Origin of the sequence: Synechococcus sp. O70.2, from assembly GCF_047462135.1 — a bacterium.
GTDB lineage: Bacteria > Cyanobacteriota > Cyanobacteriia > Thermostichales > Thermostichaceae > Thermostichus.
Window position 1 is genome coordinate 281255 of the sequence record NZ_JANSIS010000002.1, and the last position, 54213, is coordinate 335467.

Below are 54213 nucleotides of genomic sequence, written 5' to 3' on the forward strand. Positions count from 1 at the left end.
AGAAAACCGGCGAGATCCTTGACTAGAGATTTCGAGAGCTCTGACCCAGCCCAGAGCGGGAAGGAGAACTTACCATGCCCCAACGTCTGCAAGTCCTCTACCACACGGTCATCGTTCCCAAGCTGCAAAAGGAGTTGGGCTACACCAACATCCACCAAGTGCCTCGCTTGGAGAAGATTGTCATCAATCGCGGCTTGGGAGAGGCCTCCCAAAATGCCAAGGCCCTGGAATCTTCCATTGCAGAAATTAGCGCCATTACTGGTCAACGTCCCGTAATTACCCGCGCCAAGAAGGCCATTGCCAGTTTTAAGATCCGCAAGGGCATGCCCGTTGGCCTGATGGTAACCCTGCGGCGGGAGCGGATGTATGCGTTTTTGGATCGCCTCATCAACCTGGCTTTGCCCCGCATTCGCGACTTCCGCGGCGTCAACCCCAAATCCTTTGACGGGCGCGGCAACTACACCCTTGGAATTCGCGAGCAACTGATCTTTCCCGAAATCAACTACGACGCCGTTGACCAGATTCGAGGCATGGACATCTGCATTGTCACCACCGCTAGGACCGACGAAGAGGGCCGTGCCCTGCTTAGGGAGTTTGGCATGCCCTTTGCCTCATAGGCTTACCCCTACCCACAATTCCCTCAACTATCTTCCCAGGAGCACTAACCCACCCATGGCCCACACCAACGACACGATTGCCGACATGCTCACCCGCATTCGCAATGCCACTATGGCTCGGCACGAATCGGTGGCGGTTCCGGCCACGCGCATGACCCGCAGCATTGCCCGCGTTCTCCACGAGGAAGGTTTTGTCAGCAGCTGGAAGGAAGAGGGAGAAGGGATCCAAGCGCGGATTGTGCTGCAGTTGAAGTACAAAGGCAAAGGCAAAGACCGCCGACCCATCATCAATGGCCTCAAGCGGGTAAGCCGGCCTGGCCTGCGGGTTTACTGCGGCCATAAAGAACTGCCCCGGGTGCTGGGAGGAATTGGAATTGCCATCATCTCTACCTCCAGCGGCATCATGACCGACCGGGAGGCTCGCAAGCGGGGCATCGGCGGCGAAGTGCTCTGCTACGTCTATTAAGGTTTCTCTGGTCAGGAGTGCCTCCATGTCTCGTATTGGCAGACGCCCCATTCCCCTTCCCCCCAAGGTTGAGGTTCACATCGAGGGTCAACAGATCTCGGTGAAAGGCCCGAAGGGGCAGCTACTGCGCACCTTGCCTCCCTTGATTGCCGTGCGTCAAGAAGACCAAAAACTCCTAGTCAGCCAGGTCAACGAGTCTCGCCCGGCCCGCCAACTGCACGGCCTCTGCCGCACCTTGATTGCCAACATGGTCGATGGAGTATCCAAGGGATTTGAGCGCAGGCTGGAATTGGTGGGCGTGGGATACCGAGCTTCCACGCAGGGCAACAAGTTGATCCTAAACGTCGGCTACAGCCACCCAGTGGAGATCCCTTTCCCGCCCGGGATTCAAATTTCGGTAGAAGGCAACAACGTCATCGTGGTCTCGGGCATCGACAAAGAACTGGTGGGCAATACAGCAGCCCGCATTCGAGCTGTGCGTCCGCCCGAGCCCTACAAGGGCAAAGGGATCCGCTACCTCGGGGAACAAATCCGTCTCAAAGCAGGTAAGTCCGGCAAAGGGAAGAAATAGCCATGAAAATAAAAGCCAACCGCAAACTCACAACCCAACGCCGCCATCGCCGCATTCGCCGCAAGATTTCCGGTACTCCCGAGCGGCCCCGTTTGGCCGTGTTTCGATCCCACCGCCACATCTATGCTCAGGTGATCGACGATGTAGCCCAACGTACTCTGGTTTCTGCCTCCACCCTGGACAGAGAGCTGCGGGGAGCGTTCCAAGGGGTTGGCACAGCCACCCGAGAGGCCGCTGCAATTGTGGGGCGCGCGGTTGCTCAGCGAGCTCTACAGGCAGGCATTTCTCGAGTCGTTTTCGACCGCGGCGGCAAGCTCTACCACGGACGGGTTCGGGCCCTGGCAGAAGCTGCCCGAGAAGCAGGCCTACAGTTCTAGTTTCTGAGAAAACGGCATATGGCTGAGCAAAAAGAACCTCGCAGAAGCAAAAAGAGCCGCGAAGAACAAACCGGCGAGTGGCAGGAGCGGGTCATCCAGATCCGACGCGTCTCCAAAGTGGTCAAGGGCGGCAAAAAGCTGAGCTTTCGCGCGGTGGTTGTAGTGGGCAACGAGCGTGGACAGGTGGGGGTTGGCGTGGGCAAAGCCAACGATGTGCTCGGAGCAGTGCGCAAGGGAGTAGTAGACGGCAAAAAGCACTTGATTGAGGTGCCCCTGACCAAGGGCTTGTCGGTACCCCACCCCATGCGAGGCTCTGGCGGTGCGGCTACCGTGTTGGTGATGCCGGCAGCTCCTGGCACAGGGGTCATTGCTGGGGGGGCGGTGCGCGCCGTTCTAGAACTGGCAGGGGTGCGCAATGCCTTGGCCAAGCAGCTAGGCTCCAGAAACCCTCTCAACAACGCCCGTGCCACCATTGACGCCCTGCGGCGGATGCGCACCTTTGAGCAGGTAGCTGAAGATAGAGGGATCGACGTGCGCCGCCTGTTGAGTAAGTAGGAGGTTAGTATGCGACTGGAAGATATTCGCCCCCAACCAGGCTCGAAGCGGCGGCGGCGGCGGCTGGGCCGTGGTATTGCTGCTGGTCAGGGAGGTTCCTGCGGCAGGGGAATGCGAGGCCAAAAAGCCCGCAGCGGAGGAGGCCCTCGACCAGGCTTTGAGGGAGGTCAGACACCCCTCTACCGGCGGTTGCCCAAGCTCAAGCATTTCCCCCGCTACGTACGTCGCCCGCAGTACACCCTGGTTAACCTGCGCGCTCTGGCAACCCTGCCTGCTGGCAGCGAGGTGACTCTAGAAAGCCTAATGGAGTTGGGGATCGTGACCACCAACGACGGCCCGCTGAAGATCTTAGGGGACGGGGAAGTGCGCGTGCCCCTGACCATCCGGGCTGCTGCCATTACTGCCTCGGCCAAAGCCAAAGTGGAGGCCGCCGGAGGCCGAGTGGAGATTGTGGGATCCCGGCCCGCTCGCTCCTAGGTTGGCGGCAATTTTGGTTTTGCCGACTTCCCCACCGGCAGCGTAGAGTGGTAAGTAGCTCACCTGGCTTTTTGCTAAATCTATGGCTGACACACGAGGCTCTACTCCCTCCGCTCAAGAGACTTTCATGCAGATGGCGATGGCCTCGGGCCTGCGCAGCCGTCTGCTCCTGACCCTGGGCTTGTTGTTGCTGGTGCGGCTGGGCATCTATATTCCCATCCCCAGCATTGACCGAGTTCGCTTTGCTGCTGAGGCGGCCAACAGCCCAGTGTTTGGCTTTCTGGATATCTTCTCGGGGGGCGGCATTTCTGCCTTGGGGGTCTTTGCCCTCGGCATCCTGCCCTTCATCAACGCCTCGATTATCATGCAGCTGCTGGTTTCAGCCATCCCAGCCTTGGAGAACCTGCAGAAAAACGAGGGGGAGCAGGGCCGGCGGCAGATTTCCCAGTACACCCGTTACGTCACCCTTCTCTGGGCCATCATCCAAGGCATTGGCATCTCCTTCTGGGTGCGGGAGTTTGCCAATACCAGCAACGAGCTGGCCTTTATGGCCTCTACCACCCTGGCGCTGGCAGCAGGCTCCATGTTTGTCATGTGGCTGGGGGAAATGATCACGGAGAAGGGGGTGGGCAGCGGGCCGTCGCTGTTGATCTTCGTTAACATTGTTGCCACGTTGCCGCGCGCCCTGGGTCAAACCATTAGCCTGGTTCGCGCCGACAGCAGCACGATTGGGGGTATCCTGGTGTTGACGGCTGTTTTCCTAGCCACCATTGTCGGCATTGTCTTTGTCCAGGAGGGCAGCCGCAAAATTCCCATCATCTACGCCAAGCGCCAGGTGGGCAACAAGCTGTTCCGCGAGCAGAAGAGCTACTTGCCCCTGCGGCTTAACCAGGGGGGGGTGATGCCAATCATCTTTGCCTACTCGGTGCTGTCTCTACCTTGGGCTTTGGCCCAGTATACGCAGAGCCCAGCCTTAATTCAGGTGGCCAACCTCCTCTCCCCTACCTCCTGGTTTTACATCCCCTTCTACTTCCTGCTCATTCTCTTCTTCAGCTACTTCTACGCTTCCTTGATTATCAATCCAGTGGAACTGGCCCAGAACTTGAAGAAACTGGGTGCCAGCATTCCAGGCGTGCGTCCTGGCAAGGCCACGGCTGAGTACATCGAAGGGATCCTCAACCGGCTGACACTGCTGGGGGCCTTGTTTTTGTGTGCGGTGGCCATTATTCCCACGACAGTAGAGCGGGCAACCGGCATTACCACTTTCCAAGGCTTGGGAGCCACCTCGCTGCTCATTTTGGTGGGGGTAGCCATTGAAACCTCCAAGCAAATCCAGACTTACGTTATTTCGCAGCGTTACGAAGGGATGGTCAAGCAGTAGTGCTGAGGTTAATCTTTTTAGGACCGCCAGGAGCAGGCAAGGGTACGCAGGCAGAGCGGCTGTCAGCCATCTACCACACACTCAAAATTTCTACAGGCGATCTGCTGCGGGCAGAGGTCAAAGCTCAGACCCCGCTGGGACGGCAGGCCAAGGTGTACATGGATGCAGGGGAGCTAGTGCCCGACGAGGTGTTGATTGGGATGGTCAGAGGCCAGTTGCAGCAGTCGCCGGAGCAAGGCTGGATCCTGGACGGCTTTCCCCGCACCTTGGCGCAGGCAGAGGCTCTGGAAGAGCTGCTGCAGGAGCTGAGGCAAGACTACGACCACGTCTTCAACCTAGAAGTGCCCGACGAGGTAGTAGTGGCGCGGCTGTTGGCTCGCGGCAAGGAGCAGGGGCGCAGCGACGATGCTGATGAGGCCGTCATCCTCAAACGCTTGCAGGTGTATCGGCAGCAAACCGCTCCCCTAATCGATTTTTACGAGGCTAAGGGCCGTTTGCGGCGGATTAACGGCAACCAGCCGATGGAAGTGGTCCAGCAGCACCTACAGGCCCTTTTGGAGAGCTGTAGGAGGACGGCATGACCAAGGCCAGCAAGCCGGGGCTGGGGTCTTCGCGGCGAGGCCTGCAGCTTGGTGAAATCAAATCTCGCCGGGAAGTGGAGAAGATGCGGCGGGCTGGGCGAGTGGTGGCCCAGGTGCTGCAGGAAATTGCCGAGCGCCTGGAGCCGGGCTGGACAACCGCAGACATCGATGCCTACGCTGAGCGGCGGGTAGCGGAGTTAAATGCCCTGCCCAGCTTCAAGGGCTACTACGGCTTTCCCGCCTGCGTCTGTGTCAGCATCAACCATGAAGTGGTGCATGGGATCCCCAGCCCCCGCAAAGTGGTGCAGCCAGGAGACATCGTCAAGGTGGACTTTGGCGCCATGGTGGAAGGCTGGCATGCGGATTCTTGCATCACCATTGGCCTAGAGCCCCTCAGCGATGCCGCCCGCGACCTCATCGACACAGCGGCCCAAGCCCTACAGGTAGGCATCGAGCACGTTCGCCATGGGGTCTGGCTGCAAGATGTCTCAGGCGCCATTGAAGACTATGTGCGGGAGCGGGGCTACTCCGTGGTGAGGCAGTACGTTGGCCATGGCGTGGGTCGCAACTTACACGAAGAGCCGCAGTTTCCTCACTACCGCACCCCTGAGCTGCCCAATCCCAAGCTTCGCGCCGGCATGACGCTGGCCATTGAGCCAATGGTCACTGCGGGGGGAGAGGCCACGCGAGTGTTGCCGGATCGCTGGACGGTGGTAACAGTGGATGGCTCCTGGTCAGCCCAGTTTGAGCACACCATTCTGGTTACCGAGGCCGGCGCTGAGATTTTGACAGATCGCACCCCCTTTCAGTCCTAGAGAGTTCCCCCATGAAGGACTGCAACAGCTAGGATAGAAGAGGTGGAGTATTGTTTCGGCTCTTAACCCCCTCTTAACAGGAGAGGGGAGGGCCATAGAGTTGCGTTGTCTGAGAAGGAGGGCTACTTGGCTAAGGAAGACGCTATTGAAGTGGAAGGGGTAGTTACGGAATCCCTACCCAATGCCATGTTCCGGGTGGACCTGGACAATGGCTTTAACGTTCTCGCCCACATCTCGGGCAAGATCCGCCGCAACTACATCAAGATCCTGCCCGGCGACCGGGTAAAGGTGGAGCTCAGCCCCTATGACCTCAACAAGGGGCGGATTACCTACCGCCTTAAGAAAAATGAGTAGGTGTTTTCCAGATCCTGCTGGGGCGGTTGAGAAGGAAGCGCGAGGGGGCAGTCATCTCCACGAACCCCTCGCTTTGCTTATGTGCATCCAGGGCAGTTTGCCTGGGGGTTGTCGAAGCCCAGCCCACGGCTAGGTAAGGTGGGTACCCACTCGGCCGCTCAAGCTGGTTCGCCAGCATTCTCTTCCCAGGGATCGCTATCCCTGGAGGGGGGGGGAGCTGGCTCAGGAGGAGGAGGGGAAGTTTCTTCTTGGGGATACTCCTGTTCCCACGCCGGCTGTTCAGAGACAGGAGAGGACGCGGGCCGAGGGGGTGGGGGTTCAGGCTCTGCTTCGGCGTAGACGTCCTCTTCCTCCGTCTCTTCCGCTGCGTATTCCTCGGCGTAGGCTTCCTCGTAGCGTTCCTCCGCCTCAGCCTCAGCGGTAGACCTAGGCAGGGCAGGGGCAGAGGCGCCTGCAGCTAGCCAGGGGGGCTTGCCTAGCCCCAGGGTCTCCAAGATTCCTTTGGCCAGTTGGGTCAGGCGGGTCTCAGCGCCATCAGCCACAATGAGGCGATCGCCGCCTACGGAGACGATCTCATCAGCAGGAAGCAGATAAGTGCTGAGGATAAAGCCAGGCAAAAAGGTGAGGCCAAGGCTAGAGAGGATTAAGCCACTGATTAGACCAGAGACAGAGTTAAACTCAAAGTCCTTAACCTTACCGAGGCGGATCCCTTCTTCCGTTACCACTTCGCTGCCGACTACCCGGCTGAGACCCTCCAAATTCAAGTCTTCGAAGACTTCATCGCTGGGGACGAGGATAGCGTCTTGCCCTAGGGCCGTGACCTGCTGCAGCTCTAGTAAACGGGGCGATCCAGCCCAGGCTCTTTCCAGCACCCCCAGCACCAGGACCTGCCTAGCTTCCAGATCTGCCCAAACTTCGCTAACCACTCCGAGCCGGGCCCCATTGGCTTGGCTAATCACCTGCGTTCCCAGAACCTGTGACCGCCGACGAACCTCTGGTCGTGCTAGCGCAACAGATCCTTTCTCCGTTGTCATGGTGGTTTCCCCGTCGTAAGTCGAAGTGTTGGCGTGAGTGGGCTGGTCAGCCGGCCCCAGGCATCAAAATCCAATAGTACCACTGCCCGTCTCTTCTCTAGCGGGCTGCCGGGATCGGATCCCGGCCAATTTGCTTGCTCCAGGCTAAAAACCGCTCTGTCATGCCCTGGAGGGAATAGTGCTGTTCTGCGTGGTGTCGGCAGTGGCTGCGGTCGATGCAATCCAAGTGTTCTACGGCCCTTGCTAAGGCCGCCACATCGTCCGGCTCTACCACCCAGCCAGTTTCTCCATCGCTGACAATTTCCGCCGGCCCGCCGCGACGGTAGGTGATCACGGGCACACCGCACGCCAAAGCTTCCACCGCCACCAGGCCAAAGGCTTCCACCCACTTGGGGGTCATGATCAAGGCCGAGCATTGGCCCAAGAGCCGCTGCAGCTGGGAGGTGGGCAAAAACCCCCGGTAGTCCAATTGAGCCCGTGGGTACTGTTCCCGAATCTGCTGCCAGTAGGCCGGGTCTTGCAGGTGGCCCAGGATCAGCACTGGCCTTCCCGTCTTCTCCGCCAGGGCGGCGCAGTCTTCCAGGCCCTTTTCCGGGGCAATGCGGCCAATCCAACACAGGGATCCGTTCCCCTTGGGCACAAACTCGTAGCGGCTGAGGTCGACGCCACAGGGCAAATAGACAAAGGGATCCCGGCCTGCCGACATCTGGGCGCGGGCAAAGGCAAAAGTCTGGGCTTGGGCTCGCGAGTGCACCGCCAGCCGACCTGGGTAGCGGTGGGCAATGTGCTCCAGGACCTGATCCACAGCATCGCTGAGGGATCCCATGCTGAGGATATGGGCCACCGGCGTGCGGAAAAAATCGGTCAGGTAGAACGAGAGCCAGTCGTAGCTCCAGTTCACGATAAGCTCAAACTGCTCCTGCAGTTGGGCAGCTCGCTGCCACAGGTTGGCCACCAGAGAAGGGGTGGAAAAACAGACCGGCTGGTCGCGGCGCTGGCTCTGGGCATAGGGCGGGGGGAGGCCTGGGACGGTCTCGATAACTCCCTCCGGCAAGTCAGCACTGTGGGATCCCTCAGGCGCTAGCACGCGCACTTGGGCCCCTCTCTCAAGCAGGCTACGCGCCAAGTTGACAAGGTTGAGCTCCACCCCACCGCCCGCCCCCGACCCAAGAGGCCCAACGGGGGTGGAGACAAACAAGAAGCGGTAAAGACGACCCATGCAGCCTTCCGGCCCAACCCCTTGCTGAGCTGGGTTCATCCCTGAGGGGGGGATCAGGTTCTAGACACGAAGATTTCCTCTTTCTCGACCTTAACCTTGTAGGCAGTTAGGTCGGCATCGGCTGGGCCGCGAATACGGCTGCCATCAGCAGCAAAAGCTGAGCCATGGCAGGGGCAGACGAAGTTCTTGCCCCGCCAGTCCACCTCGCAGCCAGCGTGGGGACAGGTTGCGTCCAGAGCCAGTACCGAGTCCGCTTTTTTGGGATCCTTGACCAGCCACAGCGTGGCAGTGTTGTTGCCAAAGGCGTTTTTCACCTTGAGGGGACCTTTCTCCAGATCAGCAAGGGTTGCAACCTTTACAAATTTCGGCTCAGCAGCCCTGGGACTGACAGGGGCGCCCTGCGCAAGGGCCCGGTCGAAACGGCGCCGCGTCAAAGCAGGCAGCAGGCCCACTAGCGCGCCCAAGCCAAGCGCTATCCAGCGCAGAAAACCACGACGGTTGCTGTACATGGCCACTAGATCCTCAAGACAAAGCGAAGCGTCAGCCAGGAACCTTCCCAAGGGGGTGCCAGCACATTGGCCACCTTCCAATTATGGCTTCAGCCAGCGCAAACCGCACTTTTGCAGGCTCTGCAAATCGCCGTGTGCGCGGCCCGCGGTTGTGTCCTGCCTTTGGGGAGGGCATGAGGTCGTTAACCAAAGCGCGAAATTGACATTCTCCCTGCCCTAAAGGACAAGGATTCTCTCTCAGACAGCAGGATGAATCCTGCCGGCTGAGCTACAAAGCGCTCCGCGCCGCCGTAGGCGAAAGAGCATGAGGTTTGAACCTCGGCCCTATGGGGGATGCCATAACCCCAACTACTGGGCCGGAGCCCAGATACGTTTGACTGCACGCTGCACTCTTCTTATGAATGGATGGAGCGACTGTTGCAGTCTAGCAAAAGCCGCCCTAAAGGGCGGGGCTTGTACCCAGTTTTCTTGGTCAACCTCTAGTGGCCTTTGGGATGCCCCCGAAGGTGTTGGCGGCGTTCCTCATATTCTGCGCGGGTGAGCAGGCCCTGCTTCCACTGGATCTCCAACTGCTGCTCGGGATCCCGGACTTCCCGACTTTTCGCACTGGTCCATTCCAGCTCGAGGAGATCCCGGTTGAAGCGGAAATCGAAGTCCTCATTGGTCATGGTGAGCAACCACAGGCCCTCCAGCAAGCAGAGAGCTCGCAGCCCATAGCTGAGGATCTGCAGGGGAAGAGAGGGAACCCACACCATCAGCCCCACCAGCAAGTACACCCACCCCCAGCGCTTGTGGCCCATGTAGAAGCGCTGCAATCCCGGGATCACCACCCCCAGCACTGCCAACCAACCGGCTGCCTCGCGAACCAGCCGCTGGCGTGGCGGTGGGGGCGCCTCTCGGCCCTCGGCCATGCTCTGCCCTACCTACACCTGCCACCAGGCTAGCGCAGTTTCCAAGTCCTTGGCAGAGGGAGAGAGAACCCAAGCTCCAAGCGCCTTCCGCCTATACTTGATGGGGGCAGATGGAAAGCAAAAAATGGCGGAGCGGGAGCTAGCGGTGGCGATCCTGGCAGCGGGCAAGGGCACCCGCATGCGGTCGCAATTGCCCAAGGTGCTGCACAAGCTGGGATCCTTGTCTTTGATCGAGCGGCTGCTGCGCACAGTGCTGGCTCTGGAGCCCCAGCGCTGTCTGGTGATCGTGGGCTACCAACAGGAGCAGGTGCGACAGACTCTGCGAGAGTATCCCGTCGAGTTTGTAGAGCAGGCCCAGCAGTTGGGCACCGGACATGCGGTGCAGCAGCTTTTGCCTGTTCTAGGCGACTTTCAGGGGGATCTGCTGGTGGTCAACGGGGATGTGCCTCTGTTGCGGGTGGAAACCCTGCAGGCCCTGCTAGAACGCCACCGCCAAGTCCAGCCGGATGTGACGTTGCTCTCGGCTCAGGTGGCGGATCCCTATGGCTATGGGCGGGTGTTTTGCGACGCCCAGCAGCGAATCCTGGAGCTGGTGGAAGAGCGCGACTGCACCCCGGCCCAGCGGCAAAATCGCCGCGTCAACAGTGGCGTCTACTGTTTCCATTGGCCGGCCCTGGCACGGGTGCTGCCGAGTTTAGGGCGGAACAACGCCCAGCAGGAGTACTATCTCACCGACGCAGTTAAACTGCTGGAGAAAGCCATCGCCCTGGACGCTGAGGATCCGCGGGAAATCGTCGGCATCAACGACCGCCGCCAGTTGGCCCAGGCCCACCAGATTCTTCAAGAGCGCCTCAAAGAGGCCTGGATGGAGGCGGGGGTGACTTTTGTGGATCCCGACAGCGTCAGCCTGGAAGAGACGGTGGAATTGGCCCCCGATGTGGTGATCGAACCCCAAACCCATCTGCGAGGACCCTGCCGCATTGGGCCGCGCACCCGTCTGGGGCCGGGCAGTTGGATTGAGTCCAGCACCATCGGCTCCGATTGCCACATCCTCTACTCGGTGGTCAGCCACAGCCAGATCGGCAACCACGTCTGGGTAGGGCCCTACGCCCACATCCGCCCCAACAGCTGCATTGGCGACGGCTGCCGCATCGGCAACTTTGTGGAAGTCAAAAACACCCAGATTGGATCCCACACCAATGCTGCCCACCTGGCGTATCTAGGCGACGCCAAGCTGGGATCCCAGGTCAACATCGGCGCCGGCACGGTTATTGCCAACTACGACGGCCAGCAGAAGCACTTCACGGAAATCGGCGATCGCAGCAAGACAGGGGCCAACTCGGTACTGGTGGCTCCCCTCAAGGTAGGATCCGATGTCACCATCGCCGCCGGTTCCACCATCCCTGCCCGCTACCCTGTGCCCGACGACTGCCTGGTGATCGCCCGCGCTTACCCGGTGGTCAAGCCGGGCTGGCGACCAGGGATCTCCGCTGCTAGCCGCCCCCAGCCTCTACCCCCAGGATCCCTGCGCATCTACCCCTTGCGCCTCTTGCCCGGACAAGACCTGAAACAGGAGCTGGAGCGCTTTGCCCGCCAACAACCCCTGCAGGCAGGCTTTGTTCTCAGCGCCGTTGGCAGCCTCCGCCAAGCCACCCTGCGCCTGGCCGACCAAACCGAGGATTGCCTGCTGGCTGAGCCCCTGGAGATCCTGTCCCTGAGCGGATCCCTCTGCCCGGACGGCGTCCATCTTCACCTTGCCGTTGCCAATGCCCAGGGCCGAACTTGGGGAGGGCACCTGCGCCCTGGCTGCCTCATCTACACCACCGCCGAAATTGTCCTCGCCGACAGCCTGGAGTACCGCTTCTCCCGCCAACTGGATCCAGCCACCGGCTACTTGGAGCTGCATATCGAAAAGGTGGCCAAGCAAACGCTCCAGGCAGCGGAAGACACCTAAGCAGCGAGTATATTGGCTAACATAGCCTTAGGTCAGGACCACCCCGACTAGCCCTAAGGGTTGCTGGCACAAGCTGAGAAGGGGAGTATTCCCTATGCCCCGAGTGAGCACTGCCGAGGAGCTACTGGCAAGCTACGCTGCTGGCGAGCGCAACTTTCAAGAATCCAACCTGGTGGGCGTAGACTTGGTGCGCGCCATGCTGCAGGGGGCAAACCTGAGAGGGGCCAACCTCTCCTTTGGCAAGCTGAGTGGAATTAACTTGCAGGAAGCCGATTTGCGGGGAGCCGATCTCAGCTCCGCCAACCTCATAGGGGCAAACCTGCGCGGCGCCAACCTCTGGGAAGCCAACTTGATCGGCGCTGACCTTAGCTTTGCCGACCTGCGGGAGGCCAATCTCCATGGAGCCTACCTCTGGGAGGCCAAGCTAACCCGCGCCCAGCTGCAGGGATCTGACCTGAGCGCAGCCAAGTTGGGGGGAGCGGTGCTGATTGGCGCTGACCTGAGCGGAGCCATCCTACCCGATGGCACAGTACAGCCCTGGTCTGCTCCCTCGGCAAACAAGGCAGAATAGAACCGGTGCAAGCGGCTTTCCTATGTTTTTGCTATTTAACCTGCTCTTGACTCTGCTGCTGGCTTTGGGAGTGGCAGTCCTGGCTGGCCAAAACCCGACCTTGCGGACAGTGCAGTTTCTGCTGTGGCGCTCGGTGGAGCTGCCCTTGGGATTGCTCATCGCCGCCGCCATTGGCCTAGGCCTGCTGACGGTGGGGCTGGGCTCTTTTCTCTGGCCTGAACGCAGCTTTTCCCTTGTCGCCCGCCAGTTGCAGGAACGGCTGCAGCAACTGGAAACGCAGGAGCAGCCGCCTGCCTAGGGTGTCCCGCTGCTGGAATGGCCCGCACCCCCAAGAGAGGACGTAAGCTGAGAGAGTGTTCTCAGCAGTGCCTAGCCGAGGTGACAGCCATGCCTCATTCAGATCCGCGCGCCCTGCGCAAAGCCCTGCGCAGCTCCAGCACCTACTCTGCTAAAGGATTCGAAGAGTACAAGGATCAGGCCCAACGGGAGCTGCAGACTACTTACAAAAGCCGCCTAGTGGAGCAGATTCGCGCCCAGTCTTACCGCTATCAGCGGGGGGATATCACCATCCATCTAGCCAAAGCGTTTGGCTTTTGCTGGGGAGTGGAGCGGGCGCTAGAGTATGCCTACGAAGCTCGGCACCGCTTTCCCGATCGCCAAATCTGGATCACCAACGAGATCATCCACAACCCCCTGGTCAACCGGCACCTGCAGGAGATGGGGATCCGCTTCGTGGAGAAAGGCCCAGACGGCAAGAAAGACTTTTCCCAAATCCGGCCGGAAGATGTGGTCATTTGGCCCGCCTTTGGGGCAAGTGTCTCGGAAATGGAGTTTTTCCGCTCCCAGGGCAACGAGATTGTCGATACCACCTGTCCCTGGGTCTCTCGCGTTTGGAACCAGGTGGACAAGCACCGGGCTGCCCAGTTTACCTCCATCATCCACGGCAAGTACGACCACGAAGAGACCGTGGCCACCAGCTCCTTTGCTGAAAAATATCTGGTGGTGCTGAACCTAGAAGAAGCCGAATGGGTTGCCCGCTACATCTTAGAAGGCGGGGACCCAGAAGAGTTTCGGCGGCGCTTTGGCAAGGCTACCTCCCCCAACTTTGATCCGGATCGGGATCTGGAGCGGATTGGCATCGCCAACCAGACGACGATGCTCGAGGAGGAAACCCGTGCCATAGCCAAGCTGTTTGAGATCACGATGCTGCGCAAGTATGGCCCCCAGGAGCTGGACAAGCACTTCATGAGCTTCAACACCATCTGCAACGCCACCCAAGAGCGGCAGGACGCCATGTTTGAGCTGCTGGAGCGGCCTTTGGATGTCGTGGTGGTCATTGGCGGGTTCAATTCCTCCAACACGACCCACCTGCAGGAAATTGCCCTCTCGAAAGGGCTGCCCTCTTACCATATTGACGGCCCCGACTGCATCCAACCGCCCAACCGCATCCGCCACAAGCCCCTCCACCAAGACCCAATCGTTACAGAAGGGTGGCTGCCCGACGGGCCAGTGCAGATTGGTATTACCTCCGGTGCCTCCACCCCCGACCGCGTCGTGGAGGAGGTGATCCTGCGCATCTTTGCCCTGCGCGAACAGCCGCAGACCCCTCCGCAGGGATCCCTTCCCCTTGGCTTCTAGAAGGCGTGCTCACCACTCTTTTTCAGGTCTACCTCCCCCTGCTGGGCTGGACGCTGCTGGGGTTTGTCCTGCAGAGAGGGCTACCTCCCCCCTGGCGCCATTGGCTAAATCCCCAAGCGCTGGGCCGCTTCATGTTTTGGGTGGGGGTTCCCCTGGGCACCCTTGGGTTTATGCAGACGGCGGACCTCTCTGGCCAGCTCTGGGCGGCCCCTTTGGTCTGCTGGCTGGCCACAGGGCTAGGGTATGCCCTGGCCAGTGCCTGGCTGCAGTGGCAGCACCACACCTGGCAGGGGAAGAAAGAGTGGGATCCCTGGCTTTGGAGCAGAGCCCGGCGAGGCAGCTTTTACCTAACAGCCACCCTGGGAAATACGGGTTATTTGGGCTACCCCATCTGCTTAGCAGTGGGCGGGAGCGCCTACTTTGGCTGGGCTTTGTTTTACGACCTGTTGGGCACCCTCTTGACCGCCTACGGTCTGGGAGTCTGGGTTGCCAGCCGCTACAGCGCTTCCTTCACCCCTCCCTGGCAGGCCACGCTCCGCGTCCTAAGCAGTCCCACTCTCTGGTCTTTCTTTGTCGGCCTGGCAATGGCTCGCCACCCTCTCCCAGAATGGCTAGCCCAAGGGCTCACTGCCTTTGCCTGGAGCACGATTCCCCTGAGCTTAATCCTTTTGGGCATACGGCTAGCCCAGGTGCCGCACTGGGGATCCCTTCGCCCCGCCGCCGTGGCCCTCTTCATCAAACTTGTGGCCGTTCCCCTTTTGGTAGGCTTGGGGTTAGCCTTGACTCCCTATCCTCCTTTGGCCAAGCTGGTGTTGGTCTTGCAGACGGGTATGCCCCCTGCTGTTGCCACCCTGGTGCTTGCGGAAGAATACGACTTGGATCGCGAGCTAACGGCAACAACTCTAGCCGTAGGCTACGTGGCAGCCTTGCTGACTTTGCCGTTCTGGTTGCTGCTGTGGGGATCCTAGTAGGCCAAGTGCGACAGAGCCTGCTCCAGGTAACGATGCACTAGGCGATCCAACTCAGCCTCCTCCTTGGGCAACTCCTGCCCCTCCAGCCATCCCTGGAAGCCTGAGCTTTCCACGATGGCCTGCCGCAACGACTTCCAAACTGCTTGCAGGTGCGGTGCTGGATTGGGGCTGAGAGCAGGACTGGTCATGATCCCCGCCAAACAAGGTTAGCGCTAATCCTAGGATAGCCCAGATCCGGCTTGGCTTTGGTTAAACAATTGGCTGGGCTGCTGGATGCGCAGAGTTGGCCCCAAGGCATTGAGAAGGGCAACGCCGTAGCTGCGGGCAATGATGCGGCTATCCAGAATCGCCACCCAGCGTTGGGGCAAGCCAGTGGCCTCAGCTACTTCGGATCCCTGCCGCAAGGGGGCGACGGCTCGCTGCAGTTGACTGGCTGCTACTGGCAAAAGGTATTGGCGAAACCAGTCCTGCCGACTGCGCTGCAGATACTGCACTCGCGCGGCCACCCTGGGATCTTCCATCGAGGGAAACGGCAGGGTGGCAATGGCCAGCAGTTCCGGGCAAGGTAGGCTAGCCTTGTGCTGCAGCCAGTAGGACCAGTCGCAGACCAAGATGCCCTTTTCTCCTCGAAAGGGGCTATTCACCCGTACCCGCGAGCCAAACTCAGCGGCCAAAGCAGCTCCGACCTGCACCTGGAGGGGTTGATCCGAAACCAGCACCACCACAAAGCCCTGCGCCTTTGCAATCAGGCTCTTTAGCTCCTGCAGCAAGTGTTCCCGGAACAGAGGACTGTTGGGCAAGGGCAGCCACGGCAAATAGAGAGCCAAACTGGGCAGGGGCTCCCCCCCGGAGCGGATCCATTCTTCGCCTGAGCTAAAGCGTAGGGGCGTCAAATCCGGTAAGCCTAAGCGCCAGCGGTAGCTCTCTGCCTGCCGATCCAAATCCAGCGCCTCGCCGATAATTACCACGGGTTGGGTAGCCCAGATGGGCGCTAGCCATTCGTGCAAAGCCACCGGGCTGTGGTAAAGCGTGAGGCGGCCGGTCTCGCGATTGGTTTCCGCCCACCAGACCCAACGGGAAGCGGGATCCCCTTCGGCCCCAAGCCGCCGGCGGAGCTGATCCCAAGGATCCGGCAGCCAGCCGCGGTAGCTGGCCACCAGGGACAGCGCTACCTCCAGGTGAACCTGTTCGTCTGCCTGAACTAAGCAGCGGGAAAGGGGCCGTCGCAAAAGCTGTAGAGCCAACTGAACCTGGGCCTGGGAGATTCGCTCAGCCTCAGCAGGAAAGATCTGCCGCAGTTGCTGCCAGTGGTTGGCTTCGATGGTTAGGGTCAGCGCTTGGTAGGCCCACTCCTCCAGGTCTTCGGCGCCGTCCAAGATCAACGGGATCCCGGTTGGCATCTCTGCTCCCCTCAAGCGCGCCTGCAGCCAATCCAGGGGATCGACCAACAGCAGCCCTTGAAAGTCGGCATCTGGCCAGCGATCCTTTTGCAAAACCGGTTTGTGCAACTGCAAAGTCTGCTGCAGCCAGGGGATCTCCTCCCCCAGAATTTGCGCCTGCACAGACGCTGGGGCACACAGCAAGGTACCATGGGGCCACATCAAAGCCGGCAGCAGATAGCTGAGGCGGTGCTGACCCCCGCTCGGCACCTGGATCAAGGTGCTGCGCCCTAGCCGCAATCCCCGGGCCACCATGCGGGCCATCGTCAACTGATGGGGCCACCCGGCATCGGGAAGCTGCCGCAAGAGCTGGCGCAACTGTTGGTGGACTTCAACCTCGATCACAGGGATCCGCCACAGACGCTCAGGTGAACTAGCCTATTCTAAGGTGGGGAAGAAAACCAAACGACACCTCTAGAGTGAGCGATGTCGGGTGTTTCTGAGGTTCCCACGCCCTCGTCCCTGCTTGGAGCCGCCCAGGCGGGATCCCTGCTTTTGGATCGCTCTGCGTGGGGCCGCTTGCGGATACAGGGATCCGCCGCCCTGGATTACTTGCACAGCCAGAGCACTCAGGATCTCAAGGCTCTTAAACCTGGCCAGGGGGCAGATACCGTGTTTGTTACCCCCACAGCAGGGATCATAGACCTGGCGACGGTCTACGTGGAAGAGGAGGCCTGCTGGATTTGGACTTCGCCGCAGCGACGTCGCCTCTTACTGCAGAGCTTGGGACGCCTGTTGCCCTTCGTGCGCGGGGCCCAAATAGCTGATGCAACCGACCAGACTTTTGCCTTTGGGTTAATTGGCCCGCAGAGCCAGCGCCTCCTCGAGAAGGTGGTGACCTCAGAAGGGATCCCGAAAAAGCTATACGAGCACCGCCAGGTGGAGATTCAAGGGATCCCTGTCCATTTGGCTTGTGGCAGCGGCCTTGCCCAGCCGGGATTTACCCTCTGGGGGGCCAGCGAACACAAAGCCGCCCTTGCTAGCTGCCTGCAGCAAGCTGGAGCGGAGCTGGCCTCAGCCGAACTTTGGGAAGCCCTGCGCCTGGAGGCCGGTCGCCCTGCTGCTGACCACGAGCTGACCCCCGACTACAACCCTCTGGAAGCCGGCCTATGGCACGCCGTTTCCCTCTCCAAGGGGTGCTACATTGGCCAGGAAGTCTTGGCCAAGCAGGTAACCTATAGGCGCATTCGCCAAACCCTCTGGGGGATCCGCCTCCAGGGCGAGGCCCAGCCTGGTGCCGAGATTGTGCGCCAAGGGGAAAAGATCGGTGTGCTAACCAGCGCTGGCTCCACCTCCCAAGGCTACTGGGGCTTGGGCTATGTGCGCACCAAATTCGCGCCCGCCGAAGGATGGGAGGTGGAGGTTGGTTCAACAACCGGCCTCCTCACCCGCCCGCCCTTTTTAAGCTTTCCTCCCGTTGTTTGAGCTAGAGATCGAAATGGCGGCGAAAGCGGGGATCCCACCTGTCCTTTTTGCGCTGATTGCAGAGTTTGCACAGCGTTTGCAAGTTGCTGATGTCGTTGCTGCCGCCCTGGGCAAGGGGAATGATGTGATCGACCTGAAGCTGCACCTCTGGAGGCGACTTGCCGCAACTGCGACAGCGGAAGCCATCCCTTTGGAAGACGTACTCCCGCACAGCTGGCGGGATGAGGATGCGCTGGTTCCTTCTTGTTTCCCTCATAGCGGGTCAAATCTAAGTAGCTCGCAAGTCGTCTAAAGTAGCTCGCAAGTCGTCTAGTGGAGAGGTGGCAGCGTCAATGGGAAGGCGATCGTGATCTAAGGTTTCGGAAGCCGAAGTTTGATCTCCAGGAACAAACTCTAGACAAATTTTGATCGATACTTGTCCAGAAATCCATGCTCGACCAGGTTGCATTATTCGAGAGTTAGTTCCTCTTATTTTAGAATCAAGGTGCCTGTTTATTGAATCTCTGTAGGAGACAAGAAAAGATACAATTGCTTCATGTAGAGTACTCGGGAGATAAACTTGCTTGCCGACTTGAACCACAGTTTGCGTATCGGTAGATTTGAGAAGCATTGGCTCAGCCATGGTAGGAACTCCACTCCACCTCGTCCATTTTAGGAACCTACATCTCCCCAAATGTCATCCAAAGGGGATCCACCAGTTTTCGATTCCGCCTGTTCCGCCTCAAACTCAACCACTAGCCTTAGCCTGACTCTGCCACGAGTCCACGGTGAGCCGGGGCGCAGAAGTATGGCACGAGTTCCTTCAGCGTTAATTGTTTCGCTCAAGTTAACCTGTGGAACTGAGATTTCTCTGTCGCTAAGTTTGTTATATAAGCTGGGTATGAAGCTATTGCAAACAACGTCCGAGCATATTCGAGCAAACTCCTGCAAGTAGATCGGTCGTCCTCCTATGTCGATGACAGTATTTTGGGAGGTATCTAGCCCAACAAAGCGCTCCTGAGGCTGATCATTACTTAACACTTGCCTAACCTCCCCTGCGTCTTGCTAGTCTGAGCTACTCCTCACTTTCCCGCAGGTCATCCAGAGGGGATCCACCCTGGCTCTCTGAGCCTCCATCATCCGGCTCAAAGTCCACCTCCACAGCTAGCCGCAGCCTTACTCTACCGGCTTGCCAACCCTTACTGCCTGGCAGCAAGAGATGACAATTAATCCCTTCACCAAACCAGTCAGCTCCTTCCAGCTTAGCTCTTCTTTTTTGGTTAGGGCTTCTTGGGCTGCTCTCACCAAGCTAGCAACTCTAAAAGCTTCTCGCCTGGAGACAATCCCTTTTGGGTACTGACCTAAAGGTATCGACCTAAACCCCATACTTCCAGCCGGGGATCCAAAAACAGGCCTCTCTATCTCAGGTCATCAAGTCAGATCGTCAAGGAAACTATCTAACTCTGCAAAGCTCTCCGCTGAAGATGCAGTGCTTGCAGGAGCAGACACTTGATCTGTGTTTCTCTCACTTGAGCTTTCCGAAATCTCAGTCGACTCTACAGTGGCAGAGGAATCAGGGAGAAGAATTAGGGGCAGCATCTCACGATTGAGGCCTAAAGCTTGCAGGCAGAGGTTGATCCCAGAAACAGCTCGGTTGTATTTGTCTATGTTTGCATCCAATTCTTTCAGACGCTGCTGGTTAAGGGCAATTTTTTCTTCGGCCTCCTTCCTTAAAGTTGCCTCCATAAACTGCTTCGCCTCAGGGTACTTTTGCAAAATCTCATCAGCTATCTGCCTAGCAACCGGCAACAGCTGAGTCTTGAGAGTGTTGTTGGTTTCCTGACGGAAGTTAGAACGTATTGTCTGGCTAACTTTTGGCTCAAAGTCAAGCTTGAGTAACTGCCGGATCCCAGGCTCAGCGTCTCGAATAGCAGAAATGTCGTAGGATTGGGCAGTTTGCTTCAAAACTTCGCGAAACTGGTAAATCGAGAAAGTACCCTCATCATAGAAGCGAGGACTCTCTCTCAAGTACCGGTCACACTCTTTTCGAGCACCGCTGACCAGGGAGGTGCAAACTTTGTCCTTAACCTCTAGGAGCTTCTTCTCTATTTCCCCATCAGACCCGAGCAGACGGAGTAGCTGCTTGTAGTAATCTGAGCTACGCACTCGATCGATAAGCCGGCGGAAAGAGTTCTCCACAACTGTAATGGCGGATTCAACTAGTATATCCTCTAGGTGGTTCGAGAGATAGTAGAAGGCCTCAACCAAGACAGCTAGAAATGGGGCTGTGGAGTTACGCTGATGAATACGAACAGCTTGGCTATAGGTGCCATCCACGGAGAAGGTGTCTAGAAGTTCATCCAGCCTACGCACCATCTTGGCTTGCAACTTGCGAAAATCAGATTCAAAGTCTTTATCCATGCCGTTAATAATTTCGTTAACCATAGTTTCAATGTGGTCATAAAAGTCTCTTCCTATTTTGTTTAGCTGCTGGTTGATAAGCGCTAGTTCATACTCAATCATGCCACTGACTTCCCTAGGCTGACTATCCAAGTCCCTGTAGAGATCAAGGTAAGACTTCCTAAGCTCAACACAAAGGGGCCGCAAGTCATCGGCAAGCGCTAGAAACAACTGCGGACGCTTTTCTTCTGTTAGATAACGAGTAATCCCACTACGAAACTCTTCTATGCCGCTATCCTTGATCATGTGATTAACCAAAGGCATGCCCCACTCGCTGAGGATTCGGACATAGTTATCTATAGGCGTTTCGTAGCCATGCACTAGAGGGCGAAAGGGAGTGCCAATCAGTCTTCCTGAGCTACAGTACTTGACAAACTCGATGACAAACTGAGGAGTCTGTTCCTTACTGCCCAGTTCCCTTATACTTTCTGAGAAGATCGTGTCTAAGCCAAATCTGTTCCCTCGGCCAGTTCCCTTGATCTGTGAGCAGTAGAAGCCAAGCAGGGCACTTGTCTTGAATATACGGGCTCCACGGAATTGCTGATCAATAATGGTTTCTAGCCGCTGCCTTAGCTGCGGGTTGTACCAGGTTTCATCAATGCGGTTAAACACATAAAAAACTCGGTCTCGAATGCTGCTATTACTCTGGATGCGCTCAATAAGTTCTGTTTCCTCCTTAGTTAGCTCGCCAGTTGAGGCGCATTTGAGGACACAGACAACTGCGGAAGTATCCGGGTGAGCAATTTTTTGATATGTACGTTCAGCATCTGCTCTAACTGGCGCATCAATGCCAGGAGTATCGACGATAACATTTCCGTCCTTTAGTAGAGGATGATGACAGTAGTACTCGATCTTCCGCAAAACCGCACTGTTGGCACCTCGACGGGCAAAACTTGCAGCTTCTTTTAGGTTGCCTAAGTTAAGCTGCTCCATAGAGAATACTCCGTTTTCAGTTGGGTAGATCCTGACACGGTTTTGCTGAAAACCTTCAACCAACAAGCGCAGCGCATCTGCCTGCTTTGCCCGCTCTGACTTGCTCTTGCCGCCTTCTTGTTGAACAATGGCCTCAGCTTGCTCCTTGAGGCGACTGAGTGTAGCCTCCTCTAAGCCGTTGCCACTAGGGAGCGCTAAGCCTAGGCGACTGCAGAAAGCATCCATTTGTTCTTGCACCTGCTGCTCGCTGAGGAAGGTCAGCACTACTCTTTCGGCATCAGGTTCTGCATAGGAGATGTAGCACTCGGTTCCTGTGGCGTGTCCTTCAGCGCTGTAGAGAAGCTCCCTTTCCAGCAAAGCGTTGATTAACATCGATTTACCAGCACTGAAGGCACCAGCAAACACAATCTCAAAGGTTGGAGAAATTGCTTTGCTCAGTGAAGCCTGAACCCGCTTTGTGTCTTGCTTACTTGAAAGCGTGGGATCCTGCTGCCAGAGGTTGAGAATCGCTTCAACTTGCTCTCTTAAGCTTTCACACTGAGGTGGGAGCTGCATGGTCATAGCGGGAACCTCCGAAAAGCTGGGAAGATTATAACCCGCTAGGCCTTGAGGTAAAGGCTTTCACGCTACTTTTTTCCGGTGAGACACTCACACCACGCTCGACGGCTGACGGAGGCGTTCCTGCAGTGCGGGACCTAGCCTGCTACGGCAAAAAGCTCACTCCACTCCCGCCTGGGAACACCAGGCTTAGCGATGATCTCAAAGATGCGGTCTTTCGCCGCCGGCTGAAATAAGCTTTCAACAGCCACTTGGGCTACTTTGGCGCGAGGAATGCTGCCCTCAAATAGAGTGTCTGGTGGAGAGAGGACAATGCCATCCTCATTGTCTTGGTTCTTCAGGCCCCCTGGCCGAATGATGGTGTAGGTGAGGCCGCTTTTTTGCAAGTACTCTTCGGCTTGCTTTTTCCACACCAAAATTAGCCAAAACAAATTGAGGGGGTGGAACAGCCGAGAAACACACAGGGAGGAAATTAAAACAAAGTGCTGGATCCCTTTGGCTTTGGCTACATCCACTAAGTTTTTGGTGCCCACATAGTCCACTCGGTAGGGCTGCAAGGGATCCCAACTGGGCCTGGCTCCCGTAGCACAGAGCACCACCGTGCATCCCTCCATGCCAGCCTCCAGCGTGGTCGGATCCAGCACATCCCCCACCACCACTTCCGCTTTGGGGGGCAGAACCTGAGCGGCCAACTCGCGGCTGCGCACCAACGCCCGTACCGGGATGCCGCGATCCACTAGCTCTTTGACAATACGCCGCCCCGTTTCTCCCGTAGCCCCTGCAACAAAAGCTTTCATCCTTTCCCTGCCAAGCTGCTCTGATTGCCCGTAGCTGCCCAACTTCTGGGCTAGCCTTGCTAACTATCTTCTCAGAGTTTGCCTAAACCGAGGTAACGGAAGCAGTTAAGCTTCAGGCCCAGCCTGGGAAAAAATGCTGAAAACTTTGAAAGCAACTTTAGGTTGTTTTGAAGTTTCACTTCAGGGGCTTGGCTACGTCTCCGACCTTAAAGCCGGAGCCGCTGAGGATGCGGCCAACGCTGGAGCTTGTGTCCACCTCTGTCAGTTGAATCTGCCCGGCTGGCTCGGTCAATTTACGCAAGACTGCTCCTGTGGCCGGATCCGTAACCTCGCGGACAAATCGCTCCACAGAAAGGATCAATCCCACGCGGTAGCCGTCGCGGCTGCCCTTGTTCAAAATCACCTGGTTGCCGTAGACATCGGCCACTAGGGCATCAACCGTTGGCAAAGAGCGGGGCTGGGCCGCTAAGCGTTCGGCAAAGCCGGCCAGCTGCTGGGCAATTTGCTCCACCGCCTGTTGGCTTGCTAAAACCAGCAGCTTCTCTTCATTGCTGGTGGCAGATCCGCCGCCAAAGCCGGCCACTGCAACCGTGCTATCCGACTGGCTAGCGTTGCCTTTGCCCTCAACCACGGCCAAGATCTCGGCAGTGCTGGTGCTCACCAGGCGAGCGTTGAGCTGCACGCTGGCATCGACGTCCACCGACTCAACCCCCACTGCCAGCGGAAAGTTGCCAAAAGGGGTTAGAACCGGTGCCCCACCTCCAGAAGACGCACTGCTACATCAAACTGGGTTACACTGCCGAGGATCACGGCATCGACTCCTAGGATGCGGCCCACCTGAGCAGCAGTGTTGGCGTCCAGTAGCCCAGATCGACCCAGGTTCTGCTCGGCCAAGACTGCATCTAGCCGCGAGCGCTCGATGACGGAAAAAGTGCCATCTCTCACCAGCCGATCCACCAGCAGATCGCTCACCCCACGGGCAGCCTCACGCAGGCTATAGAGAAAGCTGTAGGGATTGCTGAGGCTGCTGAAATCAAAATCCAAAACTGCAACGCGAGGGCGAGCGGTGGGTTGCGGTGCTTGTCCAACTTGGCTGGGAGCAGAGAGATTGCAGCGAATGTCTTGAGGAAATCGCCGGCAGAGGGAGGGGTTAGCAGATTGGGCGGCCGCTGGGATCCCTGTCCAACCTAAGCTGACCAGGGGGATCCCGGCCAGCAAGATGGAAAAGAGGCTGTGTATGACCGATCTCCTAAAGGAGGGTGGCCGACGTCGCCTGGCCGCCTGTTTCCAGAATACCGATTCCAAGGCTGTTGGCAAAAGGGATTGGGAAGGTTTGCGTAGAAGAGTTGACAGATCTCAACAGCTAAGATTGGGCGGAGGTGCTTGCCCTTGGGGAGTTGCCGGAAAAAGCTTGACCCGCCTGGGATCGAGGGTGCAAGCCCAGTGCTAGCCTAGTAAAGCTGTGCTTTTGTACAAGCTATGCCTGTTCCTAAGAAGAAAACCTCTAAAGCTCGCAGTCGCAGGCGGTATGCTGTTTGGCTAGCCAAAGCCAAGATCCACGCCCAGCGAGCGATGACCATTGGGCGCGCCATTCTCAGCGGTCGCAACACCAGTTTCTACTACCCCAAAGCCAAGTCTGAAGAGGAGGAGGGAGAAGAATAGAGGCTGGCAGGGGGGATCCCCATAGCTCAAAGAGTGGTTTACATTAAGGTCAAGCTCTCCTAGGAGCCATTCTGTTGCCCCTAGTCTTGCCCAGCAACTTGCATGCGCTCGTTGAGCTCTCTGACCTACTACCAGCGGCTGGGCCTGTCCCCAGGAGCCTCTCCTGAAGCAATTCGGCGGGCCTACCGGCAGTTGAGCAAGCGCTACCACCCTGACACCTCTCCTCTGGCGCCGGAGGTGGCGCTTCGCTGCTTCCAAGAGTTGCAGGAAGCCTACCTTGTTCTCAGCAACCCTGCCAAGCGGGCTATCTACGATGCAAGCCTCCAGGCAATGAGGGCCAAGGCGGGATCGCTCGAGCAAAGAGGCTCGCGGGAGGCAGAGGCCCTTGAGCTGCCCATGGAAACCCGACCGCTTTCTGCTGGTGAGCTCTGTGCCCTGCTGCTGATGGCTGCTACTTTTGTGCTCTGCCTAGTGTTGGCAGGCGTTTTGGCTTGGCTGCGGGAGGGGAGAGTGGGCTAACTGGGCTGCCCAGCCGCGGGAGGCCAGGGAATGCTGGGCATCTAAAGTGCTTGAATAGAGTAGCGGGGGTAGCTTTTGCCATCTCGCCATGCCTTTGCCGCCTGAAACCACACCTCTGTACAATCACTCGCTCCCCTCGATCGAACAGTGGCTGGAGGAGCAGGGTTGTACTCGAGATCCCCAGGATGTGGAGCAGTGGTTTTGCGAACGACCTGGCTGGAAAGCTTGCCTGCGCTTGGAAGAAACTAGCATTTGGGTGCGCTACACCTACCCCAACGGCAACACCAAGACTTTGTCTTTCCCCTACTCCCTCAGCCGCAAGGATGTAGAACGGGCCATTTTCGAGGAGTAAGTGGCCATGCGCATTCTGCAACTGCCTGCCCTGCGCGACAATTACATCTACCTCCTCTACGATCCCGAAACGGCAACGGCGGCGGTGGTGGATCCGGCAGTGGCCGAGCCGGTGCTGGATAAACTGGCTGAGCTGGGGGCGGAGTTGGTAGCTATCTTCAACACCCACCACCACCACGACCATGTGGGGGGGAACCGGCAGCTCTTGGAGCGCTATCCTCGTGCGGCTGTCTACGGCAGCCAGGCGGATCGGGGACGGATCCCTGGACAGACGGTGGAGCTCAGGGCAGGAGAGACAGTGGAGTTTGCAGGCCGGCAGGCGACGGTGCTGTTTGTGCCCGGTCACACCCGGGGACATGTTGCCTACTACTTCCCTGAGAGCGGGGATCTCTTCTGTGGCGATACCCTGTTTGCGGGGGGATGCGGGCGACTCTTTGAGGGCACTCCAGAGCAGATGGTGGGATCCCTGGATCAGCTACGGCAGTTGCCGGAAGCCACGCGGGTGTGGTGTGCCCACGAATACACCTTGAACAATCTCAGATTTGCCCTGACGGTGGACGGGGACAACCCTGACCTGCAGGCGCGCTATCAGCAGGTGGCGGCCCTGCGCCAAGCGGGATCCCCAACTGTGCCCAGCACCATCGGCGAAGAGCGCCGCACCAACCCCTTCCTGCGCTGGGATCAGCCGGCTTTGCAAGCGGCCACCGGAGTTCTAGATCCGGTGCAGGTTTTTGCTCGGCTGCGAGGCATGAAGGATCAGTTCTAGGGCGTGCCGAACGCGAACGGGGCCAAGCTGTGCTCGGGATCCTTTCTGACTGGCCAGCGCCACCCACCTTTCTGCAAGAGGAATGCCCCTCAATGGAGAGGGGAGACGTCACGCCCTAGGCTGGGAGTGTCTATGACCTTCCCCATTTCGCCTTTGATCCGCTTCTCGGTGCAAGCCCTGTACTGGGCACTAGTCTTGCCCCTACCTCTTCTGCTGGCCCGCCAAGGCACGCCTCTAGCGCAGGGAGCTCTGCTGGCAGCCCTGCTGCTGGGCTGGGGGCTACTCCTGGGATCCCTGAGCCAACAGATCCAGGTGGACGCGGTGGGCATGCGGGCCACCTACCCCGCCTGGGTGCCGCCCTTTGTGCGGCAGGAGTGGCAGATCCGCTGGGCAGAGGTCGAGCACCTTGAACCCCGCTCCACTAGCCAAGGAGGTCTGGTGTACTACCTGGTCAGCCGCAGTGGGGATCGCGTCCTTTTGCCCATGCGGGTGAGCCGCTTCCGGGAACTGGTAGCGCTGGTGCAGCGCCATACGGGACTGGAAATTGACGGGCTGCGCCCCTATGTCCAGCCTTGGATGTACGCCCTGCTGGGCGGCTTTGCCCTGCTGCTACTCCTTTGGGATGGGATCATCGCCTTCTGGATTTGGACGGCACCTAGCTAGCTCCAGCGGGGCAAGTAGCAGGAAAAATCCTGTTTTTTAACAAACCGAAAGGGGCCCGAAAGGGATCCCCAGACCACTTGATCCGTTTCGGGGTCACGGCCCTGATCCAGGCTGTGGAAGTAGTCGGCTCCAATCTCGAACTCGCTGTACAGGTAGGTGGTTCTGCCTTTGCGCTCGACAATACAGCCTTTGCCGGGCACGCTGCGGCCCCGGTAGCAGGATCCCGTCCATTCCACCTGAATCACACAGCCGGGCAAGAGTTCCAGCTCGGCCGCCGTCAGGTTGGCCAGTTTTCCCGGATCTCGGCCAGCACATTTGTAGAGCTCAGGGGATCCCAAGGCGTAGTTTTGGATGCGGATCCCCTCCGGCGTCTCGAAAAGGTGGATGACCCGCTGGCGGTAGGGCTGGTCGGGGTAGATGTCATACAGTTGCTCCACGTAAAACCCTATCCCCTGAAACACCGACCACGGCAGAGGGCACTGGTAGACGTGAATGTTGGCAAACCAGACCGGCTCAGCCATGGCCTGCTGCTGATTGTTGAAGTGGCCGGCCATCCACGTAGCCAGTTGTGCCAGTTGCGGCGAGACCGACATAGCGCAAGCCAAAGTCCTAGTCGTGCAAGGGCAAACTCATTATCCAAGACCCTAGCCCCGGCTGCCAAAGCAAGCCTTTGGGGCTTCAAGCTAGAGTGGAAGAACCCAACTTTTGGGATCTGTTGCCCACTGGCCTATGTCCGCCCCACCGCTTCCCTTGCTTGGGCAATCCCTAGCTGCCTTGAAAGACTGGGCAGTTGCCCAGGGGCAGCCGGCCTACCGCGGGCAACAACTGCACACTTGGCTCTACCAAAAAGGGATCCGCTCCCTACAGGAGGTGACGGTTTTCCCCAAGGCCTGGCGCGAGGCGCTGGGGGATTACCCAGTGGGGCGCTCCCAGGTGGTGCAGCGGACGGAGACCCGCGACGGCACGGTTAAGTTGCTGCTGCAGCTAGCGGATGGGGAGTTGATCGAGACGGTGGGGATCCCGACCGCCAAACGGCTGACCGTCTGCGTCTCCTCCCAGGTGGGCTGCCCCATGGCCTGCGACTTCTGCGCCACCGGCAAGATGGGCTACCGGCGCAACCTCAAGCTGCACGAAATCCTGGATCAGGTGTTAACGGTGCAGGAAGACTTTGGCCGGCGCGTCAGCCACGTGGTTTTCATGGGCATGGGGGAGCCCCTGCTCAACCGCGACACCGTGGTGCAGGCCATTCGCAGCCTCAATCAGGATATTGGCATCGGCCAGCGGCACATCACCCTCTCGACAGTGGGCGTGCCCCGGCAGATCCCCTGGCTGGCCCAGCAAAAGCTGCAGATTACCTTGGCCGTCAGCCTGCATGCCCCCAACCAGGAGCTGCGGCAACAGCTGATCCCTTCCGCAGCCCACTATCCCCTGGAGGCTTTGATCCGGGACTGCCGCGACTACATGCTGAGCACGGGACGGCGGGTTAGCTTTGAGTATACGCTTATAGCCGGGGTCAACGACCTGCCCATCCATGCCCGTCAATTGGCCCACCTGCTGCGCCAGGCCAGCCAGTCGGGGGCACGCCTACACGTCAACCTGATCCCGTACAACCCCATCGCCGAGGCCAACTATCAGCGCCCTCACCCGGCGCGGGTGGCGGAGTTCGTCCGCCTGCTAGAGGAACACCACGTCCAGGCCAGCGTGCGCCAGACCCGTGGCCTAGATGGCAACGCTGCCTGCGGTCAGCTGCGGGGATCCTTCTTGCACCCCTCCAGCTTGCCTTCCCCTGAGCCGGCCCTTGGCCGTTCCTAGGCGGCGCCCGCAGGTTCAAGGCTTTTTGCAGTTGCTGCCGGCGGGGCAGAAAGTAGCCGGACGCGAAAATGGGTCCATCCCTCTGCGCTGCTGACGGAGATTTGCCCCCCATGTACTCTACCAGTTGCTTGACCAAAGCCAACCCCAACCCGGTGCCGCCGTGCTCCCGGCGATCCGCCTTCGGGATCCGGTAGAACTTCTCAAAGATGCGGGGCAGCTCCGCCTCTGGGATCTCGCTGCTGTTGCTGCAGACAAAGAGGATCCCTTCTCCTTCTGGAGTTACCTGCAGACGGATGGATCCCTTAGGGGCGGTGTACTTGACAGCGTTGTGCAGCAGCTCGCGCAGGATGCGGCCCAGAGCCTTGGGATCTGCCTTAAGGGGGGGGATCCCCTCTTCTAGGCGCAGTTGCAAGTTCTGCTTTTTGCCCTGGGCTAGAGGCTGGGCTGCCGCCACCAGATCCCGCAAATAGTGCGGCAGGAAGATCTCTTCCGGCTGGAGCAGATACTTCTCGGCTGAAAGCCGCTGCATGTCCAGCAGGTCGTTGATGAGATCAATTTGTCGGTTGCATTCTTTGAGAGCGATAGCGAAATAGTGCTGCTGTTTCTTAGGGTTATCGCAGGCTATTTGCAGCATCTGCAGGGCCATGCGCACATTGGCCATGGGGGTGCGTAGCTCGTGGGAGACGGTACTCAAGAAATCATCCTTGAGCAGGTTGAGCCGCTCCAATTCCTTCACTTGGGCCCGGGTCTCCTCGTACAAACGGGCCTGGCGCAGGGCCAGGGCGCACAGGTTGACCACCTGATAGGCCAGTTGTCTCTCGGCTTCGGAAAACTCCTGCTGCCGCTCCAACAGCAAGAGCCCCAGCCGCTCTTGGTGGTTTCGAAGGGAGCAAGCCAAGAGGTGTACCCAGCGCTCGCCTCTTTGAGAACACCAGTGGACTTCCCAGGGCAAGGCATGGGAGTGCAGCAGGTGCCCAAGCTCAGGGTCGTTAAGGGAGGCGAGATCCGCCTTCTCTGGAAAAGAGCAAGCCCGGATCCAAGAGGATCCATCGGCGCTGGTCAAGAGAATATGACAGCCAGTCAGGTTGAGAGCCTCGGCTAGGCTCTTGACCACCTCTTCCAAGATCTCTCCCTCTTTGAGGCTGGCCACCATCTGGCCGCTGAGGGAGCGCAGCACTGCCTCAAAGCGCAAAGCCTGCTCCAACTGGGCGGTGCACAGCGCCACCTGGGCTTCTAGCTCGCGGTTGAGGGCTTCTAGCTGCTGTTGGGCCCGCTTTTGCTCGGTGATCTCCCGCCCCACCGACAGGATCTCCACCAGTTGGCCTTGGCTGTCGAAAATGCCCCGATCTGCCCAGCTTACCCAGCGGGATTGTCCGTCTTCGCCGGGGTACTCCCGCTCGCTGCGGTGGAAGGGGTGCTCAGGCGTGAGGACAGCCAGCGCCTGCAGTACCGCCTCCCGCTCTTCCGGCGGCAGAGAATCCCTCCAGCGCCTGCCTATCGTTTCTTCTGCGGAGCGGCCAAAGAAGCGCAGGTAGGCCGGGTTGGCATAGGTTATGGAAGTATCGGGCCGAAAGCGGCAGATCAGCTCCGTCTGCTGCTCCACCACAGCGCAGTACTGCTGCTGCTGTTGCCAGAGGCGATCCAACAAAGCCTGTTGGTTAGCGACCGCCTGCTGCCAAGCTTTGGCCAGGGTCTGCACCTCTTGGATGGGGCCGGGATCCATAGAGGCCAAGGCTGGGATCCCACTGTGCACAAATTGCTCGGCTACTTGGGTAAGGCGGCGCAGCGGGCGAGAGAGGGCTTTGTCCAGGAGGATCCCAACTCCCAGAAAGCCCAGTAGCAGCCCCCCTCCCCACAGAGCCGCCTGCTGCGTGCTGCTATAGACGGGGGCCAACAGGGTGCTCTCCGGGATCCCGTGTAAGAAATAGAAACCTAGCCCCCCTTCCTCCTGAATGGCCTTTACCTGCACCCAGTGAGGGATCCCGTCCACCTCAAGACGCAGCAGCCCTTGTGAGGCCGCCATCTCCCAGGATCCCACCTGCTCTTGCACAGCCAGCAGCCGCGGTTGAGGAGATGGCTTCTCCGTGCTGGCCACCACCTGGCCCTCCCCATCCAGCAACAAGGTCGTCCCTGGATACTCCAAGCCGGCCTGCAGATCCTCTAGAAAAGCCTGCAGGTGATGAACCGGGAGGGAAGCCACCAGGCTGCCGTAAACTTGGCCCTCCGCGTTCGCCAAGGGCAGCGCCGTCAGGATTAGCCGCTCCGGTTTTTGGTGGGAAGACTCGACAAAAAAGTTGCTCACCAGCCAGGTACGGCTGGCCCCTGCCTGTTGCAGGATTTCGGGAAACCAAGACAACTGCTGCAAATCTAAAGAGCTTAGTTGCCGCGTCAAGCCAGTGGGATCCCCGCTTTCTGGACCCCGTTGGCGGCCTTGGACGGATCCCGGCTTCAGGCCCGGCGTGTGGTAGGTCCAGATGGAGCCATCGGCGTGGCGGCGGGCGGTTACAAACCCCCCCTGAACTGAGACCAAGCCGATGTCGCTCAGCTTGGGAAACTGCTGCAACTGGCGGGCAAAATAGGCTTCCAGCACTTCTAGCCGCGGGGCGGCCAGATTGGGCAAAAGTCCCCAGCGCAGCACCTCCTTATTGAGGGCATTTACCTGCAGGGGGGCCTGCAGATATCTGTGTAGGTGATCCTCGGCTCGGTCGTTAACCTCACTCTTCAAGTGCCTAGCCAACTGCAGCGCCATCCGCTGCCCAGCCCGCCAGGAGAAGTAGGATACCCCGCCTGCCCCTCCTACCACTGCCAGCACTAAGGGTGCTAGCAGCGCTACCCGCAAAGGGATGGAGCGGAGCGGCAAGGGAGAAGATTGCGTCAGTGCTCTACCTGATGGGAGAACCTCCCCAACGAGTCCTCCGGCGCTAGTAAGCACCCGACAGAACAGGACTCTATAGAAAGGCCCAAAGAATTATAGCACTTCACAGGTGTAGCTTACTTCTGTACTAGCTGCTACCAAGGCTGGATTTTGAGCGGCTAAGCCGACCGGGTAAGCGTTAGCTGCTCTGCTTCGACCTTGTGGCTGAGCAACTTTTCAATCAACTGATCCAGAAGCTCTAGCTCACCCTCCGTGTAACGTCCCCGCAAAAGTAGTTCGTTGATGAGGCTCTCCTGTTCCCGGCTGAGGAAGCCACTCTGAAACACTTGTTCAACCACCTCTCGAATGCTGGACGCCGGATCGGCAGGGGCATTCACGGCTGCCTCCGCTTGAGTCCTACTTTGAGGAGCGAGGTGGCGCTGCTCAACCTGCTCCGGTGGGGCTTGAGTCCTGTCTGCAGCAGGGGCTGTGTCCTGCCATTTTGGAGAGACCTCCCGCAGTTCCCCCAGGGAAAGGTTTTCGCTCAGGGTCCTTGCCAAGCGGTAAGTCCGGTAATCCACGGTTAAGTCGAGAGTAGCTTGCATGCTGCTTTCTACGTATCTCTAATGACTGTGGTCCTACCTTATCCCCTATTCCGGGATATCACGTAAGCAATTTCTACGTTTTTCGTACGCGATCTGGTGGAGACAAAGGTAAAAAAAGTAAAAATAAAGACAACCCCCCTTGCGGGGGGGAGGTTGCTTGAGGGCCTACTGACCTGCTCTAAGGCGAAGATGGGGGTCTAGGGGAAGTTTGGGATCCGCCCCAGGACTTTCAAGAGGCTTGCTTGAAGTAGTCGGGCTCGTTGCCGGGCTTCCACTTGATGTTGCAGCCAAGGCTGGGCTTTTGGTTGGGATCGATGGGCTTGCCCGCCAGCAGGTTATCCAGCGCTGCCCGCAAGTCTTTGCCAGTCACTGGCACATCCGGCAGGCCGGGGCGGCTGTCGTCCAGTTGGCCGCGGTACACCAGCTTGCGATCGGCATCGAACAGGAAAAAGTCGGGAGTGCAAGCGGCTGAAAAGGCTTTGGCCACCTCTTGGCTTTCGTCGTAGCAGAAGGGGAAGGTAAAGCCCAAGGTCTCGGCCATCTTCTTCAAGTTCTCAGGGCTGTCCTCGGGGTATTTCTCCACGTCGTTGGCGCTGATGGCTACAATGCCGACGCCGCGGTCCTTGTAATCTCTGCCAATGCGAGCCAGCTCCTCTTGCACGTGCTTCACGTAGGGGCAGTGCTGGCAGATAAACATCACCAGCAAAGCGGGCTTGTCGGCAAAGGTAGAAAGGGAAATGGTTTGTCCAGTTACCACATCCGGCAGGCTGAAGTCAGGGGCGGGGGTGCCCAAAGGCAGCATCGTTGAGGGGGTACGAGCCATAACAAACCTCCAGCGTAAAGTTTCCTCAATCATCATGGCTCATCCCGCTCCCCAGGAGTTGGGAGCACGGGATCCTGCCGACAGATCCCAAACAGGCAGGGAACGGCCTTTACAATTGGATAGAGTTCGCAACATTTTGTCCGGAGCTGAGCTTTGAGCACCGCCGTCTTGCCCGCTGCCCCCCTGGTGGACACCCACGTCCACTTAAACTATCCCGACTTTGCAGAAGATCTGCCCCAGGTGGCCGAGCGCTGGCGCCAGGCCGGGATCCGGCAACTAGTACATTCCTGCGTCACGCCAGCGGAGTTTCCCCAGTTGCAGGCCATTGCCGACCAGTATCCCGAGGTGTTCTTGTCGGTGGGGCTGCATCCGCTTGAGGCGCGCCAGTGGCAGCCGGCTCTGGCCGAAAAGATTGCCCAGTTGGCCGCAGGCGACAGGCGGGTGGTGGCCATCGGGGAGACGGGCTTGGATTTCTACAAGTCCGACCCGTCAGATATCGAGCGGCAAAAAGAATCCTTCCGCGCCCACATTGCCATTGCCCAGGAGCAGGACCTAGCCCTGATTGTCCATTGCCGCGAGGCGGCAGCGGCCACCTATGAGATTCTCCAAGAGGCCATGGCCACAGGGGGATCGCTGCGGGTGGTGATGCACTGCTGGAGCGGATCCCCGGAGGAGACGCGGCTCTTTGTGGAGCTGGGCTGCTTTATTAGCTTTAGCGGCATCGTGACCTTTAAGAACGCTGAGACGGTGCGCCGCTCGGCCTTGGAGGTGCCCCTGTCCCAGCTTCTGGTGGAAACCGACTGCCCTTTCCTGGCCCCTACTCCCTTCCGCGGCAAACGCAACGAGCCAGCCTATGTGCAGCGGGTGGCCCAAACCTTGGCGGAGTTGTTGCAGATCCCCTTGGAGGATCTGGCCCAACAAACCAGCCAAAATGCCGCTCGCCTCTTCCGCCTTCCCCAGCAAGGCGACGGCGGAGGAGATCCTCCTGCTCTGAGGGCCGCCGGCAACCAGCCCAATCGCGAGGCGTGTGCAAACCGCTAGCGGCGCTTGGAGCGGCGAGCCTGACGTTCTGCCTCGTTGCGTCGCCGCCGATCCCGCCAGTCGATCAAGGTGATGTAGCCAACGCCCAAAGTTATGGCCGCTAGGAGCAAAAAGATGCCCCCATAGGCAAGGCGGAGGATCCAGGGCAAGGCGGTTTCCATGGGGCTAGAGGCACTGAAGGACGGCAGGGAGGCTCAGGGCTACATGCCGTTGCGGCCCCAAACCACAAAGGCAATCGAAAGGGCAAAGAAAGCAGCAACGGCAACCCAGCCAAAGGTGATGATGTCCATAGGTCTAGCCGAGCAAAGAGGGCTTATCGGGGTGATCCTATTTTAGGGGATGGGATCCCCACCGCCTCCACAATCAAGCCCGCCTGGGGAGGAGGTGCTAGAGCTCTTGCGCTCTCAGGGTTTGCACGCCTTGCCGCGACCAGGTCACTGCTCCAACGCGCTCGGCTAAGTAGAGAGGCCGCTGCCTCTGCCGAAACCAAGTAACCACTGCCTCACTGGCGGAGCCAGAGCTGATGCCCGCCTGCACCTGAAAGCGCTCCAGCAAGTCCAGGATTAGGGATCCCCCATCCCACCACAGCCAGTCAATTTGGGCCGGCAGCAGGGGAGATCCGGTTAGCTCGGCCTGGACCTGGGTGCTGGCGGACCCCAAAAGCAGCCAGCGGGATCCCTCGGCCTCCAGGGTCAACACCAGGGGGTTGGTATGGACAGCCTGCAGCTTCAGCCGCTCGGAAAAAGGGATGCGGTCGGCGGGCCGCAAGACTTGATAGGGGATCCCGGCAGCTTGCACGGCACTGAGGGAGCGCAGGTAGCTTTCGGAAGCGGCGTTGATCCCGCCCCCGTCCCAGAAGTGCCCAATGGAGAAAGCCGAAAGCAGGATCTCCCAAGCGCCATTGGCAGAGCCCCTAGAGGTCATGGCTACCGCTCCCTCCAGACGGCGCAGGCCCTGCTGCCGCAGAAAAGGCAGCACCGTGCGCTCGGCCAGGCGGGGATCGCCGCTGTTGAGCAAGAGGTGGCGTCCTTCTGCCTGAATAACCAGAATGGGGATGGGGCCACTGGCCAAAGCGGTGATCTGAACTGGCGGCCCCGGCCACAACCTCGGCCCCAGCAGGATGGCGGCCATGATCAGGGTAGTGCCCTGCCAGCGGAAAGCCCGTCGCCACTGCGGCCAAAAGGTGAGGGCCACCAGCGCCCCGTAGAGGAGCAGACACTGGAGCAGCGAGATCCTGCCGGTGTAGTAGGAACTTAAGGGCCAGCTGGCCATCCAGCTCACCCAGTTGATCAAGGGTGTGATCAAAAACGTCAGGGGCTGGGCCAGCAGGGATCCCAGGGCCGGCCAGAGCAAAGCCACAAAGGCCACCCCAAACCCGGCCACCAGCAGGGGCAGCAGCAGGATTAGCAGCAGCGGGTTGGCCAGCAGGGAATAGGTGGGGATGCGGCCAAAGATGGCCACTTGCAGCGGCAAGGTCCAGATCTGGGCTGCCAGAGGAATAGCCAAGGCGGTAGCCACTGCTGGGGGCAAGAAGTCCAAACGGGAAACAATGGGAGCTGTCCCCACCAGCAGGCCCAAGGTGGCGGCAAAGCTGAGCTGAAACCCCAGGTCTGTAATCCACTGTGGCTGATAGAGCAACAGCAAAACCGCTGCCACCAGCAGCGTTCCCAGGGGGTTGAGCCTAACTTTCCCCTCCAGCCGCGGCTCCGTCAGCACCAGCATGGCCGCCACTCCCATCACTGCCGCCCGTAGCACCGAAGGGGTAAACCCTGTCAAGGTGAGGTAAACCCCCAAGGCTGCCAGGAGGATCCCCTGCTGCAGGCGCACTGCCAGCCGCCGCGTCAGCACAAACACCACCCCCAGCAGTAGCGACACGTGAAACCCAGAAGCGGCCAGAACATGGGCCATGCCGATTTCTCGGAAGGCATCTTGCAAATCGAAGTCCAACTGGCCAGCCCGGGATCCCAGCACCAGCGAGGCCAAGAGGTTCCCCTGCCGCTCTCCCAGACCGGCGACGAAGGCCTGCCGCACCCGCCGCCGCAACACCCAACCTCCCCAGACTTTTCCTCCCGGCTGCGGGATCACCTCGCGGGCGCTGAAACCGGCAAAAGCTCCCTGGCGCTGCAGGTAGGCTTGAAAGTCAAAGCTGCCGGGGTTTAAGGCTGGGCAGGTAGAGGGATCCCAGCAGGCGCACCCGCTGGTTGGGATGGAGATCCCTGCCCTGGAGGGCTGCCGGGCTAGCAGTGACGTAGAGCTTGCCGCTCACCTGGCGGGCAGTGGAGTCGGCCTCCAGCACCTGCTCCGCCTCGAGCCAGAATTGCCGCCGCTCGCCGCGGGTAGGACGGGGCTCCGAAAGGACAGTGCCCACCAGACTCACCTGCGCCTGCGGGGCTAGAAGGCTAATATCCGTCGGGCCGGGAACCGGCTGCCGCCAGCCCAGGTAGGCCCAAGCCAGGCAGCCCACCAGCCCCGCCGCCAGCCAGGTGCGCCCCAGGCGCGGCCGTTGCCGGTAGACCAGGGATCCCACTAGCCCCAGCCCTAGAGGGATCCCCCACCCCCAGCCGCTCACTGCCGGCCAGGCCCGCAGCAACAGGCCTAGGATCCAGCCCAGCCCCAGCAGGTAGGTTCTCTCCATCTGCTCTCAGCGCGCTTGCCCCCACTGTACTCTCCTACCCAAGCGGGATCTATAGCCCTGTCTTAACCTGCCCTGCTGGCTACCCCCCCAGCTCAAGCTCGTTTGGCGACCTCTCTCGGTTCCTTGCCGGTCAACTTCCTGAATTGGGAAATAAAGATGGATGGCCCACCGGCTCTGCGCCGCGATATCCTAAGGATCGAACCACCAGCAAGGGGTGAGACTGCTCATGGACAGCACTTTGCTACAAGCAGCTCGCCAGATCTACCAGCTTCATCTTCAGCACCGCCCAGAGGTGGTGGAGCAGCCACCGCGGGGCGTGGTCATCCATCGCCGTACCCTGCGGGGCGACTTGATTTTCTCGGAGTTTCCCATTCTCTTGCCTCAGGAGACTTTTATTCCCTTGCAGCAGTTGGAGCCGCTGCGCTGAAGCCCTGCTCCCCTGCCCATCTGGAGGGTCTACGCTATACGATGGCAGAGTTAGTCTTTGTTGCCTGGGAACGGCGGTGAGGGCAGACTTCCTGGCCAGCGCCTGGGAACTGCGCCTGTTGGGTTGGGTGCTGGTGCTGATCCTAGGGGCCTGCGTGGGCAGCTTTATCAACGTGGTGGTCTACCGCCTGCCGCGAGGTCTTTCTCTACTCTATCCTGGCTCCCACTGTCCCCACTGCAAGACGCCCCTGGGGCCGACGGAGAACCTCCCCATCCTAGGCTGGTTCTTGCTGCGTGGTCGCTGCCGTCACTGCGGGAATCTCATCGCCTGGCGCTACCCTGCCGTCGAGGCCTTGACCATGGGTCTGTTTGGCCTCAGCGTTGGGGTTCTGGGATTTTCTCCCCGCGGGATCCTCACCTGCTTGCTGTTGGGCTGGCTGCTGGTGCTAGCCCTGGTTGACCTGGATACGTTTTTGCTGCCAGAAGCGCTCACCCGCTCCGGCTTGCTGGCAGGACTGCTGGCCCGCTTGGTGCTGCCTTGGCTAGAGGGATCCAGATCCCTGGCCGCTACAGGCTCGTCTTTGGTGGCTGGGATTGCAGGCGCGGTGCTGGGCATTTGGCTAGTGGAAGGCATTGGTTTGGTGGCCCGCCAAGTTTTGCGGCGGGAGGCCATGGGCGGAGGAGATGGCAAGTTGCTGGCCCTCATTGGCATGTGGCTGGGCTGGCAGGGGGTGGTCGTGACCCTCCTTTTGGGTTCCGCGTTGGGCTTGCTGGTTAGCTTGCTGGCCATGGCCAGAGGACGAGCTCGCCTGGGCAAACCTGTTCCCTTTGGACCCTACCTGGCTCTAGGCGGGGCTGTGGCTGCCTTGGCAGGATCCCCGGTGGTCGAAGCCTACTTGCGCTGGGTCAACCTGCTGGAGTAGACGCTATTCCTGCAGGCGGCAACTCTCTGGGGTAGCGACGGCTGGATCCACGCAAGGACTGGCGATGGCAAAACCCACAGACCAACCAACGCTCCAGCTCGGCAGCAGGGGTGGGGCAGCCGCAGGCAGGGCAGGGAAACAGGTTTTGCTGGGTTTGTTGCCGTTTCACTAGCCGAGCCCAGCGCTCGAAGGCAGCTTTGGCCTCTTCAGAAGAGGGAGATAAGCTGGAGCGGCGAGGGGTGGTAGGCCGCTTGGGAGTTGAGGATACAGGGGGAGGGGGGTAGAACTTGTCTACCAGTTCCGCATCGGAGGCAAAAGAGTTAGCCAAGCCCGACCTCGCATGCCAAGCGGCAGGGCTAAAGCGGATATCCGCGAGGGGAGGGTGGAGGCGGCTGTTAAGTTTCTTGAGAATCCGTTGGCGCTGGAAGGTGAGGTTCTGAGCCCAAGCAGGGGTAGAGGTGGCCACCTGCAGCACCTGGCGGCGCAGGTTGACCGGGTAGGTTTGCGCGGCTACCGCTTCTCCCACCACTTCCGGCCAGATCTGCCGCAGGGTCTGCATTTGGTTGAGCTCGGCCCAAAGGGGGTGGCCGCTGAAACTGGCCAACACACGCTCCAGGCTTTGCAGCATGGTGTCTCTCCCTAACCCTAATCCTTGTCTTCCGAGAACTGGGCTGCTTCGCTGAGGGCCGACTGGATAGAAGCAGCGTCAGGCAGAGAACGGGATCCGCCGTTGGGGCTGAGGGAAACCAGTCCTTCCAAGCTGCGGATGTGGATGTCTTGCTGGGGGAAGGGGATGCGGATCCCGCGCCGCCGAAACTCGGCCTCGATGGCGAAGTTGAGCTCGCTAGTCAAGACAAATTGGTCCTGAGGACGGTTGATCCACACCAACAGTTCAAAGTTAAGGGAAGAAGGCCCAAAAGATCTAAGCCACACCTGCGGGGGCGGGTTGGTTAGAACCCGCGGATTTCCCCTAGCAACGGCAAGCAGGGCTTCGGTAACCACCTTTGTGTCGGAGCCATAGGCTACGCCCACGGGAATGTGGATGCGGCAGCGGGGATCCCGGTAGCTCCAGTTCACCACCTTTGACTCGGTGAAGCGAGAGTTGGGCACAATGACAAAGATGCGATCCAAGGTGCGCAGGACAGTAGCCCGCGGGCCAATGTGCTCTACTGTGCCAAGCAAGTTGTCCACTTCGACTAGATCCCCAATCTGGATGGGACGCTCTAGGAGGATGGCGAGGTAGCTAAGGTAGTTGTTGGAAAGGTTTTGCAGGCCAAAGCCAATTCCTAAGCCCACCGCCCCTGCAATCACAGCCAAGGAGCTGAGGTTGAGGCCGCTAAAGGGCAGCACTAGCAGGATCCCAAATAGGGTGAGGACGTATTTGAAGATGGCCGCCGTCGACTCCTGGGTGCCCAAGTCCAGCCCAAGGCGACCCAAAAACCGCTGCTTTAAGCCAACGCTGATATAGTGGGCAACCGTAAAGACCAAAGTGGCCAGGACAAAGAAGACCAATAGGCTAGCAATGGAAACATTGGAATTGGGCAGCGGCTGGATGAGAACGCCTAGTGCTGTGTCCACCACCTGCCCCAAGCGCGCGTAAAAAGCCCGCTGAAAGGGCCGCAGGGCGGGTATGAAGCTAATGCTGCGGTCCAGCGAGATGCCGGCAATAAGCATTGCTCCTAGGCTGCGCAGCAGGGATCCTCCCATGTCAATCCAGCTTCCCCAACCTGGGTCAGCCCGGAGCTCTAGCCACCTCTGCAGGCGGACGAGGCTACGGTCGAACAGCCGCCAGAGAAAGAACCCCACAGCCACGCTGGCCAGCCCAGCCAAGGTAGTGAGCACTAGCACGCGCGGATCCCGCGTCCGCTGCAGATCCAGCCGATCCTGCCGGTACTCAGCGATGGCTTGTTCCAGCCGCCGTGCCCAACTGTTGGCCACTAGACGCACATCGTTGAGGCTTACCTGAGCCAGCGGCACCCTGCGCTCGGCAGCCGCATCGGCATAGGTGACGGTAAACAAGTACCGTTGGGTGGCCTCAAAGCGGCCTCTTTCTCCCAGCCGGAGAACGTACTGCCCATTGGCATCCTGAGCCACCCGCACCTCTGGCTCCGGCAACTGGCCCTCTTCCAAAAAGCGCTCGATGATTGCCCGCACATTATCAGCCCGCACGTCGCTGGGGTATTCTGCCGTTTGCAGGCGAAACACCGGGACTCCCCCCACTAGCACTGCTGTGCCCTCTTGGCCAGTCAACGGGATCCCCAGCGGGGTTGGGGAAGGAGCTCCCTCGGGGGCAACTCCAGGATCCCGCAGCTCAAGTGCCTGCGCCAGGCGGTTCTCAAAGGGGGCAGAGAGGGCAGGGGAAAGCCAGAGACCGATCCCCACTGTCAGCCCCAGCGCGAGTACAGCCCCCTTCAGCAAGAGGGAATCTCGAATGGCTCGGCGGAGGCGAACATCCATGGTTTCAGGAATCCCGAGGAGGCTTGGCGGTATGCCCATGGTGGCACGAGCAAGTCCCGCGGCTGGGGAGGCAGGCTGGGAGTTTAGGCACTCCAGGGGTGGCCCAAAAGCCGTTGGCGCAGCTTTTTAATTTGGTCGCGCAGCCGGGCAGCTTCTTCAAATTCCAAGTTTTTAGCTGCCGCTTTCATCTTTGCATCTAGCTCGCTAATGAGCTCTGGAATTTTGGAGAGAGGGATCTCATCCAGCGCTGGAAAGGCTTTTTCCAGATCCTTGCCCTTGAGTTTGCGGGAGATGGATAAAAAAGACAAAATGGCATTGCTGTTTTTCTTAACGATGGGCTTAGGGGTGATGTTGTGCTGGCGATTGTATTCCAACTGAATTTGGCGGCGGCGCTGGGTTTCGGCAATCGCTCTTGCCATGCTGCTAGTTAGCGTGTCAGCATACATCACCACCATGCCGCGGACATGGCGCGCTGCCCGCCCAATCATCTGGATTAGGGATCGCTCCGCCCGCAAAAATCCCTCTTTATCTGCATCCAAAATGGCCACCAAGGAGACTTCCGGCAGATCCAACCCCTCCCGCAACAAATTGACCCCCACCAGGACATCAAAAGCCCCTTCCCGAAAATCTTGGAGGATCTCAATGCGCTCGATGGGGGTAATTTCAGAGTGCAAATAGCGAACCCGGATCCCGCGTTCCTGCAAGTACTCCGTGAGATCTTCAGCCATGCGTTTGGTAAGGGTGGTCACGATGACCCGTTCCGGGAAGCCCTGCTGCGAGCGCTCTAGGCGCAGGTAGATTTCTGAGAGCAAATCCTCCACTTGACCGGCTGTGGGGCGGACATGCACTTCTGGATCCACCACACCAGTGGGCCGAATAACTTGTTCTACAACCCGGCCTGTGCCCGGTATGTAGAACTTCAGGGGTTTGCCATTTTCCACCACGGTTTCAAACTGAGCTTCGCTTTGTTCCAATTCCCAGTTGCCGGGCGTGGCGGAAACAAAGATGCATTGGTGGACTTTGGCCCAAAATTCCTCGGCTTTAAGGGGGCGATTGTCAAGGGCGCTGGGCAGGCGAAAGCCGTGATCCACCAACACCTGTTTGCGGGCGCGATCCCCATTGTACATGCCCCGGATTTGCGGCACGGTAACGTGGGATTCGTCCACCACCAATAGCCAATCGTTGGCCTTGAAGTAGTCCACCAAGCAAGCAGGCGGCTCCCCCTCCTTGCGCCCCGTCAAATGCCGGGAGTAGTTTTCAATGCCGTTGCAGTAGCCCACCTCCCTCAGCATTTCCAAATCGGAGCGGGTGCGCTGCTCCAGCCGCTGAGCTTCTAAGAGCTTGCCCTGGCGGCGAAAGAGAGCTAGCTGCTCTTCCAGCTCTTCCTCAATGCTGCGGATGGCCTGTTCTAGTCGCTCTTCGGGTGTTACAAAGTGGCGAGCTGGATAAACCCTGAGGGCGCTGACGCTGGTGAGGATCGCGCCTGTCACCGGGTCAAGGAGGCGAATGGCCTCGATCTCATCGCCAAAAAACTCAATGCGAATTACTCTATCCTCATAGGCAGGCACAATTTCCAGCACATCCCCTTTGACGCGAAACCGCCCCCGCGCCAGTTCCAGATCATTGCGCTCGTACTGGATGCCGACCAGATCCCGCAAGACCTGCCGTTGGTCAATTCGTTGGCCCACTTTGAAGGGGATAGAAGCCTTTAGGTATTCCTCCGGCATGCCCAAGCCGTAGAGGCAGCTTACGGAAGCCACAACAATGACATCCCGCCGTTCAAAGAGGGAGCGGGTAGCCGAGTGCCGCAGCATGTCAATTTCTTCGTTAATGGAAGAAGACTTGGCGATGTAGGTGTCAGTGCTGGGCAAATAGGCTTCCGGTTGGTAGTAGTCGTAGTAGCTGATGAAATACTCGACAGCATTGTAGGGAAAAAGCTCGCGCAGCTCGTTGCACAGTTGTGCAGCCAAGGTTTTGTTGGGGGCCATCACCAGGGTTGGCTTGCCAATCTGCTGGATAGTATGGGCAATGGTAAAGGTTTTGCCAGTTCCGGTTGCCCCTAGCAGAGTTTGAAAGCGATGGCCCTCTAAAATAGACTGCACCAAGCCAGCAATTGCCTGAGGCTGATCCCCGGTGGGCTGGTAGGGGGAAACCAGTTGAAACTCAGACATAGGTCTAACCCTTTACAAGCTGTAGATTTGTCCATCTACCAGCAGATGAGTGATGCCTTTCTTTTGCAACTGCGAGCGCACAATTCCCAGAATGTAGCCGGGAAAGTGGATGACCCGGTAGGGCGGGTGGGTGTTGCTGCCTCGGCGGCTCATTTCGCAAAAGCGCCGGGCCACCTTGTGGTTGTCAAAAACGGGCAGCGTATTGGCATTCTCGATCCCTTCCAAGGATCCCGGCCCCAAAAATTCCTTGAGGGGGCGGGTGGCCAATTCTTGGTAGCGGTCCACCACTACGTAGCAGGTCTCGGGCAGCTCCAGCTCCTCCAGGGGAAGCACCTGAATTTGATGGACAGGCCCAGCGAAGGGATCTGGCTCTGCTTCGGCGTCCTCCGGCAGATCGTCACTGGTGTCTTCCTCCTCTTCCGCTTCATCGTCGTCTTCTTCTGCAGCCAGATCTTCCTGCAGCTCAGCCACCAGGTGGGCTGGCAGCGCTTCAGGGGGCAGTTCTGCTCCTTCGCCCGCTTGATTAGAGGCGTCCTCTGGAGACAAAACCTGTTGTGGCTGGGGCATCTCTTCCTTGTCCCTGTCTTTGCGGCGGGCTGCTGAGCGTCTGAGCTGGATTAGCTGCTGGTACTCGTCAGGAGGGATATTTTCCTTGAGAACGCGGGTGATGGTGGCGAGGCTGACGCGGAATTGCTCCGCCAGTTCAGCAACAGTAGCCACCGAGCCACGGTAGGCATTGACGATCTGCTGTTGTTCTTGCTTTGACAGTTTGCTACGAGCCATCGCCATTCACCCTCTCCCAAAAGTTCTTATGGGCAGGCGGCGTTGACCGGCACACCCGCCTGAGGCCGACGGCCAGTGCTTCCCAGTCTAACCCCTTGCCACTCAAGACGCGGCTCCTTTTGAGCGAAAAGCGTGCCCATTCAAAATGCAGGCCAGGGGAGCGAGCAGGCAAGGGGCATCAGGGGTGTAGAGCGGTGATCAAGTCCGCTTGGTTGAGCAGCAAGTCTGGTGGGCGGCAGTCCACAAGCGTTGGAAATTGGAGGAGCTCCTCAACCCTCTAGTCCTCGTTCGCGACAGCGGTGCGGCAGCGCTCCATCAGGTAGCAGAGGCAATCTTGGCGGATGATATGGCTATTGAGGGTGAGCATGGCTGGCACAAGAGGCACACGGGTGCGAATTTCCCCATCCTGGGCATAGAAAAAGCGCTCCGCCACATTTTGGCCTTGCTCATCTTGCACCTCCAGGTAGAAACCGTTGGTGGTCCATCCAATGCAGGTGTGGGGAGGTAACTCCCGAAAGTTAAGCAGATCCAAGTTGGGGGGGAAGCGCAGGTGTGGTTGGGATCCCTGCGGCTTGCTCTCTTCTTCCCCAAAGCTAAAGCTCACCTCTTCCGGGATCCTGACAATGGCGATGCTGTGAAAGAGGTCGATGTCTTGTCTAAGGACGGGGCGCTGCGGGATGGCCGAAAGATGAAGACAGGCTTGCAGAAATGCGTAGGCATGCTGGGTGCCGTAGGGCTGATCCGGCTTGCCGCACTCCAGGGTCACTGCCGGGCAGAAGCGCCCAAAGGCCATGCTCTGCACGCCTTCTGGCCGCCTGAAGTAGAGGACAGTGCGACCAAACAAGGTGGCCAGGTGCAAGGTGGAAGGATCTAGGTAATTGACACAGGCGTAATGAGGGTTGGTGCCCGTGTTGTTGTGGATGTCAACGCTGGCAAAGACGCCGCGTTGCCGCATCTGCCGCAAAACCGCCTCGGCCATGGCATGCTCGGGGGTGGAGCCGGGGCCCCAAATGCGGTTGTAGTCTGGCTGGCCGTCCAGGCGCCGCTGCCCATAGCGAGCAGCCCGTACATTGCCGATGAAGAGGGACAGGGAACGGGGCAGTTCTCGCTCGCGGTAGCAGCGCAGAAGCTGTCGCACTGCCTGCCAACCAGTGGTTTCGTTGCCGTGCAGCAGGACAGACACAAACAAGGGGGGATCCCGCCTTCCCCGCAGATGGATGAGGGTTGGCCCGCCCAAGCGGTCGTAGAGTTGATGGGCTTCTAAATCTAGGAGTTGATCCGGCAGGTGGTCGAGAACGGTGAGCATGAGGGTTGGGCAAGCACTTCAACGCAAACTCTTGGCTGCTCAGGAGCAGAAATGAACAACTGGCTACCGTGCTGGTGGCTTGGGTCGTCGCCCTGCCCTTTGATTTGAGAAGGCATCTCCCCCCTTCCAAGCTGGGCAAGGGATCCATCTTGCCCAGGGGGATCCCCTGCCATACGGGGAGGGCGCTTTCCTAGTCGAGATCCCAAGTGTGTACCGGCTGACCTTGCCGCTGCCGTTCCCAGTAGGCACAGGTCAATTGTTGCATATCTTTACCATGCCGAGCCACGTAGCGCCGCTGCCAGGTGGCCCCATTCTGCCCCAACTCGACGCGGGCACGGAGAATGCCCAGGTACTCCTGGATATCCTGGGAGGACAAGTTCAGTTGCGCCAATCCTTCCTCGGCCATAGGAATTAGCTCTTCCAGCAGCAATTGGCGCAGGGATCCCTGCCACCCCTTGAGCCAGGTGATGGGGGCCTCGAGGCCGAAGCGGGCAGCCGCGTAGAAATTGGCGCGGCACTGGGCAAAGCTCAGCTCCTGCTCCGGGGGAAGGGGTCGGGATCCCAGAGCTTGCACCAGGCCAAAGTAGAAGGCAGCATTGGCGATCATGTCGGGTAGAGTGGGACCTGCTGCAGCCACCCGCTGTTCAATGCGCAGATGGGGATAGGGATCCACCCCCACCAGAGGGCGGTTCCAGCGCCAGATGGTGCCGTTGTGCAAGCGCAGATGGGCTAGCTCAGTAGGAGGTGAGGCCAGCCTCTGCGGCAACACCACCGGATAGCAGCGTAGATTTTCCCAGAACAACTCCATCAGGGACTCTTGCACATAGCCTTGCCCAAAGGTGACGCGAGGTTGGTGGGTGGGGGCAAGGGGGGGTGGGCCATCCAACGCCTGCTCAAACACAGGGATGCGGGTTTCTGCCCACAGATCGTGCCCGAACAGGTAGGGGGAATTGGCCGCCAGCGCTACCAAGGGGGCCGACACGAGCAGGGAAGCGTTGAAGTAGCGGACCGCTTGGTGGGGGGCCACCTGCAGATGGATTTGAAAAGAGGTGGTGGCTGCCTCCAGCATGACGTTTGGGTGGGTGACCCGCAGCAGGGTGGCAGGCCCTTCGATTGTCAGCCCCAGGGGCGGGATCCTGGAGGGTTGCTCGCGCCGGTGCAGGTTCAGGATCTGCTCGTTGAGGGCCAGGTAGCGCTTGCGAGGCGAGATCATCTCCAAAGTGAGCTGCTGCTGCTGCAGCGTGGGCAAAATGCCGATCGTCATCAGCCCCGCCTGCAGTTGCTCGGCCACTCGGTAGCAGTGATCCCAGGTCTGCGCCAGCTCTTGCTGCAACTGCCGCAGAGCCGAGCCGACCAAAACTTGGGGCCGGCTGTTGATCTCCACGTTGAACTGGGCCAGTTCCGGCACCACCAGCGGATTGTTCACGGCCTCCAGGTAGGCTGAGTTTATCGGGGCCGGATCTCCCTGAGGGGTCACCAGCCATGCCTCCAGCTCAAACCCGCCCACCGGGGATCCCTGGGCAAAGGGCTGACAAGCCGGATCCAGCCCCGGCGCACCGGCCAACCAGCGGTCGAGCAAGTCCGTTTCTTGCTGCAGCCGAGCTTTGAACTCGGCAAAGTCTTCGTCGCTAAAACTCAGGCAGGCGATCTCCTGGCCCATCGAGACAACTCCGCGGCTTTTGGGAATAAGACCACCGTATCGCTGCTGCCAGGGATCCCGGGGTAGGACAGTTTACCGCTGTTGCCTCCTGGCCAGCTCTAGCCTATGGTTGCTGGCTGGATATCCCAGGGCACTTACTTGGTCAGCTATCCTGCCGTTATCGAGACATCTTCAATGCGCAGGGCAGGAAAGGCAGCCGTGCCGTTGAAGACAGTTACTTCCTGGGAGATGGCAGAGATATTGCGCAAACAGTCGTAGAGGTTGCCGGCAATGGTGGTCTCCAGGATGGGGCGTTTTTCGCCGCCTTTGACCAAGAAGCCCCCCTTGACTACCCCAGAGAAATCTCCTGTGATGGGGTTGCTGCTGCCGGAAAGCCGGGTGACGATGATGCCCCGCTCCATCGCGTACAACTCCGCCAGGGGCGTTGTCCCTGGAGCCAAGCTCAGACAGGCCGGCCCCACTCCTGGCAAGCTGCCCGCTCCCCCTGTGGCATGGCCATTGGAGGGAACGCCGGCAGCCCGGCCCTCGTAGCTGTTGTACATGAAGTTGCAGAGGATCCCTTCGTGGATTAGGGGGGTAACTTGGCGGGGGATCCCCTCGCGGTCAAAGGGCTCAATGGGGTAGCCAGGCAAGCCCAGGCCTTCCGAAACCAGCGTCAACAGAGGGCTGGCGATAAGGGATCCCATCTTCTGCGCCAGGGGGCTTTTGCCTTTGCGCACTGCATCCGCCCCCAGCACAAAGAGGAGGTCTCCCAGAAACTCCTCCACCACATCCGGCGGCAGGACGATGGGGCCACGAAAACTCTCTCCCTTGCTAGCCCCCAGGGCCCCCACGCACTTTTGCACAAAGCGATCAAAAGCTCGCTCTAGGGCCGGCACCAGATCCGCCCGCTTCTGGACGCTGTCGCCGTCGTAGGCAAAGCTGCCTACCTCATCCCCATCGATGGCCATGCCAAATAGGGATCCGCCCGCTTCAACGCTGTGGTAGTTGGCGCGGATGCCGGTGGAAGAAGCAATGGCCACGGTATCCTCTTCCACACTGAAGGAGCCGCTGTCGATGGTGATGCGCGGGTCTTTGGAGCGCACCCACTCCACCAGTTGGGATCCCAGTTGCGTCAGCTCGGCAGCATCCAGCTCCAGCAGGCCTGGGTCAAGGGCAAAGGGCACCTGGGGCAGAGGCTGGGGATCCGGCAGGGCGTTGAGGGGATCCGCCGGCGAAGCCTTGGCCATGGCCACCGCCTCAGCTGCTGTTTCGGCCAGATCTTCTGGGCGGTTGGAGGTGGCAAAGCCCAGCCTGCCGCCGCAGAAAACTCGGATGCCAAACAGGGTCTCACAGCTAGTGCGAACCAGGTTGAGGTCATTTTTCTCAAAAGTGACTTCCGTCTCGCGGCCTGAGTTGGCAAACACCTCGGCTTGGTCAGCGCCGGCAGCCAAGGCCTTTTGCACACCCTGTTCGCAGAGATCTAGCAAGTTTTCGGGGGAAATAACAGAGCCGGGCATGGCTGAGAGGGGCAAGAGAACAGTTCTATTATCAACCTAGGGCCAAGATCTCGCTCAGGAGCAGGAGACAAGCCCTCCCTCAGGCGGCGGCCCCTACTCCAGCGGCTGATCCGAAAAAAGCAGGGGAGCGATATTGGCCGCCTGGTTGAGCGGGATCTCGTCGTGGATGGCGTACTGGTAAAACTGGTCTATGCGCCGGCACAGGCCCTCTGGGGTTAAGGCCTGCACGTTGGAGCTGATGATGTAGCTCTGGGCAGGAGAGGTTCGGAACGCCTGAAAGGCTTTGCGACAAAACGCCTGCTTGGCTTCGGGATCGGCCTGGCGCCACTCCGGCCCCGTTAGTTTGCCAGATAGTCCTGGCTCAGTTGCTGCCCAAGCGCTGGACGCGACCCAGGGCAGTCCCGTGCCCAAAACCAGACACGCCAGGAGGAGCAATAGAAGTCTCGCTTTCAGAAGCACCTGCTGCCAAAAGAGCCACAGCGGTTGCCCATGTTGCACCATCGTTGGATAGGCTAGGGGGTAAATTGGAATGCCAGAGCACTTCTAGCCATCCTACCGCTCCTCGCTCGCCCCCAGGCAGCGGTAGGGTAGCAGCCAGTCCTCAACCCATGGCCCGTAGCAGACCCCGCCGAAAGCAGCGCTTTCCCCACCTCCTCGGCTCCAAGTGGACTTCGGTTCAGCCTGTGCTGGGCTGGCGACATTTTCAGGTTACCGCTCGCCAAGAGGGGGAAGGGGGGGTAGTGTTTGCCGAGCTCAGAGCCGTCTGCGATCCCCAGGTGCGCCTCTGGGTCAACGCGGCCACCCTGAAGAACCGGGATCTTTGGCAGCCGGGCTGGACGCCTCTCGAAGACGGGATCCCCTGTGGGCGGCAGGATCCCCTTCTGGACAGGGCTGGGGGATAGTTTCTCTCAAGCTGGGGCTCAGGGATCGATTAGGATCATCTCTCTAGTGTGGTGTTTTAATTCGGAAGCTTGAGGAGAAGAAAGCGAGATGGCCAGATGTGACGTTTGCGGAAAAGATCTTAGCTACAGCGATTATCAGTGGGCCAAGCGCTGCGCCAATCCCTACGGGAAGTCTCACCTCATCTGCTTCGACTGCTACAGTGGTTCGTCTTGTCCCATCTGCTATTCCCCTCTGGAGCCGGCAGAATAGAAAGAGGCGTTCTCAAAAGCTGCTTGTCGGTTACTCGACTTCCATCCCCCTAGCTCCTCGGAGGGGGCAATGGTCGACAAGGGTCTCGATGGTTTTCCCAAGGGAGCCGGAAAAGTGCGCATTGGCCAGGGCTACGACATCCACCGCCTCGTCGAGGGGCGCCCCCTGATCCTGGGCGGGATCCGGATCCCTTACGAAAAGGGGCTATTGGGCCATAGCGACGCCGATGTCCTCACCCACGCCATCATGGACGCCCTCCTGGGAGCTGCCGCCCTGCGGGATATCGGCTACTACTTTCCCCCGGAAGAGGAGCGCTGGAAAGGGGCAGATAGCATCCTTTTACTACAGCAAGTGGTGCAGCTGGTGGGCCAAGAGGGCTGGTGCGTTGCCAATGTAGACAGTGTGGTGGTGGCGGAGCAGCCCAAGCTCAAGCCTCACATCCCTGCCATGCAGGCTCGTCTAGCCGAGGCTATGCAAATATCGCCCAAGCAGGTAGGGATCAAGGCCACCACCAACGAAAAACTGGGTCCTGTAGGTCAGGGGGAGGCTATGGCTGCCTTTGCTGTAGCCTTGCTGGTGGAACGCTGAGGGCATTCCTACCTCACCGTCAACTCCACATCCCCTGTGCTTCTCAGGACGTTGATCCCCACCCCTCCTGCCTGGAGATACAGGCCAATGTCCAGGGATCCGCGCCCCACCTGAATGTTTTCGAGGGTAACATGGGGCAGCCACGGGGGCAGGGTGGGCTGAGTCAGGTGCACCCGCTGGGCCAAGCCGTCGATCTCCAGGCCTAGGCAGGCCTGCAGCAGCAGGAACACGCTGGCCGCCGCCCAAGACTGGGGCAGACAGGCCACCGGATAAAGGGTGGGGCCTTCCCGCTGGCGCCGCCGAAAGCCACAGAACAGCTCCGGCAGCCGCCGCAGCTCTAGAAACTGGCTGGCATCGAACAAGGCTGTCAACACCTGGGCCGCCTCCGCCTTATAGCCATAGCGGGAGAGCCCTGCCGCAATCAGGGCATTGTCGTGGGGCCAGATGGAGCCGTTGTGGTAGGACATGGGATTGTAGCGCCCTTCCCCTTCCGCCAGGGTGCGGATCCCCCAGCCGCTAAAAAAAGCCGGCTCCAAGAGTTGCCGGGCAATGCGCTCGGCATGCTGCGGGTGAGCGATCCCGGAAAACAGGCAGTGGCCCATGTTGGAGCTGCGCACGCGACAGGGTTGCTTGCGCCCGTCCAAAGCCAGGACGTAGCCGCCCAGCTCTTCACACCAAAACTGCTCCCAAAACCGCTGCTGCAGCTTTTCTGCTTGCTGCCGCAGTTGCGCCGCCTGCTCTTGCCGCCCCAATAGCTCTGCCATCTCCGCTGCCAACAGCTTGGCCTCGTAGGCGTAGCCCTGCACCTCGCACAGGGCTATGGGTGGCTCCGCTAGGGATCCGTCGGCATAGAAGATGGCGTCTTCCGAATCTTTCCAGCCCTGATTGCGCAAGCCCCGTCGCGCCTTGCTGGCATACTCCAAGAAGCCGTCGCCGTCCAGATCCCCGTAGGTGTCCATCCAGCTTAGGGCTGCTTCGATGTTGGGCCACAACTGCCGCAACAGCTCGAGGTCGCCGCTGCGGCGCACATAGCGCCCTGCTAGCACCACAAACAGCGGCGTTGAGTCGATGCTGCCGAAATAATTGCCAAAGGGGATCTCGCGCGTCTTGGCCATCTCGCTGTAGCGCTGCTCGTGCAAGATCTTGCCCGGCTCGGCATCGCGGCTGGGATCTACCTCCTGGGCCTGGTGGGCTGCCAGGTACAGCAGCACTCCCCGCGCCAAATCGGGAAACCACCAAAGGGTGGCTAGGGCAGTGATCAGCGCGTCGCGGCCAAAGACTGTGGCAAACCAAGGTACGCCAGCGTGGGGATAGAGCCCATAGGGCGTGCGGGCCAGCATCATCACCAGGTCGTCCCGCGAGGCGTTGAGCCACTCGTTAAACTGAGCGTTGCCAGTGTCGATGCGGTGGGCCAAAGCTCTTAGCGCCGCCCGCTGCTCCCGTTCTGCCTGCAGTGCCTCCTGGTAGGTCAGGGGCGGGATCTCCTCGCCGCCATAGCTGCAGACTACCCTTACTTCTAGATCCCGCTCCTCCTGAGGTGCCAGCGGCACCCACCACTGCGCTAGCTTTTCCGAAACCACGTCCGGAGGAGGGGAAAATAGGAGCCGCGTCTGCCGCTCCAGTCCGTCTAGGCCGCGGTAGCGCAAAGTTACCCCCTCCGGCGTCACCTGGGCCGGCAACAGTTGCCCCCGCTGCGCCCGCCGGATGCCGCGAATCTCAAACATGTCGGCAAAGTCGGCCTCAAAGCGCAGGGTAAGCGGCACGCGGAGCGTCTCCAAACCGTAGTTGTGAATGCGAATGCGCTCATAGGCCACGTTGTTCCACAAGAAAGTGGTGCGCAAGACGTGTAACGTCTCTTGTTCAATGAACTGCCCCTCCGAGGTGGTGAACTCGGGGTTGGTGAGATCCACCGCCAGAATGTCCTTGTCTTCCCGCACCTCTGAGCTGAGCAGCAGAAACTGCTTCCCCTGCAAGTCCAAGACCAGCCGAGATAAAAAGCGGGTGTCATCGCGAAACAGGCCGTGATCCCGGATGCCGAGGGGGCGCATGTTTCCCAGGCGGTCAAAAACAGCAAAGCAGTTGTCCTGCTTGAGGACGTGGGGACGCGCCTCCACCAGCGAAGCGCTGGCGCGGATGTAGTACTGATCCTGAATCTGGATGATGTCTTCGGCCATCTCGGTCTTCGCACCCAACCAAAGCAGCAAAACAGCAGCCTCGCAGCTAGCTCAAGCTTTAACTGGGCAGAGTTGATAGGCCAGGGGTGGCTTTCTTCGATCGCCCCTGCCGCTCGTTCACCAACTGGTTGTAGAGGGCCTCGTATTCCGACACCATCCTCTCGACGCTAAACCGCTCCTCAAACACCTGCCGCACCCCAGCTCGGTCAAGGGATCCCACCTTTTCCAAGGCCTCCACTGCCTCTTCCACGGAGTCAACAATAAAGCCGGAGCGGCTGTCGGCCATCACCTCGGGCACCGAGCCAAAGCGAGTAGCAATCACCGGCGTGCCACAGGCCATGGCTTCAATCATCACCAGCCCAAAGGGCTCCGGCCAGCGGATGGGAAACAGCACCGCGTAGGCCTTGCCCAAGAACTCGTTTTTCTCTTGGTCAGTGATTTCCCCAATGATCTCCACATTGGGATGGCGGCTAGCCAGAGGCTTAATTTCTAGCTCGTAGTACTGGCGATCCACCGCGTCGATCTTGATAGCAGCCTTCAGCGGCATCCCTGCCCGCGTGGCAATTTCAATGGCCGTGTCCAACCCTTTTTCCGGCGAGACCCGGCCCAGAAAGGCCAGGTAATCCCCCTTTTCTGGGTAGAAACGGTGGAGATCCAGGGGTAAGCCATGGTAGACCGTCCCTACCCAGCGCGCCTGGGGCAGCGGCCGCCGCTGAGCATTGGAGATGGAGACCACCGGAATGTCCTGAAACTCGCTGTAGAGAGGCTGCAGCTCCGGAATGTCCAGTCGCCCGTGTAGAGTGGCCAAAAAAGAAACTTGAGGGTGGCGGCGGGCCAGGGCGTAGGGATAGTAGTCGATGTGGCCATGGATAATGTCAAACTCGTTGGCCATCTGAAAGGCCTTCTCCACCATCAAGATGTGGGGAGCCACCGTATCAATGGCCGTGGGATCCAAGCGCAAAGCCCGCTCCCGGAAAGGGATCAAGCGAGCCTGGGTCTGAGAGTCGCCGCTAGCAAATAGAGTCACCTCGTGCCCGCGCCGCACTAGCTCTTCAGTTAACCACGAGACCACCCGCTCGGTGCCGCCGTAGAGCTTGGGGGGTACACTTTCGTGCAAGGGGGCAATTTGGGCAATGCGCATCGTTATCCTCCAAACCAAATTGGTAGCCGTTCGGGATTGTTGGTTGCGCCGAGCTAAAGGCGCTTCTCAGGTGCTGACCCCGGCAGCCCAGCCCTGTTACAGCTGGTCGCAGGATTTTCTTACAACCCCTTGGCTAAAGCCGGATGATAAAAAAGAGGGAGCCAGATAGATCCAGCCTATGGGCTAGCTGGCTGGCTTTGTTGCGTTGGCTGGTGAGAAAATAGCCCATCCTCCAAGCCTAGCCGATTTCCAGCACGAATACAATCGCCTCATGGGCCGGCTATTTCTGCCGCGGCAAACAGAGGCAGAGTACCAAGCCCGAATTTTGGGTCAGCCCGCCTGAGGGATCCCACCATGCCCTACATGGTTATCTACGACGGCCTCTGCAACCTCTGTGCCACCGGCGTTCAGCTCTTGGAGCAACTGGATCGCGGACGGCAGTTTTGCTATGCCCCCATGCAAGATGCTTCTACCCTGGCCCAATGGGGGATCCCACCGGAGCAGGTGGAGCTGGGGGTGATTCTCATCGATCTGGAGCACCCAGAGCGCCGCTGGCAGGGATCCGCTGCCATTGAACAAATTGCCGCCCTTTTGCCGAGCGGGGAGGTGTGGCTGGCTTTTTACCGCAACTTCCCCGGCTTGAAGCTTCTAGGGGATCGAGGCTACGAACAGATCCGGGATCACCGCTACGAGTGGTTTGGCCGCCGTAACACCCCATACCTATCTGTCTACCCTGCTTGTGTTTCCTGCCGGGATCCCTTGGCTGACAACCCATAATACTTGGTGGCCATTCGCCAAACCGTCCCTCTAGCCGCCATTGCCCGCGACCAAATTCAAGACTTGAAGGCATGGGCTGCTGAGTCGGGAGCTCGAACCGCCTCCCAGGATCAGCGGTTGGTTCAAGAGCTGCAAACCCTGGCTCAAAAGAGAGGACTAGGCCCCATTGAAGTCGATAGCCCCTCTTCCGCCCTGAAAGACCTATAGCAACTTGGCAGTGACCTGCTCATCCCGGCGCAGTCGAGGGGGAAGGGGCTGGGCTCAGGCTAGACTGGTAGGTACAACCGGCAAGATGAGGATCCATGGCAGCAAAAGCGGGGGCAAGACCGTCTCCAGCGGGGGGAGAGGAGCAGAACTGGCCTGCCGGCTTTTGGAACAGCCAGGAGGAGCCCAAGGAGGCCTGTGGAGTATTTGGCATTTTGGCCCCTGGGGAGGAGGTGGCCAGACTAGCCTACTTTGGGCTGTTTGCCCTGCAGCACCGTGGCCAAGAATCGGCGGGGATCGCCACTTTTGAAGGAGCCTTTTGCCGAGTACACAAGGCGATGGGCCTAGTTTCCCAAGTTTTCGACGAGGTAAACCTGGCCCAGCTCAGCGGCGACTTGGCAGTGGGCCACACCCGCTACTCCACCACTGGCTCTAGCCGCATGGCCAACGCTCAGCCGGTGATCGTGGAAAGCCGCCTGGGGCCGCTGGCTTTGGCCCACAACGGCAACTTGGTCAATGCCGAAGAGCTGCGCAGAGAACTGGAAGCTGCCGACCGCCACCTCACCGGCAGCACTGACTCGGAGTGCATTGCCCACGCCATTGCCCAGGCGGTCAATCAGGGCCAAGGG

At 59.4% G+C, this 54213-nt stretch carries 63 protein-coding genes and 2 pseudogenes (2 of these 65 only partly in view); 33 read left to right on the forward strand and 32 right to left on the reverse strand.

Annotation, left to right across the window (positions count from 1 at the left end; genetic code table 11):
- The 11 genes from rplX to infA form a co-directional block, all read left to right on the forward strand.
- On the forward strand, window positions 1-26 hold the 3' end of the coding sequence (rplX, locus tag NW812_RS03910; protein WP_414394234.1) for a 50S ribosomal protein L24. Its footprint begins 373 nt before the window's first position; only the last 26 of its 399 coding nucleotides appear in the window; its start codon lies beyond the left edge, outside the window; it ends in the stop codon at window positions 24-26.
- Between the two features lie 48 nt (window positions 27-74).
- Complete coding sequence (rplE, locus tag NW812_RS03915; protein WP_414394236.1) at window positions 75-617, forward strand: 50S ribosomal protein L5; 543 nt, start codon at window positions 75-77, stop codon at window positions 615-617.
- Window positions 618-672: 55 nt separating this feature from the next.
- Entirely contained in the window at window positions 673-1083 is a 411-nt protein-coding gene (gene rpsH, locus NW812_RS03920; protein WP_414394238.1) for a 30S ribosomal protein S8, read from the forward strand.
- A 25-nt stretch (window positions 1084-1108) separates the two neighbouring features.
- Window positions 1109-1654, forward strand: coding sequence for a 50S ribosomal protein L6 (rplF, locus tag NW812_RS03925; RefSeq protein ID WP_414394240.1), 546 nt, complete (start codon window positions 1109-1111; stop codon window positions 1652-1654).
- Window positions 1655-1662: 8 nt separating this feature from the next.
- On the forward strand, window positions 1663-2031 hold the full coding sequence (gene rplR, locus NW812_RS03930; protein ID WP_414394401.1) for a 50S ribosomal protein L18: 369 nt from the start codon (window positions 1663-1665) through the stop codon (window positions 2029-2031).
- Between the two features lie 18 nt (window positions 2032-2049).
- Entirely contained in the window at window positions 2050-2586 is a 537-nt protein-coding gene (gene rpsE, locus NW812_RS03935; protein WP_414394242.1) for a 30S ribosomal protein S5, read from the forward strand.
- A gap of 9 nt (window positions 2587-2595) precedes the next feature.
- Complete coding sequence (rplO, locus tag NW812_RS03940) at window positions 2596-3063, forward strand: 50S ribosomal protein L15 (RefSeq protein ID WP_414394244.1); 468 nt, start codon at window positions 2596-2598, stop codon at window positions 3061-3063.
- A gap of 82 nt (window positions 3064-3145) precedes the next feature.
- Window positions 3146-4444: a preprotein translocase subunit SecY gene (gene secY, locus NW812_RS03945; RefSeq protein ID WP_414394246.1), complete on the forward strand. Its 1299-nt coding sequence runs from the start codon at window positions 3146-3148 to the stop codon at window positions 4442-4444.
- Window positions 4444-5025: an adenylate kinase gene (locus NW812_RS03950; RefSeq protein ID WP_414394248.1), complete on the forward strand. Its 582-nt coding sequence runs from the start codon at window positions 4444-4446 to the stop codon at window positions 5023-5025. Before secY ends, NW812_RS03950 begins: the two co-directional genes overlap by 1 nt.
- Window positions 5022-5840 carry a type I methionyl aminopeptidase gene (gene map / locus NW812_RS03955; RefSeq protein WP_414394250.1) on the forward strand — a complete coding sequence of 273 codons (819 nt, stop codon included), beginning with the start codon at window positions 5022-5024 and terminating at the stop codon, window positions 5838-5840. The genes NW812_RS03950 and map overlap by 4 nt, the downstream gene beginning before the upstream one ends.
- Window positions 5841-5966: 126 nt before the next feature.
- A complete protein-coding gene (gene infA / locus NW812_RS03960; protein WP_414394403.1) occupies window positions 5967-6194 on the forward strand; it encodes a translation initiation factor IF-1 in 228 nt (75 codons plus the stop codon).
- A gap of 158 nt (window positions 6195-6352) precedes the next feature.
- Here the strand turns inward: infA and NW812_RS03965 are convergent, their stop codons facing one another.
- The 4 genes from NW812_RS03965 to NW812_RS03980 form a co-directional block, all read right to left on the reverse strand.
- Window positions 6353-7228: a PRC-barrel domain-containing protein gene (locus NW812_RS03965; RefSeq protein WP_414394252.1), complete on the reverse strand. Its 876-nt coding sequence runs from the start codon at window positions 7226-7228 to the stop codon at window positions 6353-6355.
- A gap of 97 nt (window positions 7229-7325) precedes the next feature.
- Entirely contained in the window at window positions 7326-8447 is a 1122-nt protein-coding gene (locus tag NW812_RS03970) for a glycosyltransferase family 4 protein (protein WP_414346900.1), read from the reverse strand.
- Between the two features lie 53 nt (window positions 8448-8500).
- On the reverse strand, window positions 8501-8956 hold the full coding sequence (locus NW812_RS03975) for a ubiquinol-cytochrome c reductase iron-sulfur subunit (RefSeq protein ID WP_414394406.1): 456 nt from the start codon (window positions 8954-8956) through the stop codon (window positions 8501-8503).
- 479 nt (window positions 8957-9435) lie between these two features.
- The gene (locus NW812_RS03980) at window positions 9436-9867 is read right to left on the reverse strand and encodes an SHOCT domain-containing protein (protein ID WP_414346902.1); all 432 of its coding nucleotides are present in this window, start codon (window positions 9865-9867) and stop codon (window positions 9436-9438) included.
- Window positions 9868-9991: 124 nt separating this feature from the next.
- Here NW812_RS03980 and glmU point away from each other — a divergent pair.
- The 6 genes and pseudogenes from glmU to NW812_RS04010 form a co-directional block, all read left to right on the forward strand.
- Window positions 9992-11341 (forward strand): annotated as a pseudogene (glmU, locus tag NW812_RS03985) (bifunctional UDP-N-acetylglucosamine diphosphorylase/glucosamine-1-phosphate N-acetyltransferase GlmU); the annotation flags it as partial.
- Window positions 11324-11821 (forward strand): PPC domain-containing DNA-binding protein, encoded by a 498-nt coding sequence (locus NW812_RS03990; RefSeq protein ID WP_414394408.1) that lies wholly within the window; start codon window positions 11324-11326, stop codon window positions 11819-11821. The pseudogene glmU and the gene NW812_RS03990, both read left to right, overlap by 18 nt.
- A 94-nt stretch (window positions 11822-11915) precedes the next feature.
- Entirely contained in the window at window positions 11916-12392 is a 477-nt protein-coding gene (locus NW812_RS03995; protein WP_414394253.1) for a pentapeptide repeat-containing protein, read from the forward strand.
- A gap of 22 nt (window positions 12393-12414) precedes the next feature.
- Window positions 12415-12690 (forward strand): lipopolysaccharide assembly protein LapA domain-containing protein, encoded by a 276-nt coding sequence (locus tag NW812_RS04000; RefSeq protein WP_414394255.1) that lies wholly within the window; start codon window positions 12415-12417, stop codon window positions 12688-12690.
- Window positions 12691-12779: 89 nt separating this feature from the next.
- Window positions 12780-14030: a 4-hydroxy-3-methylbut-2-enyl diphosphate reductase gene (locus NW812_RS04005; RefSeq protein ID WP_414394257.1), complete on the forward strand. Its 1251-nt coding sequence runs from the start codon at window positions 12780-12782 to the stop codon at window positions 14028-14030.
- A gap of 5 nt (window positions 14031-14035) precedes the next feature.
- Window positions 14036-14998: an AEC family transporter gene (locus tag NW812_RS04010; protein ID WP_414394259.1), complete on the forward strand. Its 963-nt coding sequence runs from the start codon at window positions 14036-14038 to the stop codon at window positions 14996-14998.
- Here NW812_RS04010 and NW812_RS04015 read toward each other — a convergent pair.
- Both NW812_RS04015 and NW812_RS04020 read right to left on the reverse strand, forming a co-directional pair.
- The gene (locus NW812_RS04015) at window positions 14995-15189 is read right to left on the reverse strand and encodes a hypothetical protein (RefSeq protein WP_414394261.1); all 195 of its coding nucleotides are present in this window, start codon (window positions 15187-15189) and stop codon (window positions 14995-14997) included. The genes NW812_RS04010 and NW812_RS04015 overlap by 4 nt on opposite strands.
- A 30-nt stretch (window positions 15190-15219) precedes the next feature.
- Window positions 15220-16785, reverse strand: a complete 1566-nt coding sequence (locus NW812_RS04020) for a hypothetical protein (protein WP_414394263.1) — start codon at window positions 16783-16785, stop codon at window positions 15220-15222.
- Between the two features lie 81 nt (window positions 16786-16866).
- On the opposite strand from NW812_RS04020, the gene NW812_RS04025 reads away from it, so the two are divergent.
- Window positions 16867-17865: a YgfZ/GcvT domain-containing protein gene (locus NW812_RS04025; protein WP_414394265.1), complete on the forward strand. Its 999-nt coding sequence runs from the start codon at window positions 16867-16869 to the stop codon at window positions 17863-17865.
- Between the two features lies 1 nt (window position 17866).
- On the opposite strand, the gene NW812_RS04030 is transcribed toward NW812_RS04025, so the two are convergent.
- The 8 genes from NW812_RS04030 to NW812_RS04065 all read right to left on the reverse strand — a co-directional run bounded on the left by NW812_RS04030 (window position 17867) and on the right by NW812_RS04065 (window position 23909).
- A complete protein-coding gene (locus NW812_RS04030) occupies window positions 17867-18121 on the reverse strand; it encodes an HNH endonuclease (protein WP_414394267.1) in 255 nt (84 codons plus the stop codon).
- Window positions 18122-18133: 12 nt separating this feature from the next.
- Window positions 18134-18487: a KGK domain-containing protein gene (locus NW812_RS04035; RefSeq protein ID WP_414394269.1), complete on the reverse strand. Its 354-nt coding sequence runs from the start codon at window positions 18485-18487 to the stop codon at window positions 18134-18136.
- 29 nt (window positions 18488-18516) lie between these two features.
- On the reverse strand, window positions 18517-18885 hold the full coding sequence (locus NW812_RS04040; protein ID WP_414394271.1) for a KGK domain-containing protein: 369 nt from the start codon (window positions 18883-18885) through the stop codon (window positions 18517-18519).
- Between the two features lie 34 nt (window positions 18886-18919).
- Window positions 18920-19060 (reverse strand): KGK domain-containing protein, encoded by a 141-nt coding sequence (locus NW812_RS04045; RefSeq protein WP_414394273.1) that lies wholly within the window; start codon window positions 19058-19060, stop codon window positions 18920-18922.
- Window positions 19061-19275: 215 nt separating this feature from the next.
- The gene (locus NW812_RS04050) at window positions 19276-21798 is read right to left on the reverse strand and encodes a dynamin family protein (RefSeq protein ID WP_414394275.1); all 2523 of its coding nucleotides are present in this window, start codon (window positions 21796-21798) and stop codon (window positions 19276-19278) included.
- A gap of 134 nt (window positions 21799-21932) precedes the next feature.
- Window positions 21933-22592, reverse strand: a complete 660-nt coding sequence (locus NW812_RS04055; protein WP_414394277.1) for an SDR family oxidoreductase — start codon at window positions 22590-22592, stop codon at window positions 21933-21935.
- Between the two features lie 175 nt (window positions 22593-22767).
- A complete protein-coding gene (locus NW812_RS04060; protein ID WP_414394278.1) occupies window positions 22768-23307 on the reverse strand; it encodes a CsgG/HfaB family protein in 540 nt (179 codons plus the stop codon).
- Window positions 23308-23333: 26 nt separating this feature from the next.
- Window positions 23334-23909, reverse strand: coding sequence for a CsgG/HfaB family protein (locus tag NW812_RS04065; protein WP_414394280.1), 576 nt, complete (start codon window positions 23907-23909; stop codon window positions 23334-23336).
- Window positions 23910-24071: 162 nt separating this feature from the next.
- Between NW812_RS04065 and NW812_RS04070 the strand changes: the two genes are divergently transcribed.
- The 5 genes from NW812_RS04070 to NW812_RS04090 all read left to right on the forward strand — a co-directional run bounded on the left by NW812_RS04070 (window position 24072) and on the right by NW812_RS04090 (window position 26553).
- Complete coding sequence (locus tag NW812_RS04070) at window positions 24072-24254, forward strand: 50S ribosomal protein L32 (protein ID WP_414394282.1); 183 nt, start codon at window positions 24072-24074, stop codon at window positions 24252-24254.
- Window positions 24255-24356: 102 nt separating this feature from the next.
- Window positions 24357-24773 (forward strand): J domain-containing protein, encoded by a 417-nt coding sequence (locus tag NW812_RS04075; protein WP_414394284.1) that lies wholly within the window; start codon window positions 24357-24359, stop codon window positions 24771-24773.
- 88 nt (window positions 24774-24861) lie between these two features.
- Complete coding sequence (locus NW812_RS04080) at window positions 24862-25125, forward strand: DUF3143 domain-containing protein (protein WP_414394285.1); 264 nt, start codon at window positions 24862-24864, stop codon at window positions 25123-25125.
- A gap of 6 nt (window positions 25126-25131) precedes the next feature.
- Complete coding sequence (gene gloB, locus NW812_RS04085; RefSeq protein ID WP_414394287.1) at window positions 25132-25890, forward strand: hydroxyacylglutathione hydrolase; 759 nt, start codon at window positions 25132-25134, stop codon at window positions 25888-25890.
- A gap of 132 nt (window positions 25891-26022) precedes the next feature.
- Complete coding sequence (locus NW812_RS04090) at window positions 26023-26553, forward strand: hypothetical protein (RefSeq protein ID WP_414394289.1); 531 nt, start codon at window positions 26023-26025, stop codon at window positions 26551-26553.
- Here NW812_RS04090 and NW812_RS04095 read toward each other — a convergent pair.
- On the reverse strand, window positions 26550-27146 hold the full coding sequence (locus tag NW812_RS04095) for a chromophore lyase CpcT/CpeT (protein ID WP_414394291.1): 597 nt from the start codon (window positions 27144-27146) through the stop codon (window positions 26550-26552). The two genes, NW812_RS04090 and NW812_RS04095, sit on opposite strands and share 4 nt — an antisense overlap.
- 136 nt (window positions 27147-27282) lie before the next feature.
- Between NW812_RS04095 and rlmN the strand changes: the two genes are divergently transcribed.
- Entirely contained in the window at window positions 27283-28365 is a 1083-nt protein-coding gene (gene rlmN / locus NW812_RS04100; RefSeq protein ID WP_414394293.1) for a 23S rRNA (adenine(2503)-C(2))-methyltransferase RlmN, read from the forward strand.
- A gap of 160 nt (window positions 28366-28525) precedes the next feature.
- Here the strand turns inward: rlmN and NW812_RS04105 are convergent.
- The 3 genes and pseudogenes from NW812_RS04105 to NW812_RS04115 all read right to left on the reverse strand — a co-directional run.
- Window positions 28526-31114: pseudogene (locus NW812_RS04105) on the reverse strand (PAS domain S-box protein); the annotation flags it as partial.
- Window positions 31115-31398: 284 nt separating this feature from the next.
- Window positions 31399-31824 (reverse strand): hypothetical protein, encoded by a 426-nt coding sequence (locus tag NW812_RS04110; protein WP_414394294.1) that lies wholly within the window; start codon window positions 31822-31824, stop codon window positions 31399-31401.
- 229 nt (window positions 31825-32053) lie between these two features.
- Entirely contained in the window at window positions 32054-32647 is a 594-nt protein-coding gene (locus tag NW812_RS04115) for a thioredoxin family protein (protein ID WP_414394410.1), read from the reverse strand.
- Window positions 32648-32800: 153 nt separating this feature from the next.
- On the opposite strand from NW812_RS04115, the gene NW812_RS04120 reads away from it, so the two are divergent.
- Complete coding sequence (locus NW812_RS04120) at window positions 32801-33688, forward strand: TatD family hydrolase (RefSeq protein WP_414394296.1); 888 nt, start codon at window positions 32801-32803, stop codon at window positions 33686-33688.
- On the opposite strand, the gene NW812_RS04125 is transcribed toward NW812_RS04120, so the two are convergent.
- The 4 genes from NW812_RS04125 to NW812_RS04140 form a co-directional block, all read right to left on the reverse strand.
- On the reverse strand, window positions 33685-33849 hold the full coding sequence (locus NW812_RS04125; protein ID WP_414394298.1) for a hypothetical protein: 165 nt from the start codon (window positions 33847-33849) through the stop codon (window positions 33685-33687). The two genes, NW812_RS04120 and NW812_RS04125, sit on opposite strands and share 4 nt — an antisense overlap.
- A gap of 39 nt (window positions 33850-33888) precedes the next feature.
- The gene (locus NW812_RS04130; RefSeq protein ID WP_011431548.1) at window positions 33889-33978 is read right to left on the reverse strand and encodes a cytochrome b6-f complex subunit PetN; all 90 of its coding nucleotides are present in this window, start codon (window positions 33976-33978) and stop codon (window positions 33889-33891) included.
- Between the two features lie 97 nt (window positions 33979-34075).
- Window positions 34076-35734, reverse strand: a complete 1659-nt coding sequence (locus NW812_RS04135) for a ComEC/Rec2 family competence protein (protein ID WP_414394300.1) — start codon at window positions 35732-35734, stop codon at window positions 34076-34078.
- Window positions 35735-35828: 94 nt separating this feature from the next.
- Window positions 35829-36323, reverse strand: a complete 495-nt coding sequence (locus NW812_RS04140; protein ID WP_414394302.1) for a ComEC/Rec2 family competence protein — start codon at window positions 36321-36323, stop codon at window positions 35829-35831.
- A gap of 226 nt (window positions 36324-36549) precedes the next feature.
- Here NW812_RS04140 and NW812_RS04145 point away from each other — a divergent pair, with 226 nt between their 5' ends.
- Entirely contained in the window at window positions 36550-36750 is a 201-nt protein-coding gene (locus NW812_RS04145; protein ID WP_414394303.1) for a hypothetical protein, read from the forward strand.
- A 76-nt stretch (window positions 36751-36826) separates the two neighbouring features.
- A complete protein-coding gene (locus NW812_RS04150; protein WP_414394305.1) occupies window positions 36827-37672 on the forward strand; it encodes a prepilin peptidase in 846 nt (281 codons plus the stop codon).
- On the opposite strand, the gene NW812_RS04155 is transcribed toward NW812_RS04150, so the two are convergent.
- From NW812_RS04155 to NW812_RS04190, 8 genes are all read right to left on the reverse strand, one after another.
- Window positions 37656-38300, reverse strand: coding sequence for a DUF721 domain-containing protein (locus NW812_RS04155; protein WP_414394307.1), 645 nt, complete (start codon window positions 38298-38300; stop codon window positions 37656-37658). The two genes, NW812_RS04150 and NW812_RS04155, sit on opposite strands and share 17 nt — an antisense overlap.
- A 17-nt stretch (window positions 38301-38317) precedes the next feature.
- Complete coding sequence (locus NW812_RS04160) at window positions 38318-40129, reverse strand: mechanosensitive ion channel family protein (protein WP_414394308.1); 1812 nt, start codon at window positions 40127-40129, stop codon at window positions 38318-38320.
- An 83-nt stretch (window positions 40130-40212) separates the two neighbouring features.
- Window positions 40213-42300, reverse strand: a complete 2088-nt coding sequence (uvrB, locus tag NW812_RS04165; protein ID WP_414394310.1) for an excinuclease ABC subunit UvrB — start codon at window positions 42298-42300, stop codon at window positions 40213-40215.
- A 12-nt stretch (window positions 42301-42312) separates the two neighbouring features.
- Complete coding sequence (locus NW812_RS04170) at window positions 42313-43083, reverse strand: hypothetical protein (RefSeq protein ID WP_414394312.1); 771 nt, start codon at window positions 43081-43083, stop codon at window positions 42313-42315.
- A 277-nt stretch (window positions 43084-43360) separates the two neighbouring features.
- Window positions 43361-44389 (reverse strand): M14 family metallopeptidase, encoded by a 1029-nt coding sequence (locus tag NW812_RS04175; RefSeq protein WP_414394313.1) that lies wholly within the window; start codon window positions 44387-44389, stop codon window positions 43361-43363.
- 190 nt (window positions 44390-44579) lie between these two features.
- Window positions 44580-46049, reverse strand: a complete 1470-nt coding sequence (locus tag NW812_RS04180) for a glutamate-cysteine ligase family protein (RefSeq protein WP_414394315.1) — start codon at window positions 46047-46049, stop codon at window positions 44580-44582.
- 146 nt (window positions 46050-46195) lie between these two features.
- Window positions 46196-47548: a TldD/PmbA family protein gene (locus NW812_RS04185; RefSeq protein ID WP_414394316.1), complete on the reverse strand. Its 1353-nt coding sequence runs from the start codon at window positions 47546-47548 to the stop codon at window positions 46196-46198.
- 93 nt (window positions 47549-47641) lie between these two features.
- Entirely contained in the window at window positions 47642-48049 is a 408-nt protein-coding gene (locus NW812_RS04190; protein WP_414394318.1) for a hypothetical protein, read from the reverse strand.
- A gap of 107 nt (window positions 48050-48156) precedes the next feature.
- Here NW812_RS04190 and NW812_RS04195 point away from each other — a divergent pair, with 107 nt between their 5' ends.
- Together NW812_RS04195 and ispF are read left to right on the forward strand one after the other, a co-directional pair.
- Window positions 48157-48450, forward strand: coding sequence for a TIGR02450 family Trp-rich protein (locus NW812_RS04195; RefSeq protein WP_414394320.1), 294 nt, complete (start codon window positions 48157-48159; stop codon window positions 48448-48450).
- Window positions 48451-48814: 364 nt separating this feature from the next.
- Entirely contained in the window at window positions 48815-49288 is a 474-nt protein-coding gene (gene ispF, locus NW812_RS04200) for a 2-C-methyl-D-erythritol 2,4-cyclodiphosphate synthase (RefSeq protein WP_414394413.1), read from the forward strand.
- A gap of 8 nt (window positions 49289-49296) precedes the next feature.
- On the opposite strand, the gene NW812_RS04205 is transcribed toward ispF, so the two are convergent.
- Window positions 49297-51462 carry a glycogen debranching N-terminal domain-containing protein gene (locus tag NW812_RS04205; protein ID WP_414394321.1) on the reverse strand — a complete coding sequence of 722 codons (2166 nt, stop codon included), beginning with the start codon at window positions 51460-51462 and terminating at the stop codon, window positions 49297-49299.
- 58 nt (window positions 51463-51520) lie between these two features.
- Complete coding sequence (locus tag NW812_RS04210) at window positions 51521-52603, reverse strand: glycosyltransferase family 4 protein (RefSeq protein ID WP_414394323.1); 1083 nt, start codon at window positions 52601-52603, stop codon at window positions 51521-51523.
- A gap of 205 nt (window positions 52604-52808) precedes the next feature.
- Between NW812_RS04210 and NW812_RS04215 the strand changes: the two genes are divergently transcribed.
- From NW812_RS04215 to purF, 4 genes are all read left to right on the forward strand, one after another.
- Entirely contained in the window at window positions 52809-52946 is a 138-nt protein-coding gene (locus NW812_RS04215) for a hypothetical protein (RefSeq protein WP_414394325.1), read from the forward strand.
- 11 nt (window positions 52947-52957) lie between these two features.
- Complete coding sequence (locus NW812_RS04220) at window positions 52958-53380, forward strand: thiol-disulfide oxidoreductase DCC family protein (protein WP_414394327.1); 423 nt, start codon at window positions 52958-52960, stop codon at window positions 53378-53380.
- A gap of 6 nt (window positions 53381-53386) precedes the next feature.
- On the forward strand, window positions 53387-53587 hold the full coding sequence (locus tag NW812_RS04225) for a hypothetical protein (protein ID WP_414394329.1): 201 nt from the start codon (window positions 53387-53389) through the stop codon (window positions 53585-53587).
- A gap of 209 nt (window positions 53588-53796) precedes the next feature.
- Window positions 53797-54213, forward strand: the 5' portion of a protein-coding gene (gene purF, locus NW812_RS04230; RefSeq protein ID WP_414394414.1) for an amidophosphoribosyltransferase. It continues 1041 nt past the right edge of the window; 417 of the gene's 1458 nt are visible here — the first part of the coding sequence; it begins with the start codon at window positions 53797-53799; its stop codon lies off the right edge, out of view.

Bases quoted from the DNA above. Each gene is read 5' to 3' on its own strand.
- NW812_RS04170 (WP_414394312.1), bottom strand. From the start codon at position 43,083: ATGGCTCGTAGCAAACTGTCAAAGCAAGAACAACAGCAGATCGTCAAT.
- NW812_RS04210 (WP_414394323.1), bottom strand. From the start codon at position 52,603: ATGCGCATTGCCCAAATTGCCCCCTTGCACGAAAGTGTACCCCCCAAG.
- secY (WP_414394246.1), top strand. From the start codon at position 3,146: ATGGCTGACACACGAGGCTCTACTCCCTCCGCTCAAGAGACTTTCATG.
- NW812_RS03975 (WP_414394406.1), bottom strand. From the start codon at position 8,956: ATGTACAGCAACCGTCGTGGTTTTCTGCGCTGGATAGCGCTTGGCTTG.
- NW812_RS04140 (WP_414394302.1), bottom strand. From the start codon at position 36,323: ATGGAGAGAACCTACCTGCTGGGGCTGGGCTGGATCCTAGGCCTGTTG.
- NW812_RS04180 (WP_414394315.1), bottom strand. From the start codon at position 46,049: ATGGGCCAGGAGATCGCCTGCCTGAGTTTTAGCGACGAAGACTTTGCC.
- NW812_RS04055 (WP_414394277.1), bottom strand. From the start codon at position 22,592: ATGAAAGCTTTTGTTGCAGGGGCTACGGGAGAAACGGGGCGGCGTATT.
- NW812_RS03965 (WP_414394252.1), bottom strand. From the start codon at position 7,228: ATGACAACGGAGAAAGGATCTGTTGCGCTAGCACGACCAGAGGTTCGT.
- rplF (WP_414394240.1), top strand. From the start codon at position 1,109: ATGTCTCGTATTGGCAGACGCCCCATTCCCCTTCCCCCCAAGGTTGAG.
- NW812_RS03970 (WP_414346900.1), bottom strand. From the start codon at position 8,447: ATGGGTCGTCTTTACCGCTTCTTGTTTGTCTCCACCCCCGTTGGGCCT.
- rplO (WP_414394244.1), top strand. From the start codon at position 2,596: ATGCGACTGGAAGATATTCGCCCCCAACCAGGCTCGAAGCGGCGGCGG.
- gloB (WP_414394287.1), top strand. From the start codon at position 25,132: ATGCGCATTCTGCAACTGCCTGCCCTGCGCGACAATTACATCTACCTC.
- NW812_RS04155 (WP_414394307.1), bottom strand. From the start codon at position 38,300: ATGCTGCAAAGCCTGGAGCGTGTGTTGGCCAGTTTCAGCGGCCACCCC.
- NW812_RS04030 (WP_414394267.1), bottom strand. From the start codon at position 18,121: ATGAGGGAAACAAGAAGGAACCAGCGCATCCTCATCCCGCCAGCTGTG.
- NW812_RS04190 (WP_414394318.1), bottom strand. From the start codon at position 48,049: ATGGTGCAACATGGGCAACCGCTGTGGCTCTTTTGGCAGCAGGTGCTT.
- NW812_RS04195 (WP_414394320.1), top strand. From the start codon at position 48,157: ATGGCCCGTAGCAGACCCCGCCGAAAGCAGCGCTTTCCCCACCTCCTC.
- NW812_RS04175 (WP_414394313.1), bottom strand. From the start codon at position 44,389: ATGCTCACCGTTCTCGACCACCTGCCGGATCAACTCCTAGATTTAGAA.
- NW812_RS04025 (WP_414394265.1), top strand. From the start codon at position 16,867: ATGTCGGGTGTTTCTGAGGTTCCCACGCCCTCGTCCCTGCTTGGAGCC.
- NW812_RS04115 (WP_414394410.1), bottom strand. From the start codon at position 32,647: ATGGCTCGTACCCCCTCAACGATGCTGCCTTTGGGCACCCCCGCCCCT.
- NW812_RS04090 (WP_414394289.1), top strand. From the start codon at position 26,023: ATGACCTTCCCCATTTCGCCTTTGATCCGCTTCTCGGTGCAAGCCCTG.
- NW812_RS04075 (WP_414394284.1), top strand. From the start codon at position 24,357: ATGCGCTCGTTGAGCTCTCTGACCTACTACCAGCGGCTGGGCCTGTCC.
- NW812_RS04205 (WP_414394321.1), bottom strand. From the start codon at position 51,462: ATGGCCGAAGACATCATCCAGATTCAGGATCAGTACTACATCCGCGCC.
- NW812_RS04080 (WP_414394285.1), top strand. From the start codon at position 24,862: ATGCCTTTGCCGCCTGAAACCACACCTCTGTACAATCACTCGCTCCCC.
- NW812_RS04015 (WP_414394261.1), bottom strand. From the start codon at position 15,189: ATGACCAGTCCTGCTCTCAGCCCCAATCCAGCACCGCACCTGCAAGCA.
- NW812_RS04185 (WP_414394316.1), bottom strand. From the start codon at position 47,548: ATGCCCGGCTCTGTTATTTCCCCCGAAAACTTGCTAGATCTCTGCGAA.
- NW812_RS04050 (WP_414394275.1), bottom strand. From the start codon at position 21,798: ATGACCATGCAGCTCCCACCTCAGTGTGAAAGCTTAAGAGAGCAAGTT.
- rlmN (WP_414394293.1), top strand. From the start codon at position 27,283: ATGTCCGCCCCACCGCTTCCCTTGCTTGGGCAATCCCTAGCTGCCTTG.
- uvrB (WP_414394310.1), bottom strand. From the start codon at position 42,300: ATGTCTGAGTTTCAACTGGTTTCCCCCTACCAGCCCACCGGGGATCAG.
- NW812_RS04125 (WP_414394298.1), bottom strand. From the start codon at position 33,849: ATGGAAACCGCCTTGCCCTGGATCCTCCGCCTTGCCTATGGGGGCATC.
- rpsH (WP_414394238.1), top strand. From the start codon at position 673: ATGGCCCACACCAACGACACGATTGCCGACATGCTCACCCGCATTCGC.
- rpsE (WP_414394242.1), top strand. From the start codon at position 2,050: ATGGCTGAGCAAAAAGAACCTCGCAGAAGCAAAAAGAGCCGCGAAGAA.
- NW812_RS04110 (WP_414394294.1), bottom strand. From the start codon at position 31,824: ATGCAAGCTACTCTCGACTTAACCGTGGATTACCGGACTTACCGCTTG.
- NW812_RS04160 (WP_414394308.1), bottom strand. From the start codon at position 40,129: ATGGATGTTCGCCTCCGCCGAGCCATTCGAGATTCCCTCTTGCTGAAG.
- NW812_RS04000 (WP_414394255.1), top strand. From the start codon at position 12,415: ATGTTTTTGCTATTTAACCTGCTCTTGACTCTGCTGCTGGCTTTGGGA.
- NW812_RS03980 (WP_414346902.1), bottom strand. From the start codon at position 9,867: ATGGCCGAGGGCCGAGAGGCGCCCCCACCGCCACGCCAGCGGCTGGTT.
- NW812_RS04070 (WP_414394282.1), top strand. From the start codon at position 24,072: ATGCCTGTTCCTAAGAAGAAAACCTCTAAAGCTCGCAGTCGCAGGCGG.
- NW812_RS04005 (WP_414394257.1), top strand. From the start codon at position 12,780: ATGCCTCATTCAGATCCGCGCGCCCTGCGCAAAGCCCTGCGCAGCTCC.
- NW812_RS04130 (WP_011431548.1), bottom strand. From the start codon at position 33,978: ATGGACATCATCACCTTTGGCTGGGTTGCCGTTGCTGCTTTCTTTGCC.
- NW812_RS04035 (WP_414394269.1), bottom strand. From the start codon at position 18,487: ATGGCTGAGCCAATGCTTCTCAAATCTACCGATACGCAAACTGTGGTT.
- NW812_RS04145 (WP_414394303.1), top strand. From the start codon at position 36,550: ATGGACAGCACTTTGCTACAAGCAGCTCGCCAGATCTACCAGCTTCAT.
- NW812_RS04095 (WP_414394291.1), bottom strand. From the start codon at position 27,146: ATGTCGGTCTCGCCGCAACTGGCACAACTGGCTACGTGGATGGCCGGC.
- NW812_RS03995 (WP_414394253.1), top strand. From the start codon at position 11,916: ATGCCCCGAGTGAGCACTGCCGAGGAGCTACTGGCAAGCTACGCTGCT.
- rplE (WP_414394236.1), top strand. From the start codon at position 75: ATGCCCCAACGTCTGCAAGTCCTCTACCACACGGTCATCGTTCCCAAG.
- map (WP_414394250.1), top strand. From the start codon at position 5,022: ATGACCAAGGCCAGCAAGCCGGGGCTGGGGTCTTCGCGGCGAGGCCTG.
- NW812_RS04220 (WP_414394327.1), top strand. From the start codon at position 52,958: ATGCCCTACATGGTTATCTACGACGGCCTCTGCAACCTCTGTGCCACC.